Genomic DNA, 57,019 nt, shown 5'->3' on the forward strand with positions numbered 1-57,019 from the left:
TGCGACGGTATCGTGATTTTTCACTACCCCCCGTCCAGTGATTGCCCCGAAAGAGGGCCGGAATGCGGGATGACAATCTGCGGTAACCCGCATAGTCTCTCGACATACTTTCGGTCGTTGCGGGGGATTCGCGAATGTATGTAATTCTTGGCCTTATTGTTCTGGTCGCGCTCTATGCCGTCTTTGTCTACAACGGCCTTGTTCGCGCGCGACAGATGGCCGAGGAAGCCTGGTCCGGCATCGATGTGCAGCTGAAGCGCCGCGCCGACCTGATCCCGAACCTGATCGAGACGGTCAAGGGCTATGCCGCCCACGAGAAGACGACGCTCGAAGAGGTCGTTGCCCTCCGCAATAAGGCGCAATCGGTTCCGACGGGCGACGTCGCCGGCCGCGCCCAGGCGGAAGGTCTGCTCGGCCAGGCGCTCGGGCGCGTCTTGGCGCTGGCCGAAGCCTATCCCGACCTCAAGGCGAACGAGAACTTCCGCGAGTTGCAGACCTCGCTGGAGACGATGGAAAGCGAAATCCAGATGGCGCGCCGTTATTACAATGGCGCCGCCCGTGATCTGAACGTCAAGGTCGAAAGCTTCCCCTCCAACCTTATCGCTGGCCAGTTCGGCTTCCAGAAGCGGGACTATTTCGAGATCACCAACGAAGCGGATCGTGCCGTTCCGACAGTAAAGTTCTGATATCCGCCATTTGCCTTTGCGTAAAAACTGCTATGAGCAGGGCATGATCGCGGCCTGATGTGGCCCTCGCGCAAAGACGGAAAAGACAGGCAATGAGTAAAGACAAGCTCACCATCATCCCGCCGGACAAGCCGCTGACAGGTCGCGCCGTCCCGCCCGGCTCGAAATCGATCACCAACCGCGCGCTGCTCCTGGCAGGCCTCGCCAAGGGCACGAGCCGCCTGACCGGCGCTTTGAAGAGCGATGACACGCGCTATATGGCCGACGCTCTCCGCGCCATGGGTGTCATCATCGAGGAGCCGGATGATACGAGCTTTGTCGTTACGGGCAGCGGCAAGCTGCTGCCGCCGCAGGTGCCGCTTTTCCTCGGCAACGCCGGAACGGCGACGCGCTTCCTCACGGCCGCTGCCGCCCTGGTGGATGGCACCGTCGTCGTCGACGGCGACCAGCACATGCGCAAGCGCCCGATCGGCCCGCTGGTCGATGCACTGCGTTCGCTCGGCATCGACGCGTCGACCGAAACCGGCTGCCCGCCGGTCACCGTCAAGGGCACTGGCCGTTTTGAGGCGAGCCGCATCCAGATCGATGGCGGCCTGTCGAGCCAGTATGTCTCGGCGCTGCTGATGATGGCTGCTGGTGGCGACAAGGCGGTGACGATCGAACTGCTAGGCGAGGACATCGGCGCGCTCGGCTACATCGATCTGACCACAGCGGCGATGCGCGCCTTTGGCGCCAAGGTCGAGAAGACGAGCGCGGTGACCTGGCGCGTCGAGCCGACCGGCTACACGGCAGCCGATTTCGTGGTCGAGCCCGACGCCTCTGCCGCGACCTACCTCTGGGCGGCCGAAGTGCTGACATCGGGCAAGATCGACCTCGGTGTCGCGAATGGCGCGTTCACGCAGCCGGACGCGAAGGCCTATGATCTAATCGCCCAGTTCCCGCATCTTCCAGCCGTTATCGACGGTTCGCAGATGCAGGATGCTGTTCCGACCTTGGCCGTTCTTGCGGCTTTCAACGAGACGCCGGTCCGCTTCGTCGGCATCGCCAATCTGCGCGTCAAGGAATGCGATCGCATCCGCGCCGTCTCGACCGGGCTCAACAACATCCGCCAGGGGCTCGCCGCCGAGGAAGGCGACGATCTGGTTGTCCAGTCCGATCCATCGCTGGTTGGACAACGCCTGCCTGCCAACATCGACACCTTCGCCGACCACCGCATTGCGATGAGCTTTGCGCTCGCCGGCCTGAAGATCGCGGGCATCACGATCCTCGATCCGGACTGCGTCGGTAAAACCTTCCCGGCCTATTGGCGGACGCTATCAGGGCTTGGCGTGACCTATGCCGACGAAGGCTGAGCTTATCTGAAGCGGCCGGGCGCCGCAGGCGAGGGGTATGATGATCCAACGGCTTTCCTGCCTTTGCTTCGTTCTGTTTCTGATGCTTGCGGGGCGTGGCGCCATCGCCGCGGAGGTGATCAACGCCTTCACCTCTGACATCGCGCTTGAGAAGAGCGGTGCGATGACGGTGACGGAGACGATCTCCGTCAATGCCGAAGGCAATCGCATCCGGCGCGGCATCTTCCGTGATTTTCCGTTGACCTATCAGGATGCCGAAGGCCGTCTCCGCCGCGTCGATTTCGACGTCATCTCGGTGAAGCGCGATGGCCGCGACGAGCCATGGCATACCGAGTCCATCAGCGGTGGCATCCGCGTCTACGCCGGCTCGGAAGACGTCACCGTGAGTTATGGCCGCCACGACTACGTCTTCACCTACCGCACCAACCGCCAGATCCGCTACTTCGGCGATCATGACGAACTCTATTGGAATGTAACCGGCAATGGCTGGATCTTCCCAATCCTGACGGCGACGGCCGCGGTAAATCTGCCTGACGGTGTAAATGCGACCGACACGGCTTTCTTCACGGGCCCCCAGGGCGCGACCGACAGGAATGCGAAGGTTTCCGGCGGCGGGGGGCGACTGCTGTTTTCGACCACGCGGTCGCTCAATGCGGGCGAAGGACTGACGATCGCCGTCAAGATGCCGAAGGGGTCGATCAATCCGCCGAGCGCCGACGATGAACGGCGCTGGTGGCTGAGCGACAACCGCGATTACTTCCTTGGCTTCGGCGGGCTCATCCTCGTCTTCCTCTACTATACGCGCTCCTGGCTGAAGGTCGGCCGTGACCCCGCCCGCGGCGTTCTGGTCCCGCGCTGGGATCCGCCCGACGGCATATCGCCGGCGCTGGTGAATTATATCGACAACCGCGGCTTCTCTGGGCAGGGCTGGACGGCGCTGTCGGCAACGGCCCTCAATCTCGCGGTGCGCGGCTTTGTGGTGCTGGAGGACCTCAAGAACGCCATCGTCATCCGCCGCACCGACAAGCCCGTCGGCAAGGAGAAGCTGGAAGCGGGGGAAGCCAGCCTGCTCAACGCAGTGGGAGCCAAGGGTTCGCTGACGATCGATGAGGCTAACGGAACGAAGGTGAAATCGGTGGGCGACAGCTTCCGCACAGCCATCGAGCGCGAGCACCGCGGCAAGTACTACAACGCGAATACCGGCTACACGACGGGCGGCATCGCGCTCAGCGCAGCATCACTGGTGGCCCTTTTCGTCTTCGGAACGCTGGAGCCCGATACGATTGCCTTGATGATCATTCCGATCGTCGTTGTCGTCTTCCTCTCGGTTTTCGTTGCCGGTTTCGCCAAGTCACTCCGTCCGGGCAGATCGCTTGGCGCCAAGATCATGTCCGTGATCGCGATCGCCTTTGCCGTCTTCATCGGCTTCAGCATCGTGTCGTCACTGGCACTGGCGCTGTTCTCCTCGCTGGTCGAACTCCACGAGACGCCGATGCTGTTTGCGATCGGCGGCATCATTCTCCTGAACCTGCTCTACGTCTTCATCATGGGAGCGCCGACCCCGCTCGGTGCCAAGCTGATGGATGGCATCGACGGTCTGCGCCAGTACATGACGCTCGCCGAAAAGGACCGCATGAACATGGCGGGCGCGCCTCAGATGTCGCCTCAGCATTTCGAGAAACTGCTGCCCTATGCCGTCGCGCTCGGCGTCGAGAAGCCGTGGTCGCGCGCCTTCGAGACATGGCTTGCCGCAGCAGCGGCGGGTGCGGCGGCCGCATACGCCCCCTCCTGGTATTCCGGGAATTTCGGCAGCGGCAACTTTTCCGATCGCATCGGCGGCTTCTCCTCATCGATGGCCTCGACGATCGCCTCCACCATTCCGGCACCGCCGTCCAGTTCGTCCTCCGGCTTTTCCGGTGGCGGTTCCTCGGGCGGCTTCTCTGGTGGCGGTGGTGGCGGTGGCGGCGGTGGCGGCTGGTAGGACCCCGCGAAGCAATCCGGCTTGCCCAGCGGTAAGCATTCCTGCTTGACCCGGGCAAGCATTCTCGCTTGACCTTTCGGCGCTCTCCCCTTAACCGCCAGACGGAAACGTGAAAGGGACGGGCATGAAGGTTCTGTTGATCGGATCGGGCGGACGCGAACACGCATTGGCCTGGAAGCTGGCGCAATCGCCTGTCATGACGGAATTCTACGCCGCGCCCGGTAATCCCGGCATTGCCGAGCACGCGACCCTCGTTGCCGTCAATGTCGACGACCATGATGCCGTCATCGACTTCTGCAAAGACAAGGCCATCGACTTCGTCGTCGTCGGCCCGGAAGCGCCGCTCGTCGCTGGCATTGCCGACAAGCTGCGCGCAGAAGGCTTTGCAGTCTTCGGTCCGTCGACAGCAGCAGCCCAGCTCGAGGGCTCGAAGGGCTTCACCAAGGATATCTGCGCCCGCTACGACATTCCGACCGGCGCCTATCAGCGCTTCAACAATGCGCCGAAGGCGAAGGCCTATATCCGCCAGCAGGGCGCCCCGATCGTCGTCAAGGCTGATGGCCTAGCCGCCGGCAAGGGCGTGACCGTCGCCATGACCGTTGATGAGGCGCTTGCAGCCGTCGACGATTGCTTCGAGGGTGCTTTCGGTGCCGCCGGCGCCGAAGTCGTTATCGAAGCCTATCTCGATGGCGAGGAAGCGAGCTTCTTCTGCCTCTGCGACGGCAAGTATGTCCTGCCGCTCGCAACAGCCCAGGATCACAAGCGGGTGGGCGAGGGCGACACCGGCCCGAATACTGGCGGCATGGGCGCCTATTCCCCGGCGCCCGTGATGACCAAAGAAATGGTCGAGCGCACGATGAAGGAAATCATCGAGCCGACGATGCGCGGCATGGCCGAGAGCGGCTATCCCTTCTCCGGCGTCTTCTTCGCCGGCCTGATGATCACCGCCAAGGGCCCCGAGCTTATCGAATACAATGTCCGCTTCGGCGATCCCGAATGCCAGGTTCTGATGATGCGCCTGAAGAGCGATCTGCTGCCGATTCTCCATGCCACCGCGACAGGCACGCTCGATCAGGTGTCCGCCGAATGGACCGAGGATCCCGCCCTGACGGTCGTGATGGCGTCGAAGGGCTATCCTGGCTCCTACGACAAGAACACTCCGATCGCTCATATCCCGGATGCGGGCGAGGGCGCTAAGGTGTTTCATGCCGGTACAGCCCTGAAAGATGGAGCGCTGGTCGCAACCGGTGGCCGCGTCCTCAATGTCACTGCCACAGGCAAGACCGTCGGCGAGGCGCAGGCTCGCGCCTATGCGCTGCTCGACAGTGTCGACTGGGACAACGGCTTCTGCCGCCGCGATATCGGCTGGCGCGCGGTCGAGCGCGAAAAAGCGTGAGCAAACCCGAAATCGGGTCAGTTCTCTAAATTTTTACCCTTTCCCCTGACGGGATGGAAACAAAGCGACGCTAGTCTCTTCTCAACGTGAGACGGAGTGTTCCATGCGTCAGGTCATCTTGGGTGCGATAGCTGTTTTTGCGGCAGGCTCTGCCGTTGCCTCCTCGATCGAGGTGGTCGGCAAGGACACGCGCACCAGTGGTGGGAGCATCAGCCAGGAAAGCTGCCAAAGCTGCCGGCCGCTTGAAACCGTCGAGCGCAAGAAGGACTACACCGTCCCGACGCTCGCGCCCGGCTCGCTGCAATCCTCGGAAATTCGCGATGTCGATGGCCAGAAAAAGCTCTATCGCACCGAAGGCTGGATGGGTGGCTCGCCGGTCGTTTTCGTAACCAAGGCCCCAACCGAGTCCATGACAGCCGCCAAGCAGCCGGCCGACAACATTGACCGTGCCTCGACGACGGCAGCGGTTATCGGTGGCGACGTCAAGCCGATCGCGGCGGGCCTGGGAGCTGCGCCCAAGGAACAAATGGCGCCGCTCGACGTTTCTAAGTTCGAGCTTCGGCCCTGATTTCCAGTTCCCTGCCCCAGCCTGACCAAGGTTTCGGTCGACCGGGGTCCACCCCCGCGGTGGATAAAATGCGTCCCTGAGAGAAGCAGGGGCGCATTTTTCGTTTCTAGTGCGCTTTGCCGAACGGTGTGCTTCCGAAGGTAGGGACAAGCAGACGAGCAAGTGCCTGCCATCCGGTCGAAGCGTTCAACCAGCGCAGATGTTGTTTCGTGACGTGCCCAACGGCCGCCACCCCTGCTTCGCTTTCGTCAGGAGCCAAGTCGGCAACGGGTTCCGGCGGAGGGGAATAGATGCGTCCCTGATCGAGGGAAAGGATGGTCAGTGTCGTAATCATTGCCGTCTCCCACTTGCGGTTTTGCCGTGGGAAGCAGTCTCTGCTGGTTGGGGTGTTCCGGTCCTGAACCGCTCGCGGAAAAGTTCCGAAACGATCCGAATCTACCGCTCCGAGACGCCCGCCAATCTCAATCCGTCGAGGACGCCGGCGATGCGATCCGGATATTTGCCGGCCTGGCCGGCGCGGATACGCTCGATCGTGATATCGGGTGTCAGTCGTCTCAACGCTGCAAGATGACGATGGGCTTCCTCCATGCGTCCGAGATGCGCGCTCGCAGCAATGAGAACCCACAACGTCGCTTCGAAATTCGGATTGCTGGCAAGTGCCCTCGACGCCCAAGCGACGGCCTGACCATACTCTCCAAGGACGACATGGGCATGTGCGATACCGCAAAGCGAGAAATGTGCGCCCCGATCGCCGGGCGTTAGCCGATTGGCCCTGTGGAAGTGGCTGAGCGCATCGCTGATGTTGCCGCAATGAAGGTGCCCGACGCCCGCTCTGACAACCGCCATCGGATTGTTGGGATTGGATTCGGCGGCCGCCTGCAGAACCGCGAGCCCCCAATCATAGTCCTTCACCGTCTGCATCAAGGCGACGCCGCAGTGGGCCATGACCATGGCGTCACCCGCGCCGTGCTCCAGCGCCTTCCGGGCCAGCGCGGCACATGCTCCCACATCGTCGTCGGTGAGCGCGGGCCAGCCCATCGTGTAGCGATGCTCAAGCGCCCATGCGGCATGGGCAAGCAGCTGCGCGTTGTCCGGCTCGACCGCAAGCCCTTGCATGAGAAGGGCATAGGCGGCCGCGTTGTCGCTTTCAATTTCCGTCGAGATCTTCGCCAGTGCCTGCAGGTAGATGTCGTAGATGGCGACGCTTCCGGGCCGGTCGCGCCGTGATCGCTCGATCTCGGCCGTCTGGATCAGCGGTTCGATCAGCGTCGCGACGCGTTCGGTGATGCGATCCTGAAAATCGAATATCTCGTCCAGGGTGCCATCGAAGGTCTGCGCCCACATATGTGTTCCGCCTTGACCTTCGACGAGTTCTGCGACGATGCGCAGCCGGTTACCCGACTGCCGGATGCTCCCTTCGAGCACGTAGCTGACGCCGAGTTGTGCGGCGATCTTTCTGACATCCATTCCCCGGTAGGCGAAGGAGCAGTCCCGGGCGATCACGGCAAAGCTTCGGAACCGGCTTAAGGCCGCTATGATCTCGTCGACGATCCCGTCGGCAAAATAATCCTGCCTGGGATCGCCGCTGAGATTGCTGAAGGGCAGGACTGCAAGTGCCGGCCGCAGCTCCTGGGTCGCAACCGCTTTCGCCTCCACGTTTGTCGGCATGAAGCGGTAGCCGGCGCGCGGCACCGTCGCGATCCACTCCTGCCCATCGGGCGCCGGGCCAAGCGCCTTTCGCAGCGCGGCGACCTGGACGGTCAGGTTGCTCTCCTCGACGGCAATTCCGGGCCAGACGCGCTCCATCAACGCATCCTTGGAAACAACGCCGCCGCGGCCTTCAAGTAACGCTTCAAGAAGGGCAACCCCGCGTTGGCCGAGCGCGACTACCCGCCCGTTCCGCAACAGCCCGCGGCCGGGATCGAGAACGAATTCACCGAAGGCATGCGAAGGCTCAGCCATGCCGGAAATATAGCTTAACCACGGGCCTCGGAAAACCGTGCAGCGAGCCTTGCGAAAGCACTTCAACTTTCAGGCGCGCGGATGAATCAAGCTCTCCGCCGACTGCAAGAATGCACTGATTACATTTGATAATCCTGCCGGCCCTCGTCACTTGGCAATTGTTAATTCCTTCACTTTAATTGTAACGACCAGGCCGGAAGACGCATGATTGTCGTCGCCAAGCGCGGGTCAGCGCAGAGGTCGGGAGTTCACCGATCCGGAATTGCCGAACCCACCGTTTTCGCGAGACATTCATGAAAAAGCTTAAGATTGCTCATCAACTGTTCGCCCTTGTGGGCGTGCTCATGGCGGCCTTCGCCATCGCCACTTATTTCCAGATCAAAACGACCTCGCAGGCGATCTACGACGACCGCTTCGATCTTCTGCGCGCGCAGGTCCAGTCCGGGATCTCTGTTCTCGATTCCTACTACCAGCGTGAAAAGTCAGGCGAGATGACCCATGAGGCCGCGCAGGCCGAAGCATTCAAGGTTCTCTCCAAGGTCAAGTTCGAACCGGCGGGCTACCTGTTCGGCTACGACTACGACGTCGTCCAACGCTTCCACCCGAAGCCTGACAATATCGGCAAGAACATGGGCGGGCAGGTGGATCAGAACGGCACCTATTTCAGCAAGGACATGGTCGCCAAGGGTCGGGCCGGCGGCGGTCGCACGATCTACTACTGGAGCAAGCCCGGCCAGCCTGACGACGAGCTGTTCGAGAAGGGCTCCTACTCTGCTGCCTTCGAGCCTTGGCAGCTGGTCGTGTCCAGCGGTGTCTACCTCGACGACCTGCAGGCGCAGATCAATGAGGCGATCTGGAAGGCGCTCATTGCCTGCGCGATCATCGCGATCGCCGGTATCGCGGCCGCCTTCTATTTCATCCGTGGTATCTCCAAGCCGCTGCAGGATGTGCACCAGGCGCTGGAAGCGGTTGCGGACGAGAACGTCGCGCTCGTAATCCCGCATGCCGACATGAACAACGAAGTCGGCATGATGGCGAAGGCCACGCAGTCGCTCCAGCAGAAGGTCAAGGAACGCCACGCCATGTCCGAGCGCGAGGCCGCCCAGCAGATGGCCCTCGACGGCGAGCGTGAAAACAGCCAGCGCCTGCAGCGCGAGGAAACGGTTGCCCAGAACCACGTCGTCTCGACCATCGGCCAGGCGCTCGAGCTGATCGCCCGGGGCGACCTGACGGTCCGTTGCGCCGAGCTCGGCCAGAAGTACGCCGCTCTTCGCGACAACTTCAACGATGCGCTCGCGCACCTAGAAGCTGCTATGGCCAGGGTCAGCGCCAAGGGCGGCGACATCGCCGTCAGCAAGGAAGAGATCCGTCGCGCCTCCAACGATCTGTCGCAGCGCACCGAGCGACAGGCCGCAAGCCTGGAGGAAACCTCGGCAGCCCTTGACGAGCTCACCGTGGCCGTCCGCCAGACCGCCGAAGGCGCCCATGAAGCGAGCAAGCGCGTCCAAGCCGTCAGCGGCGAAGCGAACCGCAGCGATGCGGTTGTCTCCGAAGCGATCGAAGCAATGAGCGGCATCGAGAAGTCGTCAGCCGAGATCGGCAAGATCATCGGCGTCATCGACGACATCGCCTTCCAGACCAACCTGCTGGCACTGAATGCTGGGGTCGAGGCCGCGCGTGCCGGCGAATCCGGCAAGGGCTTCGCGGTCGTTGCCCAGGAAGTTCGCGAACTGGCACAGCGTTCGGCTGCTGCCGCCAAGGAGATCAAGGATCAGATCGCCCGCTCGTCCGGTCAGGTCGATCAGGGTGTTCGCCTGGTCGGCGAAGCCGGCGAGGCGCTGAAGCGCATCTCCGACCAGATCAAGGCGGCCAACGAGATTGTTGCCAAGATCGCCCACAGTGCCTCCGAGCAGGATACGACGCTGCGGTCGATCTCGTCCTCGATGAACCAACTCGATGCTGCCACACAGCAGAATGCTGCGATGGCGGAGGAAACCACCGCGTCGGCCGAGTCGCTGGCAAGCGACACCGATGAGCTTCTCAACCTCATCCGCGGCTTCCGCGTCGGCGGTGGGCAGGAGTATGCCGCGCAGGTTCGCCGCGCCGCCTGAGGCACCAAACATGCAATACGGCCGTCGGAGCGATCCGGCGGCCGCTTTGCATTGAGGGATGTCGTCGTGTCCGGTCAGCCGGCGGTTTTGTCCTCGTCAGCTGCGAGCCGCGCGGCAAGCATCTCGATATCGCGATCTGAGTAGACGGCAATACCGGCCTGCTTCAAAAGCGCCGCCGTCACGCCGTTCCCTGCGTTCCTGCGCCCGGAAAATGTCCCGTCATAGACAAAGCCGGAGCCGCATGAGGGACTGCCATCGATCAGCAGCGCGTAATGACAGCCCGTTCCTGTGGCAAGCGCCAAGGCGTTCTCGGCTGCCTGTCTGAACTCGTCCGTAACGTCGCCACCGGTGATCTCGACAACGCGGGCGGTGCCATCAAGCACATCCTCTCCAGTCGCGCCGCCCTCGATCTCGGCAGGTGGGCGCGGCACCGGCATTCCGGCGGACATCTCCGGGCAGATGGTCACCAGCCTGCCTTCCTCGATCCAACGAGCAATCGCGGGGTGGGCGAGGGGCTTCGACTGACCGTCGTAACGGACGGCATGGCCCATGAGGCAGGCGCTGACGAGAATCTTGTTCATGGTTTTGGCATAACCCCAAGGACGTGATAGTTCCAGTCCACTTTCGGGGCGTGGTGAAAGGGCAAAGGGTGCGGCGGAGCATTGGCGCGGACAGGTCATGACTGAACTTGCGGTCTATGCCGGCCTTTTCCTGGTGGCTTTTGCGGCAGCCACGATCTTCCCGATGCAGTCGGAAGCCGGCCTCGTCGCCCTCATTCTCACCGAGCAGTATCCGGTCCTTGCGCTGATCGCGGTGGCGACTGCAGGCAACGTCGTCGGCTCGACCGTCAACTGGCTACTTGGCGTCGGCATCGCGCGATTTCGCGACAAGCGATGGTTTCCCGTCAGTCAGCCTGCGCTCGACAAGGCACAGGGCTGGTATCGACGCTATGGCAAGTGGTCGCTGCTTCTAAGCTGGATGCCGGTTGTCGGCGACCCCATCACCGTCGTCGCCGGCGTTCTTCGCGAACCGTTTCCGATGTTCTTGCTGCTTGTGACCGTTGCCAAAACCGCGCGCTACGGCATCCTCGCGGCTGCAACTCTCGGCGTGACGAGCTGACGCAAATGCAGATCCCATCCTTGAATCAATATCTGAACAAGGACGAAATTCTGCAAATGTTGCTCGATGTTAGGACGTCATCCGCATGTCAAACCTGACGCGCGGATGCCTGGGGCTTAGCCGGAGATCTTCGAGAAGTCGGCGACAGTCCCGGTTGCTTCACGGATCAGGCGCAGCAGGGCAAGACGATTGGCGCGAATAGCGGCGTCTTCGTCATTGACAAGCACGTCGTTAAAGAAACTGTCGACCGGCGCGCGAAGCTTCGAGAGCGCCTCCATGGCCGAGCGGAAGTCTTCCTTCTCTACGGCAGCGGATGCCTCGGCGGAAGCCTTGGTGATTGCCGCGAACAGTTCCTTCTCGGCGTCGAGTCGGAACAGATTTTCCGAAACACCGTCAGCGACGACCGTGCCTTTCTTTTCTTCAGCAGCCAGGATCTGTGTCGCGCGCTTGGTGCCAACCAACAGGTTCTTGCCGTCCTCCGAGGTGATGAAAGCCGTCAGCGCTTCGACGCGGCGAGCCACCATCAGCAGGTCGTCCGTTTCAGGGGTCAGGACGGAATCGATAAGATCGTAGCGTGCGCCCTGATCGCGGAGGTAGACCTTCAGACGATCGTGGAAGAAGGAGAGAAGGTCGAATTGGCGCGACAGGTCGTTGTCGTCAACGGCCTTGCCGATATCCGTATCGATGCGGCCCATGTGGCTCGTGATGCGCGGCAACAGCGTCAGGCGCACGCGGCGCTCCAGCAGGATGCGGATGACGCCAAGGGCTGCGCGGCGCAATGCAAATGGATCCTTCGAGCCGGTCGGCTTCTCGTCGACAGCCCAGAAGCCGATCAGCGTGTCGAGCTTGTCTGCAAGCGCCACGGTGATCGCAACCTTGTCCTGCGGCAACTGGTCGGATGGTCCCTGCGGCTTGTAATGCTCCTCGATCGCGGTCGCGACAACGGCATCCTCGCCCTGAAGAGCAGCATATTTGCGCCCCATGACACCCTGCAGTTCCGGAAACTCCCCAACGGCCTCGGTGCGCAGGTCAGCCTTGGCAAGCACGACGGCCCTGTCGACCAGCTTGTAATCGGCACCGAGAGGGAATGCCACCTTTGCGGCCATGGCGCGGATACGCTCCACGCGCTCGCCCTGCGTGCCGAGCTTGGCATGGAAGGTCACACCGAGCGCATCGAGCTTCGCCATGCGCTGGTCGAGCGGCTTCTTGAGGTCGAGACCGAATTTCTTTGCCGAAGCCTCGAGCGTTTCGAGATCGGGAAGATCGCCCTGGTCGCGCTTCCAGAAGTGCAGAGCATCGGACAGGCGCGCGCGCACGACCTTGCCGTTGCCGTGGATGATCTCCTTGCCGCCGTCGCTGGCCTCGATGTTCGAGACGAGGATGAACTTGTTCGACAGTGCGTCGCCGCCAACCGGACGGGTCACGAAACACTTCTGGTTCGTCTTGATCGTCAGGCGGATGATCTCCGCCGGAATCGAAAGATAATCCTCCTCGAAGCTGCCCATCAGCACCTGCGGCCACTCGACGAGGCCCGAGACCTCTTCGAGCAGGCCCTCGTCCTCGACCAGTTCCAGGCCGTTCGCAAAGGCGACGTCGCGGGCATCGTGCAGGATGATGTCCTTGCGGCGTTCGCCATCGAGGATCACCTTGGCCTTTTCGAGGTTCGCGATGTAATCGCCGAAACGCTTGACGGTGATGGCGCCGGGCGTATGGAAACGATGGCCGTAAGTCACGTTGGAGGCGACGATGCCGTCGATCGAGAACGGAATGACGACGGTCTCTTCGTGTTCAGTGCCGAACGTGCATACGATCGATTGCAACGGCCGGACCCAGCGCAGCGAGCCCGGCTGAGCGGAAGCCGCACCCCAGCGCATCGGCTTCGGCCAGGGGAAATCGCGGATGATGCCGGGCATGACATCGCTGATGATCTCTTCGGCGGCGCGACCGGGCTTTGACATGATGGCGATGTAGAAATCGCCCTTCTTCGGGTCGCTCTGGATCTGCGCTTCGGAAACGGAAGACAGGCCGGCGCCGCGAAGGAAGCCTTCGATCGCCTTTTCGTTGGCGTCGGTGCGGGGGCCCTTCTTCTCTTCGCGCACGTCGGCGGAGCGTGCCGTCAGGCCGCGGATGTCGAGCGTCAGCCGGCGCGGCGTCCAGTATTCGCGCGCACCCTCGTAGGAAAGTCCTGCCTCGACAAGCGCATCGGTCACGAGCTTCTTCAGGTCGCCGGCAGCCTTGCGCTGCAGGCGGGCCGGGATCTCTTCGGAGCGGAGTTCTAGGAGCAGATCTGGCATGTCACTTTCCTTGCCTTCCCCAGGGAAGGCGCCACAAGGCGGGGCTAAAAAACGGTCGCCTCTGCTAGCAAAGAATGCCGCACATACACAACCGCAAAAACGGCCGCCATCCGTGCTATGTTGCTGTGGATAGCGACGCCGGGCATTGCCTTGCCGTTTTCCGTCGCTATTGTCCCGCGACTTTTGTGAAACGCAGGAACTCCCATGGCCGCTGATCTTCGTTCGCTCGCCGCTGTCATCTCTTCCGAAATCAACGCCCGGCCGGATCAGGCCAAGGCGGCGATCGAGCTGCTCGACGAAGGCGCGACCGTGCCCTTCATCGCCCGCTACCGCAAGGAAGTGACGGGCGGGCTGGACGATACCCAGCTGCGCAATCTGGCGGAGCGACTGGTCTATCTGCGCGAGCTGGAAGCCCGCCGCGACACGATCGTCGAGTCCATTAACGGCCAGGGCAAGATGACCGACGAGCTGATGGCGAAGATCGCCAAGGCCGGTACCAAGGCCGAGCTTGAGGATCTCTATCTCCCCTACAAGCCGAAGCGTCGCACCCGCGCCGAAATCGCCCGCGAACGTGGCCTTGGACCGTTGGCCGAAGCCATCCTCGCCGATCGCTCGAGGGAGCCGGCAGCGCTGGCGGAAGGCTTTATCAGCGCCGATGTGCCTGATGTGAAGACGGCGCTTGAAGGCGCACGCGACATCGTCGCCGAAGGTATTTCGGAAAACGCCGACCTGCTCGGCAAGCTGCGCGCCCATATGCGCGGCGCTGCTTTGCTGAAGGCTAAGGTGGTCGACGGCAAGCAGGCATCAGGCGAGAAGTTCTCCGACTATTTCGACCATTCCGAGCGCTGGGCGACGGCGCCGGGTCACCGTGCGCTGGCCATGCTGCGTGGCTGGAACGAAGAGGTGCTGACGCTTGTTATCGAAGCCGATGCCGAGACCGCCTCTCCGAACAAGCCGGTAGAGCGCATGATCGCGGCCGCCTACGAGATCGGCAACAGCCGCCCCGGCGACCGTTGGCTGATGGAGGTCGCGAGCTGGACCTGGCGCGTCAAGCTCTCCATGTCGCTGTCGCTCGATCTGATGCGCGAGCTTCGCGAGCGCGCTGAGGAAGAGGCGATCCACGTCTTCGCCCGCAACCTCAAGGACCTGCTGCTGGCGGCACCTGCCGGTTCGCGCCCGACCATGGGGCTTGATCCGGGTATCCGCACAGGCGTCAAGGTTGCCGTCACTGACACCACCGGCAAGGTGGTTGCTACTTCGACCGTCTATCCGTTCCAACCGAGAAACGACGTGCGCGGCGCGCAGTTGGAGCTTGCTTCGCTGATCCGAAAGCACAATGTCGAACTGATCTCGATCGGCAACGGCACCGGCAGCCGCGAGACGGAAAAGCTCGTCGCCGACATGCTCGCCGATCTGCCCGCACCGAAGCCGACCAAGGTGATCGTCTCGGAAGCCGGCGCTTCGGTTTATTCCGCATCCGAAACAGCGGCGCTTGAGTTCCCGAACCTCGACGTGTCGTTGCGCGGTGCCGTCTCCATCGCCCGTCGTCTGCAGGATCCACTGGCCGAACTCGTCAAGATCGAGCCGAAGTCGATCGGTGTCGGGCAGTATCAGCACGACGTCGATCAACAGAAACTGTCGCGCTCGCTCGACGCCGTCGTCGAAGACGCGGTGAATGCCGTTGGTGTGGATCTCAACACTGCCTCTGCACCGCTGCTCTCCCGTGTCTCCGGTCTGGGTGCCTCGATTGCCGACGCCATCGTCAAGCATCGTGACAGCGAAGGACGCTTCGAGAGCCGCCGTGACCTCCTGAAGGTCGCCCGTCTTGGCCAGCGCACCTTCGAACAATGCGCTGGCTTCCTGCGCATTCGCGATGGCAAGGAGCCGCTTGACGCCTCCTCGGTCCACCCGGAAGCCTATGGCGTCGCCAAGAAGATCGTCGCCGCTTGCGGCCGTGACTTGCGTTCGCTGATGGGCGACAGCGCCGTCCTGAAGGCTGTTGACCCGCGCCAGTTCATCGATGACAAGTTCGGTCTGCCGACAGTGAAGGATATCCTAGCTGAACTGGAAAAGCCCGGCCGCGATCCGCGCCCGAGCTTCAAGACCGCGACCTTTGCCGAAGGCGTTCACGAGATCTCCGACCTCACGCCGGGCATGATCCTAGAGGGCACGGTCACCAACGTCGCGGCCTTCGGCGCCTTCGTCGACATCGGCGTGCATCAGGACGGATTGGTGCATGTCTCACAGCTCGCCGACCGCTTCGTCAAAGATCCTCACGAAGTCGTGAAGGCAGGCGATGTGGTGAAAGTGCGCGTCGTCGAGGTCGATGCCAAGCGCAAGCGCATCGGTCTGTCGATGCGAAAGGACGACGGTTCGCAGACTCCGGCCCCTCGTGGCGAGTCACGCGGTCAGCCTGTCCGCGGCCAGAACGACCGGCGCTCGGCTCCCTCAAAGCCAGAGAGCCAGGGAGCTTTTGGCGCAGCGCTGGCCGAGGCGATGAAGCGAAAATAAGCGCTTAGCCATCGAATTTGCAAAAATGTCACACTTTGGCGACCATGTTGCCGAGGTGCGAAATACGGCGCTTGTAAGGCGGCAGAGAGGTACTAAGTTGAATGGACCATCCTGTCACAATGCGAGGCCTTGCTTATGGCGTCGGCTTTCTTATCGATCGTCCAAAAACTCATCCGTAAAGGTAATCTGAGACTGACTCTCGCCAGCGGCGAGACGCATATGGTTGGCGACGGCACTGGTGAACTGGTTGTCGTTCGCATGGCCGATGAAGAGGCGGAACAGCTGATCCGCCGTGATCCCACCCTGAAGCTAGGGGAAATGTTCATGGAGGGCCGGTTCATCCTAGAACAGGGCAACATCTACGATTTCCTGGCGATGGTGAAACAGAATACCACCAACGAGATCTTCGATATCCCGATGGCGGCCCTCCTGATCGGACGCATTGCCCTGCAGCAGCTGAAAAGCCGCATCCCGATCAACCGCAACAGGCGCAACGTTGCCCACCATTACGACCTGTCCGAAAAGCTCTTCGAGCTCTTTCTCGACGAGGATTGGCAATACTCCTGTGCCTACTACAATCCGCCCGGCATCAGCCTGGAGGAGGCGCAGGTCGCCAAGAAGCGGCACATCGCCGCGAAGCTTCTGCTCGAACCAAACCAACGCGTTCTGGAGATCGGCTCCGGCTGGGGCGGCATGGGCATGTACCTGGTGGAATCCACGCCAGGGCTGGAGCTCACCGGCATCACGCTCAGCAAGGAGCAGCTGAAGATCTCGCGGGAGCGCGCGCAGAAGCGCGGTCTTGCCGATCGCGCGCGCTTCGAGTTGCAGGACTACCGAACGATGACGGGCAGGAAGTTCGACCGCATCGTATCGGTCGGCATGTTCGAGCATGTCGGCATCGGCAATTTCGGCAAGTTCTTCAAGAAGGTGCACGAATTTCTTGCCGATGACGGCGTCATGGTGCTGCACTCGATTGCGCGTCCGAAGCCGAGTTTCGCGACCAATGCCTTCATCGAGAAGTATATCTTCCCGCAGGGCTATATCCCCTCGATCGGCGAGACGCTGCCGTTCATCGAAAGTGCGGGGCTGCTGGTTCGCGATGTCGAAGTGCTACCGCTGCATTACGCCCACACATTGCGCCACTGGCGCGACCGCTTCGTCGCGCGCAAGGCCGAAGCGGTCGCGCTCTACGACGAGCAATTCTTCCGTATGTGGGAGTTCTATCTCGCCGGGTCCGAGATCGGCTTCCGCTGGGACGAACTGTTCGTCATGCAGATCCAGATTTCCAAGAACCAGTATTCGACCCCCGACAATCGCGACTACATCGCGGCGAACGAGGCAAAGCTGAAGGAATTCGAGGCGACGCGCCCGCCGCTCGAAAAAGTCATTCTCTGACCCAGATCAAAGGGCGCGGCAAGGACCGCGCCCTTTCAAACTCGGAGCCTGATGGCAATGGCAAGCACCCTTCCGGAAATCTATCTTGTCCGTCACGGCGAAACCGAGTGGAGCCTGTCAGGACGACACACTGGCCGCAGTGATATCCCGCTCACCGAAAACGGCGAGGCGGCCGCGCGTCAGGTCGGTCCACGCCTTGCGGGTAAGAGCTTTACTGCCGTCTGGTCAAGCCCGTCGCAACGTGCCCGCAATACCTGCGCGCTCGCGGGCTTCGACGCCGGGGCCATCGTCAAGGATGACTTGGCGGAATGGGACTACGGCGCCTACGAAGGCATCACCTCCAAGGAGATCCATGCAAGCCGGCCCGGTTGGCAGCTGTTTCGCGATGGCTGCCCCAACGGTGAGGCGGCAGACGATGTCGGCGCCCGGGCTGACCGGATCATTTCGGAACTACGGCAGGCCGATGCCCCGATCTTGATCTTCTCCAGCTCGCATTTCCTCCGGGTACTTGGCGCCCGCTGGCTCGGGTTGCCGCCAACGGACGGTGCGCGCTTCATTCTCGACACGACAAGCATCAGCGTTCTCGGCTATGAGCACGACCTGACCGAGCCGGTGATCCGGCGATGGAACGGGCGCTGAAGGTCGCCCCGACGGCCGTGAATTGGACCTTGACCCGCGCCTTGACCGATCGCTAGATGACGTCATGCAACAGATCGGCGGAATAAACGGGCGCGTTGCGGATGCGCCATCGAACAACTGGGTTTATCGGGTCCTGCCTCCGTGGCTCTGGCCCTATGCGCAGCTTGCGCGCTGGGATCGGCCGATCGGTTGGCAGCTCCTGATGTGGCCTTGCTTCTGGTCGGCAACAATGGCTGCCAATGCCGCAGCCACTCTCGGCCAGTTTTCTGGCGGTCAGCTGGTTTTCCATCTCGTGCTCTACTTCATCGGTTCAGTGGCGATGCGCGGGGCAGGGTGCACATACAACGATCTCGTCGACCACAAGATCGACATGGAAGTGGCGCGAACTCGGTCGCGGCCGCTGCCATCGGGTCGGGTGACGCGCAACCAGGCCAAGGCGTTCATCGTCCTGCAGGCGCTGGTTGGGCTGCTGGTCGTGCTTCAGCTGAACTGGTTTGCCGTCATCCTCGGCGTCCTCTCGCTCGCCATTGTGGCACTTTATCCCTTTGCGAAGCGCTTTACAGACTGGCCGCAGTTCTTCCTTGGCCTTGCCTTCTCCTGGGGTGCCTTGATGGGCTGGGCCGCGATTTTCGGGAGCCTCTCGCTGGCGCCTATTTTCCTGTACGTCGCCTCGGTGGTCTGGACAATCGGCTATGACACCATCTACGCCCATCAGGACAAGGAGGACGACGAACTGATCGGCGTTCGTTCCACTGCGCGGTTGTTCGGCGACAAGACGAAACAGTGGCTCGTCGGCCTCTATGGTCTGACCCTCGTGCTCGCCTTCTGCGCTTTCCTGGCGGCAGGTGTCGGACTGTTCGCCTATCTCGGCCTGCTCATTGCCGCCGGCATGTTTGCGTGGCAAATCGTAACGCTGGATATCAACGACGGCGACCAATGCCTGGCCCTGTTCAAGTCGAACAATCGCGTCGGACTGATCATATTTGCCGGCCTTTTCTTGTCGCTGCTCTTCGTCTTGCCTTAGGCCAGATACGGAAGACGAAAAACCCGGCACAATGGCCGGGTTTTTGGTTTTGGCAGATCGCCCCGCTCAGCTGCGGGCGATGATTTCCTTGCCTTCGATCTTCATGGCGACGCCGAGCTTGCCGGTCGTGCGGCGCACGAGGAAACGCGGGCGGCGGTTGGCGAAGTAGGAGTGACGGCGGCGCGGCTTCAACGCGCTGGTGCGCAGGTCGCCGAGATGTTCTTCCAGCGGACGGGCAATGCCGTCGGCCTCGACCATCAGCATCGGAATGCGGAAGGCTTCGGACCAGCTGCGCCAGTCGGCGGCAATATCCGCCAGGTCATGGGCGACCAGAAGCGGCACGCAGAGTTCCGGATCTTCGTGATGAAGCTCCAGGGTTACGGTGACTTCGCCGTTGCCATGGTCGATGGCGCGGGCGGCAACGCCCTTGAAGGCGCGCTTGGGAAGTGCGATCGAAAGCGGCAGGCCGCTCGAGGGGAGAACCTTGCGCAGGATGGCGCCACGTTCGTCGATCGTTATGCTGACGTCACTTGTGGAGTCGTGGATGGCGTAGCTGACCTGCTGGGGAAAGCGAGACGGATCGAGACGCAGTGTCGTTCCAGCCCATACGGGCTTCATAACGGTGTTGTTCATGTTCATTCTACCCTTGTCTTACCTGAGAGCCGGTTTCCGGTCTTCTCCTCGGGGCTTTTCGCCCTCTATGGCTCGACAATAGGCGCCGCCTGTTCGAGACAGCTTAAAAATCGCGGTTAAGAAAACTTTGCCTCCCTGGATGGTTATCAAAACCGAAGCCGGCAAGGTTTCCGGAGGGTGAACGCCGGCTGTCTCATATTGCAACGCAAGATGGGTAAGTCTCGGGTAAGCTTTTTATCGCAAAATGGCGCAGAACCACTCTGTCATACTTTGAAGACTTTGCCGGAAAAGGGCGTGTTATGATCTCTGCTTCAATGGCCTACAACATAGTGTCGGGGAACATGAAGCAGAGCCTCGATCGCGTAGCCTCCCAGGCAACGGTCAAGCGCGACGCCGAGTACTACAAGGACAACATCAACAAGGTCAAAGACGTCGACGATTTCCTCGGCAATTATAGGCTCTACAGCTACGCGATGAAGGCCTATGGCCTCGACGACATGACCTACGCCAAGGCCTTCATGAAGAAAGTCCTGGAGAGTGATTTGACCGATGCCGGCAGCTTCGCCAACAAGCTGACCGATACGCGCTACAAGGAATTTGCCGCCGCGTTCAACTTCAATTCGCCGGCAGCGGATGCGCAAAGCAACGCCCAGGAAGACGATCTGATAGGCCTCTACACGCAGTCCTTTGCCGACGAGAGCAAGAATGCCGCGACGGAGACCGACTACTACGGCAATGCGATCGATGCGGCGCAGGATGTTTCGGATATCGTCGGGGACAGCCGTGTCCGGACCTATGTCCTGAAGGCTTACGGCATTGATCCTACATACGTCTCCAATGACTTCTTGACGCAGGTTCTGACCAGCGACGTCAACGATCCGAACAGCTTCGTGAACGTCAACGGCAACGAAAAATATCAGGCGCTTGCTGCGCAATTCAGTTTTAATGCCGATGGCACTGTCAATGGCGCGGCGCAGACCGCTGCCCAAAAGGACGCCGTCATGGAACAGTACAACTTGACTGTTCCATCGATCGTCACCCCTGCTGCGGCGGACTATAACAAGGCCTACTACCTGTCCAAGATCGGAGCGATCACCAGCGTCGACGATCTTCTCGCCGACAGCCGCCTGACGTCCTACATCAAGACAGCCTTCGGCATGTCTCAGGACTTCAGCACGGCAGCGCTAAGACTCGTGCTGACCGATGCCAGCTACGCGACGTCTCTGGATCTCAGCGAAGCCAACCAGGCGTTCAACTTCAATTCCGACGGGACGATCAACGGCGCGGCGGCGTCCTACACGGCGCAGACGCCCGATCAGATAAAGACCATGGGCGACCTGGCCGCCTCGGCGACCAGCTATTATCAGTCCACGATAGTCAACATCACCAACGTCGACGATCTCGTCGCCGATGCAGGGCTGACGCGCTATATCAAGGATGCCTATGGCATACCGCAGACCTTCAGCGATGCCGATCTCAAGAGCGTTCTGACGGATGCAACCTATGCCGCGAGCCTTGGCTATGATGCGGTCCATTCGGCTTTCAACTTCCAGGCAGATGGCAGCGTACCGGATGACGTCAATGCGCAGACCTCCGCTCAGGCGCGCGTGACCAGTTCGGGCGCGCGCTCCAACCTCGATTACTTCCAGAGCACGATCGGCACGATTTCCAATGTCGACCAATTGATCGCGGATACGAAGCTGACCAGCTTTATCAAGTCGGTCTACCAGATGCCGGCCAATATCAGTGATGCTGATCTCAAGAACATCTTGATTGACCCCAGCTTCGCTGCCGCTCAGGGCTTCGGCAATGTCAACTCAGGCTTCAGTTTTGCTGCCGACGGCTCGGCCGCGGCCGCCTCCGGCCCGCAAAGCGCCGAGCAGCTGATGAACACGACCGACAGCTATTCGGTCCGCTACGACGACGCACAGCAGGAGGCCATGGACGCGGCCGTCGCCAACTACAAAGAGCGGATGAGCGACGACAACATCAAGAAAGTGGACGATTTCCTTCGCTCCAACGCGACGGCGGATCTCGACAACAGCAACGATGGCTTGCCAGATCCCTATCAGATGGCGCTGCGCGCCTACGGACTGACGGAGCAGGACGTGCCGCGTTCGACACTACGCAAGTTGCTGAAGAGCGACCCCTATGATCCGAACGGTTATGTCGCCTCGTTCAAGGACGAGCGCATCACCAATCTCGTCCGCGCCTTCAACTTTGGGACCGACGGCAAGATCACGTCGGAAGTACAGGCACTGTCACCCGCCGTCATGGCCAAGTATGCGACGAACTACAAGTCGCGCGCCACCCTGGGAATGGACGACGGCTCGATCAAGGACAAGGCTTCGAAGGACGCGACGAAGGCCGTCGATGATTTCGCCAAAGGCATGGCCGAGGTGAAGTCGCTTGATGATTTCCTGAAGAACGACAAGCTGACTAGCTTCGTGCTGAAGGCGAACGGTCTCGATCCGAAAAAGTACGACGACGAAACATTGCGGAAGATCTTCACGTCGGATCCGTCCGATTCCAAGAGCTATCTGAATACAAAGGCAGACTCCAAGTTCAAGGAAATCGTTGCCGACTTCAACTTCGATACCGCCGGGGACCTGACACGCGCCAAGATCGGCGCCGTCCAGAATGTCGGCGCCGAGGATCGGACCCAGACGAACTATCTTCAGCAGACTCTCGAAACACAGCAGGGTGAAAGCAACGACGGCGTCCGTCTTGCTCTCTATTTCGCCCGCAAGGCTCCCGACATAACCTCGCTCTACAGCATCCTCGGGGACAAGGCGCTGTTCCAGGTCATCACAACCACCTTTAGCCTGCCGAGCGGTATTTCCAGCATGGATGTCGAGAAGCAGGTCGATCTTCTGAAGAAGTTCGTCAATCTCGACGACCTTCAGGATTCGAAGAAGGTCGACAAGCTGTTAAAGCGGTTCACCGCAATGTATGACCTGCAGAACAATTCCAGCAACTCACCGGCGCTCAGCATTCTGACCGGCGGCACATCGGGCTGACCGCCTTAGCAGCGACTTCCTCTAGTCGATGTTGACGACCTTTCCGGGATTCATGATGCCGGCCGGGTCGAAGGAGCGCTTGATCCTGCGCATCAGCTCCATTTCGATCGCCGGGCGGATCGACGCCAGCTCATCGCGCTTCAGCTGACCGATTCCATGCTCGGCGGAAATCGATCCGCCATGTGCCAGGACGAAACCATGGACGATGTGGTTCATCTCGTGCCAGCGCTCAAGGAAAGCCTGCTTGTCCGCGCCGACAGGCTGGGAAATGTTGTAATGGATATTGCCGTCGCCCATGTGGCCGAACGCGCAGATGCGGGCGCCCGGCATCGCAGCCATGACGGCTTCGCCGGCCTCATGCATGAAGGCCGGGATTGCCGAAACCGGCACGGAAACGTCATGCTTGATCGATCCGCCCTCCGGCTTCTGCGCCTCCGACATGCTTTCGCGCATATGCCAGAGCGCCTTCTGCTGAGCGACGGAAGAGGAGATCGCCGCGTCTTGAACCAACCCGGCCTCGAAGCCTTGTTCGAGCAGCGCCGTCATCATCCGCTCGGCCGTCTCGGCGGAGTCTGACGTGGAAATATCGACGAGCACATACCAGGGATGCGCCGACTCCAACGGATCGCGTACGCCCTCGATATTGCGCGCGGTGATTTCGACGCCGAAACGCGGCATGAGCTCAAAACCGGTGAGCGAGGTGCCGCAGAGACTGGACGCCAGGTTGAACAACCCAAGCGCATCCTCGACCGAATTGAGCCCGGCGAATGCAACCTGCTTGCCGAGCGGTTGCGGAAAGAGCCTCAGCACCGCGCCGGTGATGATGCCGAGCGTGCCTTCCGCGCCGATGAAGAGGTCGCGCAAGTCATAGCCGGTGTTGTCCTTCTTCAGGCGGCGCAGGCCATCCCAGATCTCGCCGGTCGGCAGCACCACCTCGAGGCCGAGGCAGAGGTGGCGCATGTTGCCGTAGGCGAGCACGGCCGTGCCGCCGGCGTTGGTCGAGAGATTGCCGCCGATCCGGCACGACCCCTCGGACCCCAGCGATAGCGGAAACAACCTGCCATGCGCTTCTGCCGCCTTCTGCACGTCGGCAAGGATCGCGCCGCCATCGACGACGAGAACGTTGGCTACCGGATCGACATCGCGAACCTTGTTCATGCGTTCAAGCGAGATGATGATATCGGACTTGCCTTCACGCGGGGTCTGGCCGCCGACGAGGCCGGTGTTGCCCGTCTGAGGCACGACCGCGGTGCCGGTTTCGCTCGCAAGCTTCAGGATTGCCGACACCTCTTCGACGGAGCCCGGCTTCAGCAGGAGAGGCGAGGAGCCATGGTAGAGGCCACGGTTTTCGATCAGATGCGGCGCGAGATCCGCTTCGCTCCGGAGGGCATGTTTCTCGCCAACGATGGCGGTGAAACGGTCGAGAAGTTCGGGGGAAACGTTGCTCATCGAAACTCGGTCCTTCTTGTTATTCTCGTGGGGCGGCGGCCCGGCGCAGCCGGTCGTTGATGGCCTCGCCAAGTCCCTCGTCGGGAATGGCCGAGAAGGCGATCGTCACAGCGCCGCTGGCATCGGCTCTCTTCATATAGTCGAACAGGTTTGCCGCCGCTTCGGCAAGATCGCCGTCGTGGCTGAGATTGAGAACGATCCTGGCATCATCGGCGCCGGCAACTGCGGTCTTGCCAAACGCAATCAACGCCTCGCCAGCATCGACGTGGGTTGCGTCCAGTCGGACGGTTGCACCCGGAGCGTAGTGGGACGCCAACATTCCTGGAGCCTCGATAGCTGCGGACGCTTTCCGGGATCGCAGAAGCTTCTGACCGGCGACGCGTTCGATCTCGGAGGCTGGCAAACCGCCCGGCCTGAGCAGCCGGACCTTGCCATCCTCGACCTTGACGATCGTCGACTCGACGCCGACGGTGCTTGCACCGGCATCGAGGATCAGCCTGATGCGCTCGCCAAGATCGGCATCGACATGGTCGGCGCTGGTTGCGCTGATCTTGCCGGAGGTGTTGGCGCTGGGCGCTGCGAGCGGTCGCCCGAAGGCGCGGATCAGTTCGCCTGCAAAGCCCTTCGGAACGCGGATGCCGACCGTGTCGAGACCTGCGGTCGCCAGAGAATGAATGGCGCTTTGCGGCTTCAGCGGCAGCACGAGCGTCAGCGGGCCGGGCCAGAAGGCTTCGGCCAGCGCGCGTGAAACCGGGTCGAACTCCGCATGCTTTTCAGCCATGGCAAGATCTGCCATATGGCAGATCAGCGGGTTGAAGCGCGGGCGGCCCTTGGTCTCGTAGATATGGGCGATCGCCACCGGGTTAGTGGCATCGGCGGCGAGGCCGTACACCGTCTCCGTCGGGATCGCGATCGGAAACCCTTCGCCAAGCACCGCGCAACCGGCTTTGATGGCCTCTTGCCTGTCCTTCGTGATGTCGATCGATCGTGCCATGCGCTGCCCGGATTGCTGTCCGGCAGTCCTTATGCTTTCCCAGCGACAGGATCAATATCAGAGCTGGCGGATGATCTCGCGCAGTTGTTCGTTGCGTGCGCCAAGTAGAAGTACGTTCTTGATGGCGACCTGCGGATCGTCGGTGCGGAAAAGTATGCCGTTGCCCCGCACCGAGCGGTCGATAGTCATCTTTTCCGGCGTATGTTCGCCCGGCTTGATGGCGACCGCGAAGTACATGCGCGAATATTTGACGTCGATCTTGTCGAAGAAATTGTCGTTGTCGCCGATGTCGGCGTAGAAATTCGCGATGTAGAAGGCCCAGCTGACCTCCTCGTAGCGGGCGAATTTCGTCCGCGACGCCGTTACATGGCAGTAGCCGAGATGCGGGCTGTCCCGCAGCGTCCGATGGAACAGCATCTTCGGAAACTGGATCGAGCGGTGGAAGCCGTTGATATTCTGATGCGTCTTTTCGCCGGCATTCTCCAGCGTGCGGCCGGTCCTCTCGGCGACTTCGTCATGCGTGAGATAGCGCCGTTCTTCGGCGAGCCAGTGCGCCCGCGTCCGCGTGATTTTACCGGTACGCAGGAATTCCGAATGCGAAGCGGCCGGCGTCGCGTTGCGGGCATTGAGGCTATTGCTGGCGTCGAAATAGCGAAGTTTCGCCATGGTAGGTATCCGCATGCATGTCTGATGTGGCGAGGATAGGCAATCATGCTTAATGGTGTGTTAAACGCGGCCTCCAGCGCGGATCGACAAGATCAGGCCCAGGTAGCTAGGTCGCAATTGCGACAGCGGTGGCAACACTACGTCGAAATCCCAAGTGTGAATTGGCTTGCGCTGATGTCGTAATTGACCTTTGTTGCCGGGAACGAGGAGCGCGGAAGCGGAAAGATGCAGCCGATTCCAGGCTCCTTTGCCGCCTGTCGTCATTTTCGAAGCCGATGTCGCTTTACAACCAAGCGCCGCGGGTCGGCGGTGGTTAAATGCCCTTCAAGAAAATCTCCTGACGGAGAGGGAGCGAAGCTTCCGGCGGCTTTTAAGGCGCGGCCCACCATACGAGGATATGCAGATGGATATTCGCAGCAACGTATTGCGACAACTCAAGACCCGCCGAGAAGGCTTCAGTCTCGAGCAGCCATTTTATATCGACGAGGATTATTTCAAGCTCGATATGGAAATGATCTACTACCGCGATTGGCTCTTCATGGGCCACGATTGCGAGCTGCCGAAAGCCGGTGCTTACTTCACCGTCCAGATCGGCCAGTATCCGGTCGTCATCGTTCGCGGACGAGACAACGTCATCCGTGCCTTCCACAACAGCTGTCGTCACCGTGGCTCGCGTGTCTGCACAAAGGAGCACGGTTCGTCGGTGCGTCTCGTGTGCCCGTATCACCAGTGGACTTACGATCTCGATGGCAAGCTCGCCTTTGCCCGCCACATGGGTGATGATTTCGACAAGACGGGCTATGGCCTGAAGCCCGTCCATTGCGAGAGCTTCGGCGGCTATATCTTCATCTGTCTGGCCGAGAATGCCCCCGACTTCCAGCCGATTCGCGACATGGTCGCCCCCTATATGCTGCCGCATCGTCTGAGCGAGGCGAAGGTCGCCTTCCAGAGCACGATCATCGAAAAGGGCAACTGGAAACTTGTCTGGGAAAACAACCGCGAATGCTATCACTGTGCAGCCAATCACCCCGAGCTTTGCCGCACCTACCCGGAAGCGCCGAGCGTCACCGGCACCGATGGCGGCGCCGACGACCCGGAAATCGCTGGACACTGGGCACGCTGCGAAGCGGCCGGCTTGCCGAGCAAATTCCAGATTTCGCCGGATGGCCAGTTCCGCACTGCGCGCATGCCGTTGATCGAGGATGCCGAGAGCTACACCATGTCCGGCAAGCGTGCCGTCAAGCGGTCTCTTTCGGAGGACGTGACGCTTGATCGCATCGGCACAATGCTGCTGTTCCACTATCCCACAACGTGGAACCACATTCTCGGCGACCATGCGATTTCGTTTCGCGTGCTGCCGCTCAGCGCCAACGAGACCGCAGTCACGACGAAGTGGCTTGTGCATAAGGATGCCGTTGAGGGTGTGGATTACGACCTCGCCGAACTCACCCACGTCTGGACCGAAACCAACGACCAGGACCGCCGCATCGTCGAAGAGAATGCGTTCGGCATCCACTCGCCGGCCTACGAGCCCGGCCCTTATTCGATGCTGCACGAAGGTGGCGTGATGCAGTTCCTCGAATGGTATTCGAACTTCATGGTCAACCGCCTGCAAGGCGATCAGGCGAAGCTCTCCGTCGTCGCCTGATCTGTTAAGAAGCTACCTCCCGAGTGGCCTCGTCTCCCTGTGAGGCGAGGTCTTTTTTTGAGCGCGCGCTTCAAAAGTCGCGACGAGCTCGGACCACTTGGTTCTGCGGTGTAGAGGACGTGACGATCGGATCCGGGGCAAGAGCTGCGATGTCCATCCCCGGCCTCGCGCGCGGTTCCATCTCGATCTTGGCGAGGATGAGCGGTGGATCGGGTTCGCGCGCCGGCAGAAGGTTGCCTCGAGCCCATACTTTTGTGAGCTCCGCCCGGCTCATCGGCGCGACGTTGACATCGATATCGGTCAGGGTGCCCGGTACACGGTAAGGGCAGCGGCGCTTGCTGCAATTCGCGCCGGATGAGAACTGCCACATCAGATAGTTGTCCCAGTTTCCCATCGGGAACACACCCTTGACGTCGGGCTTGTAGCGCGCATACCAGATCGGCAGCCGCGCCAGCACCGGATAGTCGTTGCGGTAGGCGGCAATGTAACGGGCGGTGTTGTGATTGGTGTAGAGGACTGGATATCGTCCGGTTCGCGCCCTGATATGACCGGCGAATATCTGCGCGTCCTCCAACGACATGAATTTCTGAGGATCGATCCCCTCGAGGTCGAGGATCATCATCTCGTCGTCCTTGGGATCGGCGTATTCAAGGAAATGGTTGGCCTGATCGACGGGATTTCCCGGTCGTGCAAGGTGATAGGAGCCCCAGAGAAGGCCCGCCGCCCGCGCCACAAGCCGCCGCGTCTGGAAGAGTTCGCGGCTCACCGCATATTTGCGCCACATGGTCTTGCAATGGGCCACGGTATCCCCGGCATGGTCGCCGCTACAGGAGAAGCTCTCCGGAAGGCCGTCGGAAGCCTTCGAGATGAAGGCGGCGATGCGCTTGTCGGAAACCAGGGAATTCCAGTCGATCGTGTTCAACTCATAGGCATCGACGATGAGCGCGTTGCTGCTGTTCTTCCAGGGGAGGGTGTCGGCAGAGACAGCCTCCGTCGGTGCCCCCGCGGCAAGCGCTGGAACCACCAAGCGAAGCAGAAGATTTCTCCAGGATTGCCTCATGGAGTGAGCGTGATGAAAGGCGGTTAATGCCCGGTTAATCCGCGATCGCTTAAGAACGGAAAGTCGCACCAGCGTCATGAAAACCGGTCATTGGAACGTTTTCGTCGTCCCGGTGTTATCGAGCGCGCGTATTCCAACCTGGAAATGGAGATTCCATGACTGGATTTTTTAAGAAGATAGCGATTGCCGTCGTTTCCCTTGTCACGCTTGCCAGCGGCTATGCACCCTCGCAGGCGATGCAGATGCCAGCTTTGTCGCAGGTCCAAAAGTCGGGTGAGGTTCAGAACGTTCAGTATTGCCGCGGCCCCTATTGCCGCCCCGGCTATCGCCCCGGATACCGGCCGGGCTACTATCCCGGCTACCGCCCTGGCTATTATCCGGGTTACCGCCCAGCTTATCGCCCAGCCTATCGGCCTGGCTGGTACGGTGGCTATCGTGGCTATCCCTATTACCGAAACGGCTACCGTTACTACAACGGCTACTGGTTCCCGCTTGCCGCTTTCGGCGCCGGCGCAGTGATTGGTGGCGCGATCGCCTCGCAGCCGACCTATGTAGCGCCTCCGCCGGCCGCTCCGCTCGCCTCGGGCCATGTCGCCTGGTGCGAAGCGCGCTACCGCTCCTATCGCGCCTACGACAATACCTTCCAGCCATACAACGGCCCGCGCCAGCAGTGCGTTTCGCCGTACTGAGTGAAGCTGGATACGCCTCAAACGCCCGGCAGTGATGCCGGGCTTTTTACGTTCAGAGAATGCGGACGCGCTTCAGCAGCCACCATGCCAACACTATCGAGGCGATGATCAGCGCCACCGCATATTCGGTGCCGCCGCTCCCTTCGGCAAAAGGCAGGTTGGTGGTGTTCATGCCAAAGAAACCCGTCACCAACGTCGGAGGCAGCAGGAAGGCTGTCATGATCGATAGAATGTAGAGGTGACGGTTCGTCTCGGACGACAGTTTCGAGTCGATTTCTTCATGCAGCAGGCGGGCGCGGTCTTGCAGGGCGTAGATGTCGTGATCGACCGTTTCGAGGCGGCTCGTCAACCGTCCGGCAACATCATCGAAGCCAAACGGCATCTCGTCGTCATGCGAAGCGGCGGCGCGGCGCATCAGGGCCAACACCGTTCTCAGGTGCCGGTGTAACCGAACGACCGTGCGACGGACGGGCGCGAGCCGCAAGCGTTCGTCGCGCGGCGCTGCGTCATAGACGAAATCCTCGATGGCATTGAGCTCCTCGGTCATCTCCATCACGATCAAGATCAACGTACGCTGGAACTCGATCACCAGGGTTTCAAACAGATCGACAGGCCGTTCGAACTTCTTGGGGTTCTTCTCGACCATGACGCGAACGCGCTCGATGCTGCGCAGCGGCTGCAGCCGGGTCGTGATGATGAAGCAATCGGAGATCGCAAAATGCAGCCAACCGAGATCGGCGGTTTCGCGATCGAACTCACGTTGGCAGTCGACGAGGGTGCCGTAGAGCATTTGTTCGTCCACGGTGATGGCCGCATGCGTATCGCGCGTGACCAATGCTGCCTTGGCATCGTCACTCAGGCTCTCGATCGTGTCCAGCAGAGCCGGAACGCGGGCGTCGGCCAAGTTGAGGTGCAACCAGTAGAAGCCACCGCCATTCGTCAGTTCGGTTTGCGGCGCGCTGTTCGCAAGGCGTATTGCCTTGCCGCCCTCCGGCGGAAAGCGGTAGGCCCACACGAGTCCCGGGATGGTGGCGGGCAAAGTATCCATTGGTGCGCCGGTCCTCTTGCGATGGCGGTATGTGTCCTTAGAGACTCTCTATGACGGTTGTTTGTGCAAGTGCGCAATACTGCAGACATCGTACTTCCCGGCGGATTGTTGTTGGAAGTTTAAAATTGACGTTTACGTAAAAATCAATTAGCTCTGCCGATGGAGGTGCCGGAGGGCTTTGCGGCTCGACGGCCTGCGATGCGAGGAGATCGAGAATGTACAAAGCGCCCGTCGAAGAGATAGCGTTCACGCTGAAGCACGTTGCCGGATTGGGAAGCGCGCTCGACGCGGGTCTGCTCGGCGAGCTCGGGGAGGATCTCGTCGATGCCATTCTGTCGGAAGCGGGACGATTTGCCACAGATGAAGTGGCTCCGCTCGCGGAGATCGGCGACCGCCAGGGATCGCGGCTTGTCGATGGAAAGGTCGTGACACCCGATGGCTGGCGCGATCTCTATCAGAACTGGATAGCCGGCGGTTGGAACGGATTGACCGCTCCTGAACAGTTTGGTGGGCAGGCGCTGCCGCACATGCTGAACGTTGCTGCGCTCGAGATGTGGAACTCCGGCTCCATGGCCTTCGCGCTCTGCCCGACGCTGACCATGGGAGCAATCGAGGCGATCAACAGCCATGCGTCCGACGAACTCAAAAATACCTATCTCGCAAAGCTCGTTTCCGGTGAATGGACCGGCACGATGAACCTGACGGAGCCGCACGCCGGCTCCGATCTCGGCGTGCTCAAGACGCGTGCCGAGCGCCGGGATGACGGCACCTACCGCATCTTCGGCCAGAAAATCTTCATAACATGGGGCGAGCACGATGCCGCCGACAACATCGTTCATCTGGTGCTCGCTCGGCTGCCGGATGCGCCAGCTGGAACGCGCGGGATTTCGCTGTTCCTGGTGCCGAAGTTCCTTGTCAATCCGGACGGTTCGCTCGGCGCCCGCAACGATCTCTTCGCGCATTCGCTGGAGCACAAGCTCGGCATCCACGGCTCGCCGACCTGCACAATGATCTATGGCGACGGAAAGTTCGGCTCCGAGAAGGGCGCGATCGGCTGGCTGGTCGGCGAGGAGAACAAGGGTCTCGCCTGCATGTTCACGATGATGAACAACGCCCGGCTTGCCGTCGGCATGCAGGGCGTTGCCGTTGCTGAGGCCGCGACGCAGAAGGCTATCGCCTATGCCAAGGAGCGTACCCAGGGCAAGGCGCCCGGCTGGACCGGCGGTGGCATGAGCCCGATCATCGAACATCCAGACGTTACCCGCATGCTGCTGACGATGAAGGCCCTGACTCAGGGCGCCCGGGCGATTTCCTATGCCTGCGCCCATGCGATCGACATGTCGCATCGCGCGTCCGACGGAAAGCAGCATTGGCAGGAACGCGCTGCGCTGCTGACGCCCATCGCCAAGTCCTTCTCCACCGATGTCGGCGTCGACGTTGCTTCGCTGGGCATCCAGGTGCATGGCGGCATGGGCTTCATCGAGGAGACGGGTGCAGCGCGCTATCTGCGTGATGCCCGTATCGCGCCGATCTACGAGGGCACCAACGGCATTCAGGCAATCGATCTGGTCACCCGCAAGCTGACACTCTCGAACGGCGATCATGTCCGCGGCTTCATCGCCGAATTGAACGAGATTGCCGATCAGGTCCGCCATTCCAATCTGGATGGCTTCGGCGCGACGGCAAACCAGCTCGACGCAGCGATAACCGATCTCGGCGAAGCGACAGACTGGCTGTTGGCGAAGATTGGCGATGGCAAGACGACTGAGGCGCTAGCCGGCGCGACACCCTATCAGCGTCTCTTCGGCCTCGTCCTGACCGGCTGCTACCTTGCCAAGGGCGGGCTCGCACCGGCGCAGGATGGTGGCGCCGAGCGGCGGATCGCGCTCTGCCGCTTTGCCGCGGAAAATCTTCTTTCGGAAGTTACGGCGCTGAAGGACTGCGTCATCAACGGCGCCGCAAGTCTCGCAGCCGCCAAAATCATTCTTGCCTGAGGAACCATCATGACAGAGCACGTCATCGTCGAGCGGGATGCAGGGCATCCCGGCATCCAGATCATCCGTTTCAACCGGCCGGAGAAGAAGAATGCGATTACCCGCGCCATGTATCGGACGATGGCGGACGCACTGGTAGCCGCCAATGACGACGCGACGATCCGGGCGACGGTTTTCCTCGGCACCGAAGGCTGCTTCTCCGCCGGCAACGATCTCGGTGATTTCCTGGCTGCTGCGATGGGCGGGGCCATGCCGCGGGAGATCGTCGAATTTCTCTATGCCATGGTCCGCTCCGAAAAGCCGATCGTCTCCGGCGTGGACGGGCTGGCGATCGGGATCGGAACGACGATGCATATGCACTGCGACCTGACCGTCGCCTCGCCACGCAGCCAGTTCCGCACGCCGTTCGTCGACCTCGCTCTCGTTCCGGAAGCGGCGTCCAGCCTGCTTGCGCCGCGTATCATGGGACAGCAGCGCGCCTTTGCGCTTCTGGCTCTCGGCGAAGGCTTCTCCGGCGAGGAAGCGCGGGAAGCCGGACTTGTCTGGAAGCTCTGCGTGCCCGATGAGGTCGAAACCACGACGTTGGCGACCGCTGCAAAGCTTGCCGCCAAGCCGCCAGAGGCGCTGAAGATCGCGCGAAACCTGATCCGTGGCGACCGCGAGGAGATCATAGCCCGCATCGACGACGAGGCACGCCACTTCTTCGAACGCCTGCACAGCGCCGAAGCGAAAGCCGCCTTCGAAGCCTTCATGCGCCGCTGATGCGAAATGTTTGAATTTCGTCAAATTTTAAGGCTGTTTTAAATGCCCCTCTAATATTAGGGGCATGACGGCGCGCTGATGTCGCGGTCGTCCGGGCGCATGAGGCGCTTTGTTCAGCTTTGCCCATAGCCTGCGCATCGAGCAGCCCGCGTTCGTCAAACACGGCGCGGACCGCTCACGAAAGGAAAATACTTGAAAAAGAAGACGAATTTGATGACGCGCATCCTCGTTGCCGCGTCTGCCGTTGTCCTCGTGGCGTTTGCCGCCTTTTCCTATTACATCAATTCCGTCGAGCAAAGCACCGCGACGGCGGCAATCGAAGCCAACATCAACTCTTCGGGCGAGCAGGCTGCGCACAGCCTGGCCAACTGGATGAATGGCCGCGTGACGCTGACCGCCATGGTGGCCAACGCTATCGGTCGCGCCGCCGATCAGAAGGGCGTCGAAACCGTGCTCCAGAATGATGTTCTGACCAGCCAGTTCGTCAGCACCTATTTCGGTGACGAGCAGGGCGTCTTCACCATGTGGCCGAAGTTGCCGATGCCGGACGGCTATGATCCGCGCAAGCGCCCCTGGTATCAGGATGCAGTCAAAGCCAACGCCAGCGTCATGACCGAGCCCTATGTGGATGCCTCGAGCGGAGATCTCATCATCAGCTCGGCAGTTCCCGTCAGCCGCGGTGGCAAGCTGGCCGGCGTCGTCGGCAGCGACTTCTCGCTGAAGACCATGGTCGACATGATCAAGGAGATCGACCTTGGCGGCAAAGGCACCGCCTTCCTCGTCAACAAGAGCGGCCAGATCCTGATTCATCCGGATGCGAAGCTCGTAACCAAGACACTCGCTGACGCGTTTCCGGCTGAGACCCCGGCGATCAAGTCGGGTCTTGTCCCGACCCAGTTCGCTGGCAAGGACGTGCTCGTCAGCTTCATGCCCGTTGCCGGTCTTCCGTCGGTCGAATGGTATCTCGGCTTCGTCGTCGACAGTGATGCAGCCTTCGCCTCGCTAAACGAGTTCCGCATTGCCGCAACCGTTGCCACTATCCTTGCCGTCGGTCTGATGATCGCGGCGATGGCCTGGCTGCTACATGGCCTTGTGATCCGTCCAGTCACCGACATGACCGCTGCGATGCAGAAGCTTGCCGCCGGCGACCTGTCGGTCACGATTCCGGGCGAGCAGCGCCGCGACCAGATCGGTTCGATGGCCGAAGCTGTTGCCGTCTTCAAGAACAACGCGATCGACCGCGAACGTCTCGAAGGCGAGGCGGAAACCGGCCGCGCCCTCACCGAGCGTGAGCGTCTGGACCGCGAGCAGCAGAAGAACCGCGAGGCCACCGAAATCCGTCACGCCGTCGATGCGCTTGCAAGCGCTCTGGGGGCATTGTCGGAAGGCAATCTCGGCCATCGCATCGACACGCCGTTCGCGTCGCATCTCGACCGTCTTCGCACTGACTTCAACAGCGCCGTCACCAAGCTCCACGGCGCCCTGCATGCCGTTGGCAACAACGCGCATGCGATCGACGCCGGCGCAAGCGAGATCCGCACCGCAGCGGATGGTCTTGCCCGCCGTACCGAGCAGCAGGCAGCCTCGGTCGAGGAAACGGCCGCGGCGCTCGAAGAGATCACCACGACCGTCAAGGACACCGCGCGTCGCGCCGAGGAAGCCGGCAATCTCGTCTCGCGCACCCGCAACGGCGCCGAAGAGTCCGGCAACATCGTCCGCAAGGCCGTGTCAGCAATGACCGAAATCGAACAGTCGTCGCAGAAGATCGCCAACATCATCGGCGTCATCGACGATATCGCTTTCCAGACCAACCTGCTCGCGCTGAACGCCGGTGTCGAGGCGGCACGCGCCGGCGAAGCCGGCAAGGGCTTTGCCGTCGTCGCCCAGGAAGTGCGTGAACTGGCACAGCGCTCGGCCCAGGCTGCGAAGGAAATCGAAAGCCTGATCACTGCGTCGAATAGTCAGGTTCGCTCAGGCGTCACGCTCGTCGGCGACACCGGCAAGGCGTTGGAAGCAATCGTCGGCCAGGTCCAGGAGATCAGCCGCCACGTGGACGCGATAGTCACCGCGACGCGCGAGCAATCGACCGGACTTGCCGAGATCAACACTGCCGTCAACACCATGGACCAGGGTACGCAGCAGAACGCCGCCATGGTCGAGGAGCAGACGGCGGCAAGTCATGGACTGGCGCAGGAGGCGGCAAAGCTGATGCAGCTTCTTGCCCAGTTCAACCTGCAGGCGGCATCCCACGGGGCACCATCATACGGCCGCCGCGCTGCCTGATTGCCGCTAATCGGAAGAACGGACGCCCGCGCTTGCCGCGGGCGTTTTCTTTTGGCGTCTACTTTTCGAGAGTCGCCACGACCTCGACATGCGGCGTCCAGAGAAATTGGTCGATCGGCGTCACACCGGTGATGCGATAACCGCCCTCGACGAGCAGCGCGAGATCGCGCGCGAGCGTTACCGGATTGCAGCTGACGGCCACGATTTTCTTGACCGCCGACCGGGCCAATTCCTTGCATTGAAACTCGGCGCCGGCACGCGGCGGATCGAAGACCACCGCGTCGTAGACTTTCAGTTCGGAGGTCATTAGCGGTCGGCGGAAAAGGTCCCGCTTTTCGACACTGACGGGCTTGAGGCCCTGCGTGTTGCGGGCGGCGTGATCCAGCGCCGCCAGCGGCTTCTCCTCGCTCTCGACCGCATGCACGCGGCCGACACGAGCGAGGCGAAGGGAGAATGTGCCAGCTCCGGCGAATAGATCGGCGATGCGCTTGGCCTTGCCGACATGCGCCAGAACCAGTTCCGCCATCGCGTCTTCCGCCGGCTTGGTCGCCTGCGTGAAGCTGCCGGGTGGCGGCACGACGTTGACGCCGCCGAAATCGACGACCGGCTTCGATGGTTCAACGAGGATTTCTCCGTTCAGCGAGACGCGAGCGATGCCGCGCATGCCAAGCACGATCTCGATCGCCTTGCGACGCTGCTGGTCGGAGAGTTTCTTGATGCCGTCGACAGCAAGATCGAGGCCGGAGAGGGTCTCCAGTACCGCAATACGGAATGCCTCGGCGTTGTTGGCAAGTGCCGCCCCAATCGCCTTGATCGCCGGCAACCTGGCCATGATGCCCGCCGACGAGATGGGACATTCCTCGATGGCGACGATGTGGTGGCTCTCGGCCTGATTGAAGCCGATCAGCATGTCCTTCTCTGTCCGCCGTGCGGCGAAGACGACACGCCGTCGTTCTCCGGGATGAGCGGCAACGAGGTCGGCGACCTCATGCGTCAATCCCTTCGATTTCAGTGCATCGACGACGAGCTGGCGTTTGAAGCTGCGGTAGGCCGCATCGTTCATGTGCTGCAGGCTGCAGCCGCCGCAGGTGCCGTTCAAGCCATCCGGTCCGAAATGTCGGCACGGTGGGTCCTGGCGCTCGGCGGATGGTTCCGCGATCGACATCAGCGTGCCTTGGCTCTTGACGCGCGCGATGGCGACGGTTTCGCCAGGCAGCGTGAACGGCACGTAGATCGGACCACCGTCGGCATGAGCGATTCCGTCGCCCTGGGCGCCGAGCTTTTCAATCGTAACTGTTTGCGTGCTCACGGTTTCGTTCCTGCGAGTAGAAATTCCTGATTGCCGTCGCCACCGGCGATCGGGGAGGGGATCAGCCCAAGACCGTGCCAGCCCATGTCCTCGACGAACCAACGTTCGAGTTCGGCCGCGACGTCAGGCGCAGACGACGGATCCTTGAGAAGTCCGCCCTTGCCGATCGCATCGCGTCCGGCCTCGAACTGCGGCTTGACGAGGATGGCAGCGACCGCTCCCGTCTCGGCAAGATCAAGCGCGGGGGCCAGCGCCAGCTTCAGCGAGATGAAGGAAACGTCGGAGACGATGAAGGTGACCGGGTGCCCGATATCCTCGGCCGTCAGGTTGCGGGCGTTGAGGCCCTCGATGTTGGTCACGCGAGGATCGCTCGATATCCGCTGATGCATCTGGCCATGGCCAACGTCGATCGCGGTGACATGCGCCGCACCGTGCGCCAACAGGACCTCGGTGAAGCCGCCGGTCGACGCGCCGACGTCGAGACAGTGCTGTCCCGAGGGGTCGAGTTTGAAATGATCGAGCGCCGCTGCAAGCTTCAGCGCGGCGCGGGACACGTAGTCCTGAGCCGGATCATCGATCTCGATTGCGGCATCCTCGTCGAACAGCGCGCCCGCCTTGGTCACCACCCTTCCGCCCACTTTCACGGTACCGCGCTGCACGGCGTCGCGGGCGCGGGAGCGGCTGGAGAAGAGGCCAAGACTGACGAGCAGCTGGTCCAAACGTTGCGTGTTCTGATCTGACATGCGCTGTCCATGACGGGCAACGTCATCAGTTGCAAGTCTTTTGTTGCAAGGCGACGCCGGGTCTAATCCCAGGAATTCGTCCCACTTCGACCGACTTTGGTCCCGTTTTGCCCCACGTTTCGCAAATTTCCGCTAGCGTCGAGCATAAGGGTTCCGGTGTAGCCTTGGCCGGGACCACCCAGTGTCAACTCCTTGCCTTTGCCAAGAGATTGGAAAGTTCCTTGCCGGTCATTGCGTCGCGCCGCCGCCGGGCCGCAAATCGCGAGCGTCGCTGCTGCGGCGCACAAACTTAAGCAAATTTAAAGCCCACGGTCATACGGTCAGGTAGATTGCAGCGACCGCCCGAAGGTCGCTTCCCCGCCATGATGGCCTCCTCCCAACTGCCGATCATGTTCCTCATCCGCCGAATTTTCCGGGCATGAACTGAACGTGCCCGCTTCCCCATGGCCACAGGCCGTCAGGAGAGATTGACTGATGCTTGCTAGAAACACGTCCTTGAACGGTAAGCTCGCCGCGACTTTCGCTGTGCTGATCCTTATCTTTCTATCCGTTTCCGCCTTTGTTTACTCGAAAGCCGCTGCCGTTTCGGCCGCCTCCGAGCAGCAGAAGAGATCCGAGCGCCTGGTCAACCAGATCGACGACGCGCTGCAGGCAATGCTCGAACAGGCGGTGAACCTGCGCGGCTTCCTGCTTTTCCGCAGCGACAGCACTTATGGCGATATCTTCGCCAACCGCGAGCGCATGCTGAAGGCGATCTCAGCCGCGCGCGAGACCGCGGCAGGCAACAGCGACTTCCTCCAGCAGATCGACGGCATGCAGAAAGCTGCTGACCTCTACTTCCACGAACTCGCCGAGCCGCAGTCGAAGGCGCGCAAGGAAACCGACATGCCGGTCGACCAGATCGTCAAGATCGGCGTCAACGAAACCAAGGGCCAGCTCGACGGCTTCCGCCAGGCGTCCGCCAAGATCAAGGCTGCTGCCCGTGAAGAGTCGACCGCCCTCGCGGCCGTTCAGGCCGATGCCAGCAGCGATCTTCGCGTCACGCTGCTGACCGGCGGCATCGCTGCAGCTCTCGCCGCCGGCTTGCTTGCCTGGATGCTGTCGCGCAGCATCGTTCGCCCGATCGTTGGCATGACGTCTGCCATGGGCCGTCTGGCCGGCGGTCAGAACGACATCGACGTTCCGGCGCTCGATCGCCAGGACGAAGTCGGCCGTATGGCCCAGTCGGTTCTCGTCTTCAAGGATGCCGCGATCGAGAAGTTGCGCCTTTCCGGCGAAACCGATCGCATGCGCAGTGATGCCGAGCGCCAGCGTCAGATGAGCGACGACCAGAAGGCGCGCGAGGAGGCGGAACTCCGCTTCGCCATCGAAGGCCTCGCAGGCGGTCTCTCCGATCTTGCCAATGGCAATGTCGCCATCCGTATCACGACGCCCTTCGCGTCTCAGTTCGACCGCCTCCGCAATGACTTCAACAACGCCGTCGAGAAGCTGCAGGCTGCCCTTCAGTCGGTTGGCCGCAATGCGTCCGCCATCAATGCCGGCGCCGGCGAAATCCGCTCGGCTGCCGATGATCTCGCACGCCGCACGGAGCAGCAGGCCGCAGCCGTCGAGGAGACCGCAGCTGCGCTCGAGGAAGTCACGACGACCGTTCGCGACTCCGCCAAGCGCGCCGAGGACGTCGGCCAGCTGGTCGAGCGCACGCGTTGCCGCCATGCAGGAAATCGAGAAGTCATCGGACGCGATCAGCAACATCATCGGCGTGATCGACGACATCGCCTTCCAGACTAACCTTCTTGCCTTGAACGCCGGTGTTGAAGCCGCTCGTGCGGGCGAAGCGGGCAAGGGTTTTGCCGTCGTCGCACAGGAAGTGCGCGAGCTCGCACAGCGCTCGGCAAATGCCGCCAAGGAGATCAAGTCGCTGATCAACACCTCGGGCACGCAGGTCAATTCAGGCGTCTCGCTCGTCGACGAAACCGGCAAGGCGCTCGCCGAAATCGTCGGTGCGGTCCAGGAGATCAACAAGCACGTTAGCGCCATCGTCACCGCAACGCGCGAACAGTCGGTCGGCCTGCAGGAGATCAACACCGCCGTCAACAACATGGATCAGGGCACGCAGCAGAATGCTGCCATGGTCGAGGAACAGACGGCGGCGAGCCACTCGCTGGCGCAGGAAGCAGCCGCTCTCGACGATCTGCTCGGTCAGTTCAATCTCGGCCATGTCCGTGCTGAAGCTCCAAGGGCGGCCGTCGCCAGCCCTGCGTCACGCCCGGTTGCATCGCCGGCCCGCGCGCTAACCCGCACGGTGGCCAAGGCCTTCGGCGGCGGCAGGGCTGCAACGGCTGCCGCGGTTCAGGAGGACTGGACGGAATTCTGAGCTTACGGCTGCACAAACACCAAAAAGAAAGGCCCCGCTTTGCGGGGCCTTTTTCGTTTGATTGATGTCATCGACTTAGCCGGCGGCGCCGACGCCGAAGGCTGCAGGGCGTCCGAGCACGCGGAAGACGGTCGAGACGATCCCGGCGCGGTCGAGACCGGCATGAGCGTTCATCACCTCGGGCTTTGCCTGCTCCATCCAGAGATCGGGCATCACAAGCGACCGGATTTTCAGGCCGTTGTCCAGCAGACCGTCAGCCGCCAGGAACTGCATGACCTGGCTGCCGAAGCCGCCAACGGAACCTTCCTCGACGGTGATCAGGATTTCGTGGTGGCGGGCAAGCTGGCGGATCAGGTCATGATCCAGCGGCTTGGCGAAGCGTGCATCGGCAACCGTGGTCGAAAGGCCGGCTGCGTCCAGATCCTCGGCGGCAAGCAAACAGTCGGCGAGCCGGGTGCCGAACGACAGCAGCGCCACCTTCGCGCCTTCCTTGATGACGCGGCCCTTGCCGATCTGCAGGATCTCGCCGCGGACGGGCATTTCGATGCCAACGCCCTCGCCGCGAGGATACCGGAACGAGATCGGGCCAGCATCATAGGCGGCGGCGGTACGCACCATATGTTTCAGTTCGGCCTCATCGGCCGCTGCCATGACGACGAAGCCGGGCAGGGTGGCGAGGAACGCCGTATCGAACGAGCCCGCATGCGTCGGGCCATCGGCGCCGACGAAACCGGCGCGATCGATCGGGAAGCGAACCGGCAGGCCCTGGATCGCCACGTCGTGGACGACCTGGTCGTAAGCGCGCTGCAGGAAAGTCGAGTAGAGCGCGGCAAACGGCTTGAAGCCCTCGGCGGCGAGGCCGGCGGCGAAAGTCACCGCATGCTGCTCGGCAATGCCGACATCGAAGCACCGCGACGGGAAGACGCTCGCGAGCTTGTCGAGGCCGGTACCATTAGGCATGGCGGCAGTGATGCCGACGACCTTGTCGTCAAGCTCTGCTTCCTGCACCAGCGCTTCGGCAAAGACGCTCGTGTAGCTCGGCGCATTCGGCTTCACCTTCGCCTGGGCGCCGGTGATGACGTCGAACTTGTTGACGCCGTGATACTTGTCGGCAGCGGCCTCCGCTGGCGCGTAGCCCTTGCCCTTCTGCGTCACGACATGAATCAGAACCGGGCCTTCCGCATGGTCGCGCACGTTGCGCAGCACGGGCAGCAGGTGTTCGAAGGAATGACCGTCGATCGGGCCGATATGGTAGAAACCCATCTCCTCGAACATGGTCCCGCCGGTGACGTAGCCCCGCGCGTGCTCGACGGCGCGGGTAATGGCGCGGTCGACCTTCTTGCCGAGATATGCCGTCAGCTTCTTGCCGAAATCGCGGAAGCCCATGTAGGTGCGGCCGGAGGCAAGACGCGCGAGATAAGCGCTCATCGCGCCGGTCGGCGGCGCAATCGACATGTCGTTGTCGTTGAGGATGACGATCAGCCGGGCGTCGAGCGCGCCGGCATTGTTCAAGGCCTCATAGGCCATGCCGGCCGACATCGCGCCGTCGCCGATCACGGCGATCACACGGCGGTCCGTCTTGTCGAGTTCGGAGGCAACCGCCATGCCGAGGCCGGCGGAGATCGACGTCGAGGAGTGAGCGGCGCCAAACGGGTCGTATTCGCTTTCGGCGCGGCGCGTGAAGCCGGAAAGTCCGTCTTCCTGGCGCAGCGTGCGGATGCGGTCGCGACGACCGGTGAGGATCTTGTGCGGATAGCATTGGTGCCCGACATCGAAGATCAGCCGATCTTCAGGCGTGTTGAAGACGTTGTGGATGGCGATCGTCAGTTCGACGACGCCGAGGCCGGCACCCAGATGCCCACCGGTCTTGGATACCGCATCGATCATCTCGTCGCGGACTTCGCGCGCCAGCTGCGGCAGGTCGCGATCCTCCAGCTTTCGGAGGTCGGCCGGATAGGTAACCTTGTCCAGCAGCGGCGTCTTCGGCGGTTGTGTCACGGGTGGGCGCTCTTTCTTGTCTTTCTTGGGCGGGATGCCTTTAAGCCATAAATTGCGGTGAAAAAAGTCGATTTCAAGAACGGCTGTACCTCCTTTCTAAAGGAGATCAGCCTTCGGGCAAAGGTATGAATTCTTCTTCGTCCCCCGGAACGATGTCGAACTTGCCGGTCCGCCACTCTTCCTTCGCCTTTTCGATGCGCTCTTTCGAGGAGGAAACGAAGTTCCACCAGATGTAGCGTTTCGAGTTCAGCGCTGCTCCGCCGAACAGCATGAGATGACAGCCCTGGCTGCCCGCTTCGAGCGTAATCTGGTCGCTGGGACGGAAGACAAGCAGCTGGTCGGCGGCAAACCTATCGCCCGATATCACGACCTCGCCTGACAGCACGTAGGCGGCACGCTCCTCGTGCCCTGCGGCAAAGGGAAACGTCACGCCGGGTTCGAGACTGATGTCGACATAAAGCGTGTCGGAGAAGACCTTGACCGGCGATTTCATCCCCTCGAAGTCGCCGATGACGACGCGCCCGCGCATGCCGCGCTCGTCGATGACTGGCATGTCCGTCTTTTCGGTATGTGAAAAGGAAGGATCGATCTCCTCCTTGTCATCGGGCAGCGCCAGCCAGGTCTGCAGGCCCGACATCAACAGCGGGTGCCCGCGCAGATTATCAGGCGTGCGCTCGGAATGAACGATACCGCGTCCGGCCGTCATCAGATTGATGTCGCCGGGGCGGATGACTTTCTCGGTGCCGAGGCTGTCGAGGTGGCGGATTTCGCCGTCGAAGAGGTAGGTCACCGTCGAAAGCCCGATATGCGGGTGTGGCCGGACATCCAGAGCCTCGTTCGGCTTCAGGATCGCCGGCCCCATGCGGTCGAAGAAGATGAACGGTCCGACGAGCCGCCGTTCTCGGGTCGGCAGCGCTCGACGGACCTGAAAGCCTCCGAGATCGCTGGTGCGCGGGATGATTAGGTTTTCGATCGCGTCGCAGGCGAAGGCATCGCCGGGCAGGGGGTCTTTACCGGGGAAGAAGGACATCGCAGATCTCCGATGAGCGTTCGTTCTACGCTAGCCCGATTGACGATGGCGGACTAGGAAAACTTGTCGCCCGAAAGGCGACGCTCCGTTCAGGATGATGACGATTTCAGGTGCGTCAGCTTATGCGCCGTCCAGCGGCTCCACGCCCTGTGGCTTCCCAGCGCGGTCGAGACGGATCTTTTCGATGCGGTTTTCGGCGGCCGAAAGCAGCGTTTCACAATGCTTCTTCAGCGCTTCGCCGCGCTCGTAGATCTCGATCGATTCATCCAGCGCCACGTCGCCGCGTTCCAGGCGGGCGACGATGCTTTCGAGTTCTGCCACGGCCTTCTCGAAAGAAAGACCGGAAACCTCCGGCTTGGCGCTGTCAGTCATACTCAACCCTTCATCATTCTTAGAATATGCAGGCCGGCCGATTCGGCGAGGCCTTCGAGATCATAGCCGCCTTCCAGAAGGCTGACGACCCGGTTTCCGGCACTTTTGTCGGCCACCTCGAGCAGACGCCCGGTCGCCCAGTCGAAATCCTCGCCGACGAGGTTGATCTGCGCCAGCGGATCGCGGTGATGCGCATCGAAGCCCGCGGAGATGATAATCAGGTCGGGCCGGAAATCTGAAAGCGCCGGAAGCACCCGCGATTTGAACGCCTCGCGGAAGTGATCGCTGCCGACATTCGGCGACAGCGGCGCATTGACGATGGTGCCGTGCTTGCCGTTCTCGTCCTTTGCACCGGTGCCGGGATAGAGCGGCATCTGGTGCGTCGAGCAGAAGAGAACCGATGGATCGTCCCAGAAGATGTCCTGCGTGCCGTTGCCGTGGTGCACGTCCCAGTCGACGATCGCCACGCGCTCCGCGCCGTGCGCCTTCTGGGCATGGCGGGCGGCGATCGCAGCATTGTTGAAGAAGCAGAAGCCCATCGCCGTCGATTTTTCGGCATGGTGGCCGGGTGGGCGGGCCGCGACGAAGACGTTGTCGGCCTTGCCGGTAAAGACGTCATCGACCGCGGCCATCGCGCCGCCGATCCCGGTCAGCGCCGCCTCGAAGCTCTTTCGGCTGGCATAGGTATCGGCCTCCAGCTGATTGATCTCGCCATCCTCTTCCGGCACTTGGCGCAGCACTGCCAACAGGTGCTCTTCGGGATGGGCGAGCAGAACGGCTTCCTCGGCGGCCTGCGGTGCGCGCTTGCGGTCAAGCCCCGCGAAGTTCGGATGCTCGAGCGCCACGTTGATCGCCCGCAGGCGGTCGGACCGCTCGGGGTGGCCGGCGGGCGTCACGTGTTCCAGGAAGATCGGGTGCTCGTAAAGGCGGGTGGTCATGGGATCACTCTATCTATCCGTCCCGTCATGATCCACAGCAGATGGGGTTCAAGCCGGCGATTTCAACAAGCGCATGGGACGATCGCCTCATCGGTCCTCCGTTTACTTCGGACGGGCTCACGGCTAGTGTTTACGAAGGGGAAATTTGGTAGAAAGATCAATGACCGAGGTCACGCGCACCGTTGAGATGAATGTGCCGTTCCGCGACGTCGACATGAACGGCCAGGTATTTTTGGGTTCCTACATTTCCTATGCCGAGTCCGTGCTGGCGACCTTCTGGTCGTCGCGGCCTCAGCTTGAGAGCGAACCACTTTACATTGCCAGCAAGGTGACCTGCATCCTCCATCGGCCGCTGCATTACGATGAGCGGGTCGTGTTCACCGCCTCGGTCGACAAGATCGGTGTGCGTTCGGTCGGCTTCATCATCGCAGCCGATACCGGCGGTGAGCGCGCCGCCGAAGTCGAAATCATCTGGCAGGCGCGCTCACGCCAAGATCGGTCGCCGGTCGCGCTTCCGGAAGACACGCGCGACTGGCTTTATGGTTTCGTCGACTAGCTACGCACTGGCAGGAGGGGATAGCCGACCATGACGGCACGGCCGACGAGTGCTGCAACGAACGCCTTGACGACGTCGCCGGGGATAAAAGCCATCGAACCCAAAAACGCCTTGGAAAGGCCAAGCTGGGCGGCGAACGCCAGATAGACGATGCCGCAGGCGTAGAGGACCACGATGCCGCCGATCATCGCTGCGAGGAAGAAACCGACGGTCTGCACCAGCGCCGATTGCTCTGACTTGACCAGTCGCTCGCTGAGATAACCGGTGACGAAAGCGGCGAGCACCCAGCCGATCAGGAAGCCGGTGGTCGGTGCGGCGAAAGCAGCAAGCCCGCCGCGGCCACCGGAAAGCACCGGAAGGCCGATTGCGACAAGCACGAGGACGATCAGGACGGCAATGGTGCCTCGGCGCGCGCCGAGCACGACACCGGCCATCATGACTCCCAACGACTGCGCCGTGATCGGCACCGGAATGAAGCCGAGCGTGATCGGCGGCAGAATGCCGAGTGCGACGATGATAGCCGCGAAGAGGGCGGAGAGAACGAGGTCGCGAGTGCTCATGCGGGGCTCCTGTTAGCGAGTTCTCAATTGACATGCCGCCGAACGCCGCGCGCGTCAATTGCCGCCGCAATGTTATCCGCATCCCTCAGCGTCAGAATGATCAGCGGTACGAGCACGGTTGTTGGCCGCACCTTGATGCCACGCGCCGCGTGAGCCTCGCGGATGGCGCGATAACGATCGAGGATCTCGGGAACGAAGCGGACAACGAGCCCGACGGCGAGGCCGACATCGTCGGCCCGGAGAAGTCCGAGGCGCTCGAGCGGCCGGGCAAGCAGGGTAATTTCGTCGATGAATTGCGCAATCGTCGTCGTTGCCGTCACGGCAGTGGCAAAAAGCATCAACGCCGTCAGACGCAGCAGGGCAACGATCGCGACATGCCAGGGATTGAAGGCAAGGCTGAACAAGGCAACGATGAGGATCGTCAGGAAGATCGGCTTCAGCCGCGCGAGCGCCGATCGTGGCGGAAGGCCGATGCTGAAGTAGACCGCGGCCGCCGCCAGCACGGCCAGGGCAAGCAACATCAGGTTCGCCGTAAGGAAGAGCATGACGCCGAGGGCCGCAAGTACAAGCAGCTTGGCGCGGGCCGAAACCCGATGCATGCCGCTGTTGCCTTCGACGAAAAGCGACTTCATCGGCTCGCGATCTCCCTGTAGCGGCGGATCGCTTCGCCGGCCTGCGCATCAGCGACGAGATTGCCTTCGTGGAAAACCAGCACACGCTCGTAGCCGGTGAGCAACTCGAGATCATGGCTGATGACGATCGCGCTCTCGGGAAGGCCATCCACCAACCCGTGTACGAGACCGCGATTCTTTAGGTCCAACTGGTTGGTCGGCTCGTCCAGAATGAGAATGTCTGGACCTGTCGCGAGCACAGAGCAGAGAGCTGCGAGTTGGAGTTCCCCGCCCGAAAGCTCGTGCGCCCGGCGGTCAGCGAGATGAGCGGCGCTGAAGCGCTGCAGGACCGCTTCCACCTTCGACGCGATCTCCGCCGGTTTGTAGCCGCGGCTCTTCAGGCCGAAGGCGATATCGTCGCGTACAACCGGCAGGATGATCTGGTTTTGTGGTGACTGGAAGATGAAGCCGACATCGGTGAGGACGGCCTTGGCGTCGGCCGTATCGCGACCGTTGACGATCACACGCCCGACACTCGGCTTTGTCAGGCCATTGATCAGGCGCGCAAAGGTCGTCTTGCCCGAGCCGTTGAGGCCGATGATGCCGATGCGCTTTTCTGTGAGCTGCAGCGTCACCGGCGCCAGCGCGACGCGCGCACCATAGCTGACCCCTGCGCCTTCGAAACGGATATCCACCTGGTCCCTCGTGAATTGAGAGGCCGTTCTATAACGAATTTCGAGCTTTGAAAGCTCAAAATCTCGCAATGAATGCCGGCCGCTCCTACTTGATGGTCGTGCCGACTTACCGGGTAGCTAGGAACATTTTCCGTTCTATGATGTGCACATGACGAATCTCATTTCGAATTCCGATGCCCGCCGCATATTCCTCGCCAAGCAGGGCCTGAGCGCGCCGCCGAACAAGGCGCTGACGAAGGCCGGCCTGCTGGAGCTCATCCACGAACTCGGCTTCGTGCAGGTGGACAGCATCCAGACGGTCGAGCGGGCCCATCACCAGATTCTCTTTTCCCGCAACCAGACCTACAAGCGCGAGCACCTGACGTCGCTACTGGAGAAGGAAGGCTCGTTGTTCGAGCATTGGACGCATGATGCCTCGATCCTGCCCAGCGCCTTCTTCCGATACTGGAAACACAAGTTTCGCCATGAGGAAGAGGTGATCGGCGAGCGTTGGCGAAAATGGCAAGGGGAGGGGTTCGAGCACGCCTTCGACGAGACATTTGAACGCGTCACGCGCGATGGCGCCATCATGGCACGCGAGATCAAGGCGGACGGGCACGTTTCCGGCGGTTGGTGGAACTGGCACCCCAACAAGACGGCGCTGGAATATTTCTGGCGCACCGGCAAGTTCGCCATCGCCGGACGCTCCAACTTTCAGAAGATCTACGATCTCGTCGAACGCGTCATTCCCGCCGAGTTTCACGAGCCGGAGGTCAGTTACGAGGAGTTCGTCGACTGGGCCTGCCGCAGCGCGCTGACCCGCCTTGGCTTTGCCACGCATGGCGAGATCGCCGCCTTCTGGGATCTGCTGTCGCCGGACGAAGCCAAGGCTTGGGTCAACGCGCATCGCGACGAGTTGGCCGAGGTCCTGATCGAGCCGGCGCTCGGTGGAAAGCCGCGCCCTTCCTGGGCCTTCCCCGATCTGCTCACGAGCATTCAGGACTATCCCGACGCGCCGCCGCGCGTGCGCGTGCTCAGCCCCTTCGATCCGATGATCCGCGATCGCAACCGCACCGAGCGGCTCTTCGGCTTCTTCTATCGCATCGAGGTTTTCGTGCCTGAGCCGAAGCGGGAATACGGTTATTATGTCTTCCCGTTGCTCGAAGGCGACAAGCTGATCGGCCGCATCGACATGAAGGCCGATCGCAAAGGCGGAAGCCTCGACGTCAAGCGTCTGTGGCTGGAACCGGGAGTACGCTCGTCGGCCGGGCGGATCGAAAAGCTGCTCGCCGAACTTGACCGACTGGCCAAATTCACCGGCGTTGGACAGGTCGTTCTAATGGATGGTTGGCAAGGCTGAACGGCGCTCGTCGATACTCGATATTTTATGAAATTTCATCGCAATTACAAAGAATTAATATTGATGCTGGCTTTACCATACTTGTCTTGAACTCTTTAAGAGCCGCCTGCGTAGGTTGGCTGCATGAAAACACGAGCCATCAAATTCGCCGCATTGGCGGCACTGAACAGCCTTCGCCGTGAAGTGAGGGCCTTGCTGCGCAAGCGGCGCGATGCGCGCGCCGCCACGATCATCACACGCGCCGGACGGCTGGCGAAGATGGAGCCGTTGGCGGTGAAATCGACGCTGATCGATGCGGTCTATTTCAGCCAGGAGGATGGCCGGCTTCGTGTCTGCCTGAGCAATGGCGAAGAGCGGCAGTTCGAGGGCGTGGCGGAATCAGAGGTGATCGCCATGGTCACCTCCCAATCGCCGGGAAAATATTATATCGAAAACGTCAGGGGCCGCTTCAAGCGCATCGCCGCTTGAGCGTGAAGCAGGCGGTGCCGACTGGGTCGACGCCGAGCTGCAACGCCTGGCGTAGCTCTCAGGCGTCGAGAACGTCGCCGATCTCGGCGGATGGCTGGCTTAGTAGATCTCGGTCTTCGAAATCTTGATGCCGAAGCCTTCGAGGCCGACGTAGTGGCGCTCGCGGCTTGTCAGCAACCGGATCGATGAGACGCCGAGATCCTTGAGGATTTGCGCGCCGAGACCGATCTCCAGCCACTCGCTGTCGCGGACCTGGGCCTCTGCATGTGCCTCTCGGCCTTGGCTGCGCGCTTTGCGACCGCTGTCATGGTGGCCAACTCCGACGGAGCCTTCGCGCAGGTAGACGATGATGCCTCGGCCTTCCTCGGTAATCTTCTTCATGTAGTGGTCAACAGGCCGGCGTTTTCCGAACAGGTCGTCGGCGACATTCTCCGGATGCAGACGAACCGGAATGTCGATACCGTCGCGGATGTCGCCGAAAACGACGGCGAGGTGCTGCATCGTATCCCAAGGGAGCGAATAGGTGTGTGCCTTGGCCTTGCCGAAGGGCGTTTCGATGTCGAAGCTCTGACCGAGCTCGATCAGCGTCTCCTTGCGTTGGCGGTAGGCGATCAGGTCGGCAACCGACACCAGCTTGAGGCCGTGCGTCTCCGCGAATTCGACGACCTGTGGACCACGCGTGACGGTGCCGTCGTCGTTGACGAGTTCGCAGATGACGCCGATCGGCGGAAGGCCGGCGAGCTTGCAGAGATCAACAGCGGCTTCCGTATGGCCGGAACGCATCAGTACGCCGCCCTCACGCGCGACGAGCGGGAAGATGTGGCCCGGACGCACGAAGTCCGCAGCGCCGACATTGGGGTTGGCGAGATTGCGCACGGTAAGCGTCCGGTCATCGGCCGAAATGCCTGTCGTCGTGCCATGCTTGAAGTCTACCGAAACGGTGAAGGCTGTCGTGTGCGCCGAGTCGTTTTCGGCAACCATCGCATTGAGGTTGAGCCGACGAGCTTCCTCCTTCGGCATCGGCGTGCAGACGATGCCGGAGGTGTGACGGACGATGAACGCCATCTTCTCCGCTGTACAGTGAACGGCCGCAACGATCAGGTCGCCTTCGTTCTCGCGGTCGTTGTCATCCATCACCACGACGATTTCGCCGGCCTCGAAGGCCCTGATAGCATCGACGACGCGCTTCTGATCGTAAGGCATATCTGTATTTCCTATTTCAGCCGGCCGGTCTGGCCGCGGTCACGGAGGTAATGGTCGGCGATGGCGCAGGCGACCATCGCCTCGCCGATCGGCACGGCGCGGATGCCGACGCACGGATCATGCCGTCCCTTGGTGCGGATATCGACATTCTTGCCGTCGGCATCGATGGATTGACGCTCGGTCAGGATCGACGAGGTCGGCTTGATGGCGAAGCGCGCGATAACCGGCTGGCCGGTCGAGATGCCGCCAAGGATGCCGCCGGCCTTGTTCGACAAGAACAAGGGCTTGCCGTCATTGCCCATGCGCATTTCGTCGGCGTTTTCCTCGCCGGTGATCTCGGCGGCTTCGAAGCCGTTCCCGATCTCGACGCCTTTGACGGCGTTGATCGACATCAGCAGCGAGGCGATGTCCTGGTCGAGCTTGCCATAGATCGGGGCGCCGAGACCTGCCGGCACGCCTTCGGCCACGACCTCGACGACGGCACCGATCGATGAGCCGTTCTTGCGGATGCCATCGAGATATTCTTCCCAGACGGGTACGATCGCGGCATCAGGCGCGAAGAACGGATTCTGGTCGACCTGATCCCAATCCCAGTTCTGGCGGTTGATCTTGTGCTTGCCGATCTGCACCAACGCGCCGCGCACCTTGACGTCAGGCACGACAAGACGGGCGATGCCGCCCGCCGCCACGCGCGCCGCGGTTTCGCGGGCCGAGGAACGGCCGCCGCCGCGATAGTCGCGGATGCCGTATTTCACATCGTAGGTGTAGTCGGCATGGCCGGGCCGGTACTGCCGCGCAATCTCGCCGTAATCCTTGGAGCGCTGGTCGGTGTTCTCGATCATCATCGAGATCGGCGTGCCGGTCGAAATCATCGTCTCGCCGTCGGCGTCCAGCATGACCCCGGACAGCACCTTGACCAGATCGGCCTCGCGACGTTGCGTCACAAAGCGCGATTGGCCGGGCTTTCGCTTGTCGAGCCAGACCTGAATATCCTCGAGCTTGAAGCGCAGACCGGGAGGGCAGCCGTCGACGACGCAACCGAGCGCCGGGCCGTGGCTCTCGCCCCAGGTGGTTACGCGGAAGAGATGACCGAATGTATTGTGCGACATGTGTCCCGACCGGATCACGCCAACCGGTCATCACCGGCGGCGTCCTTCATCTGAAAATGCGCGACACTCATAGGCCAAAAAAACGCGGCGGCAAAAGCCTTTCTTTGCTTGAAACGGCCAACGAAAGGAAATGGTGTTTCCGCGGATTGTAAACGATGGCCTCAGGAGGCGATGCGCCAGGAGCTTTCGATCGCCATCTGTGTGAAATCCTCGAAGGACAGCGGGCGGGAGAAGGCATAGCCTTGCAGAAGGTCGCAGCCAAGTTCGTCAAGGAGGGTGGCATGCGCTGCCGTTTCGACGCCTTCGGCCACCGTTTCGACGCCGAGCGAGCGGGCGATGTCGATGATCGAGCTGACCAGCGCGCGCTCCTGCGGCGAATTCATGATCGGCTGAACCAGCTGCCGGTCGATCTTCAACCGTTTCGGCTTCAGCTTGAGGAGGCTGACGATCGACGTATGACCCGTTCCGAAATCGTCGATCTCGATATCGATCCCGAGTGCCTTGATGCGCTCGAGGTTATGGGCGGCCACGTCCTCGCTTTCGTCGAGGAAGATCGACTCGACCAGTTCGAATGAGAGTTCGCCGGGGCGCATCTGCAGGCCGCTCAGCGATTGTGCCAGCATTTCATCATGCAGCCGTCGTGCCGAGACGTTGACCGAAATCTTCGGAATGGTGACGCCCCGTGCTGTCCAGCGCATCTTGTCCCTCAGAGCAGTGTCGAGAACGATCCGGTCGAGCGTCTGGACGACGTTGATCTCGTCGGCGATCTTCAGGAACTTGTCCGGCGTCAACAGCCCGCGAGACGGATGCTGCCAACGAACCAGAGCTTCGACGCCGGTGAGCTGCATGGTGCGCGCGGAAAACTGCGGCTGGTACCAGGCGGTGAACTCGCCGTTCTCGATGCCGGCGAGAATCTCGTCTGCCAAGCGCTTGTTATTGATGATGTCGGCCTGCAGATTGTGGGTGAAGAACTCGTAGCGGTTCCGTCCCTGGCTTTTGGCGCGATAGAGGGCGATGTCGGCGTTGATCAGCACTTTGCGGGCATCGACGTGTACGCCATTGGCGAGCGCGATACCGATGGAGACGCCGCAACGGCAGGCAAACCCTTCGAAGTCGATCGGCTGGCGCATTTGTTCGATGATGCGGCCGGCAAGCGCCGACATATCGGCGTCATTGGCGTTCAGCGCGAGAATGACGAATTCGTCGCCGCCGATGCGCGCCACCAGGTCGTCGCGGCGCAGATTGCTCGAGAGTACCCTTGATGCGTGGATCAGCATGGCGTCACCGGCGGCATGCCCGAGCGTGTCGTTGATTTCCTTGAACCTGTCGAGGTCGATATGAAGGATGGCGAACTTCTGCCGTTCCTTGCGTCCATCCATCGTCAGTGTTTCGAGTGCGATATCCAGCTTGCGGCGGTTGGCGAGCGCCGTCAGCGGATCGTGCAATGCGTTGTGTTCGATACGGTTCTTGGCAATCTCGAGCTCGATGTTCTTGGCGATCGCCTCGTCCTTGGCGGCCTTGAGCTGCGCCGTCATCAGCGCATCCTCGGTAATGTCGAAGGCAACGCCGATAATCTTCAATTTGCCGCTCGGCGTTTGGTGGACCTTGCCCGTGGAGCGGACATAGCGCATCGAGCCGTCCTCGACTGGAACGCGGCAGATCAGGGTGTGCGTGTCGCCGATCTGCATGAAATGGCGCGCGCTTTCGACAGCGAGTGCCCGATCTTCCGGCAGAATGCAGGAGAGCCAGACCGGCTCGGTCATGAAGCCGACCCTTGGAGGCAGTCCATAGAGTTCGTGCATGCGCTCGTCCCAGATCGAGCCTTCGTCCCCGAGCGTGGCTTCCCAGATACCGCACTGATAGGAGTCGAGCGCCAGGTCCAGCTTGCCAGAGAGTTCCGAAAGCTCTGCCTCGCGCCGTGACAGTTCGTCCAGCGCCATTTCGAGTTCGGCATTCTTGATGTCGCTGACATCCTTCGCCTTGCGCAACGTTTCCGCTGCCTCGGCATCGGCGGTGACATCCCAGACGATGCCGATGGTTTTGTCGTCGCCGGCAGCGTCGGTGTAGAAGGAGCCGATCGAGCGTAGGTGCCGGACTGCTCCGTTCTCAGTGACAACACGGTATTGCGTCTCATATGCGGAGCCGGCGACGTTGTAGTGGAAGAAGTGTACTTCCGCGATGTGTCGATCCTCGGGGAGGATCGCGGCAAGCCAGTCTTCCAGCGAATGGCTGCCGTCTTGAGCTGGCTTGCCGTGCAGCGCAGCGGCGCGAGCATCCCAGAACAGGGTATGCCCGTGATCATGCAGTTCCCATATGCCGATATTCGACGATTCCAGCGCAAGGTTGAGGCGTTGCGACAGTTTCAGCAAGGTCGCCTCACGCACCTTGAGCTGCGCGATATTGCGGTTGCGCTCGCCGAGCAGCAGGGTCGCAAAGAAGACGGGGATGATCGTGATGCAGCCCGCGGCAGCGATGATCAGCCGAAGCTCTGACTGGTTTTCCGGAACCGCGTTCCAACCTGTCGTCGGAACGGCCGCGATCTCCCAGCGTCCGCCGGCAAAGGCGATCTTGCGTGTCACCGGCTGCTTGTCGCGCAGATCCGGCGAGCCGAAAAAGGGCGTCGTCGCGCCGTCCGCCAGACCAAGGTCGCGCACTGCGATCGAGAGGTGATCGAGATGCGGATATTTCTCCTGGTTTTCGCTGTTTCGCGCGGGCTTCAATCCGGTATTCTGGTAGAACAAGTCGGCGTCGACCATCACTTCGACGGCGCCCCAGATGCGGCGTTGCCCGTTCTCCTTCACAAAGACTGGAAAGAAGACTGCGAAGGCCTCCTTGCCGTCGGTCGTGGTGATCGGCCCGTAGAAGCGCGCTTGCTGGGCACCTGTCGTGCGCGTCACCGATTGACGGGCGGAGAGACCATCGCGGACGTCACTACCCACCCGTTCGTCCGCGGCCTGCGGCGGATAGACGGCGCCGACGATGAAATTGGGCGCTATGGCGACATTCAGGAAGTGCGGGTTCTGGATAAGCAGCCAGTTGATCTGACGCTCCATCTCCTCGGCGTTTACGCTCGAGTTGACCGCGACCATGTTCGCCAGGTCGCGTACGACCGTGATGTCCATGTTGATCTGCGCAGTCATCCGCGCCCGAATCAAACTAATCTCGTTTTCGGTTCGAATAGTTAGCTCGCGCAGATGAGTGGCAGTATTGGCGCGGTCGAGCCCGAAGCCGACGATGACGACAACAATAGCGACGAGGACGGAAACCAGGAGGGCAATACGGGTATGCCTGAAGACGCGCAGCAGCGTGTTGCTGTCTTTAAGGCCAAATAGCAAAACCCAGTCTCCCATGTTCGGGACGACTTTAAATAGAAGCCGTTAATTTACGATTTCCCGCAAATCCTCTTTGGCGAACACAAAAGCCTACTGGGAATGCAATTAACGAAACGATGGCGTTATTGTTAAAATACTCTTCACCAATTTGGCGCAGCGCGTCATTCTTCAGGGCAAATTTCGCCATATTCGGGAGGTTATCTGTGCGCAGTTGGATTATCGAGTCGCGTTTTCGAGGGAATGCAGCCATGCGCTTCGTAGTAGCCACGCTTTTGGCCACCGCCAGTTTCTTGTCGCCGATAAGCGGATTTGCCGAAAGCGCGGACGTCGAGGCGACCATCAAGAAGGTCGATATGACCAACCTTAGCCTGACCCTCGATGACGGAAAAACCTATCAGGCACCGGAAGAGTTCAATTTCGAGGGGCTGAAGGCAGGTGTGAAGGTTATCGTCTTCTACACTGAGGTAGACGGCAAGCGCGTCATCAACGATCTCGACGTCGTTCAGTAATTCGACCTAGATCCAGCCAATCAATCCCTTGTCGCGATCGATCTTCAGGATGCGGTCTTGTGGGATCTCACCTTCAGCAGCCTCGTCCTTTGGCAAGCCGGCAATCGTCCTGAAAAGACTGCGTATGACGCCGCCGTGTGTCACGCAAGCCGTTGGTTTGTCGACGGAATTCAGCCAGGATGCAACGCGCCACGACATGATTTCATAGCTTTCCGCGTTGTCTCCCGGCGGAATGAAATCCCACTTGTTGAGATTGCGCTCGGTGACGCGGTCCCGGGCTGTCGCTTTCAATTCCTTGATCGTGAAGCCTTCCCAATCGCCAAAGGACACCTCGACCAGTCGCTCGTCGGTCCGATAGGATTTCGATGGAAGACCCATTGCCTCACGCATGATTTCCATCGTGGCGCGGGTGCGTGCGAGCGGGCTTGCGACGAAATCGAAGGGGATGGCCTCGACCTTGAGGATTTCTGCGAGGTCAATGCCGTTCTGCCAGGCCTGCGCCCTGCCGATCGCATTGAGCGGAATATCCTTCTGCCCTTGCAGGCGACGCTCGGCGTTCCAGTCTGTCTGGCCATGTCTGACGACGTAGATAAGCAAAATCGGCTCCGTTAGGCGCGCAGCCCCTCAACCGCTGTCGCGAAGAAGGGGTCGCGAGCACGACGCAGCAAAGGAGTGCGATCAGTCCTTTATGACGGAAATGTCGGGCGCGTCTACCGCCTTCATGCCGATGACGTGGTATCCGCTGTCGGCGTGATGGACCTCGCCGGTAACCGAACGCGAGAGGTCGGAGAGCAGGTACAGGCCGACATCACCCACTTCTTCGATCGTTACGGTACGACGCAGCGGTGCATTGTATTCGTTCCACTTCAGGATGTAGCGGAAGTCGCCGATGCCAGAGGCGGCAAGCGTTTTGATCGGTCCGGCAGAAACGGCGTTGACGCGAATGTTCTTCGGTCCGAGATCAACCGCAAGGTACTTCACGCTCGCTTCCAATGCCGCTTTGGCAACGCCCATGACGTTGTAGTTCGGCATGACCTTTTCGGCGCCATAGTAGGTCAGCGTCAGCATCGAGCCGCCGTCCGTCATCAGCTTCTCGGCGCGACGCGCGACCGAGGTGAAGGAATAGACGGAGATCTGCATCGTCTTGTTGAAGTTGTCAGCCGAGGTGTCGACATAACGGCCGGTCAGCTCGTCCTTGTCCGAAAAGCCGATCGCGTGAACGATGAAGTCGATCTTGCCCCACAGCTTTTCGACGTGGTCGAAGACAGCATCGATGGTCGACTCGTCGCTGACATCGCAATGTCCGGCAAGAACGCCATTTACTTCGGCAACCAGCGGTTCCACGCGCTTTTTCAGTGCGTCGCCCTGGTAAGTAAAGGCGATTTCGCCGCCCTGTGCATGAATAGCCTTGGCAATACCCCACGCAATCGAACGATTGTTGGCAACGCCCATGATGACGCCGCGCTTGCCTGACATGAGGCCTGTTGCCTGAGCCATATTTCGCCCCCTAAGGAATTCTGATCGGTCCTGCCTATGGCATAGGCTGCTAATCGGTTCAAGATTGGCAGCAATCATCAACTGTTAGGGATCGTAACAAAGGGTGCGCGTGTCACCAAAAGTTCACAAAAACAGCCCGTTCTTCATGCTGCGCATCAAATCGGTGACTTTGTCGTCGGGTTTTTCCCACAACATAATGCGCAGCTCGACCACGAGATCAGCCCTGCCGCCGTCGGCGTTCGCGAGCCCTTGACCAGGGATTCGGATCGTCTTGTCGGAGCCCGACCACGCGGGAACCGTGACGTTGATGGGGCCATTGGGCCCCTCGATCCGCGCCTCGGTTCCGAGTACGGCATTTTCGATCGTCACCGGCAGTACCGTGTGCAGGTCGAAGCCAACGACTGTGAACCGGTCGTCAGGGGCAATGTGAATGTTGACGACGGCATCGCCGCGCTGCATCCCGGCAAGCTTGTGGCCCTGGCCCTTCAGGCGCACCTGGTGACCTTCAGTCGTCCCGGCGGCCAGCGCAAATCCGCCATCGCGGCCTTCACCGAGGTCGACGGTCACCCAGCTCCCTTTGATAACCTCATCGACTGTGACGGTCTTCGTTACGAACTGGTCCGGCGCTTTCTCGGGCGCGGCTGTGCCGCCGCCGGTAAAGCGGCGAACGAGCGACGTCAGCAAGCTCAGCGGCTGCATGACGGCGGAAGCCTGGGCGGCGGCCTCATCGGCGGCTTGCTGCTGTTCAGCCTCGGCCTTGGCGGCATCCGGTTGTTTGTCTGCTGTTGCAGCCTCTGCTTCCTGCCGCTTTGGAGCACCGGCGGAAAAGGCCTGGGCGCGGCCGCCACCGGCCGCAGCGCGCGCCTGCGTGCCGAAGATGCGCTCGATCACTTCTTCCGGCGGCTCCGCCGCGCCTGTCTTTTGCTGCTTGGCCGTGTCCGCTGCCGCCTTCTGTGCAGCGGCGCGCGCAAGTTCTTCCATCACGCGCTCGGCATTGGCCTGGGCCGCCTTGGCACGAACGGCGGCTTCGCGAGCCGCCTGCCGCTGCTGCATGATCGTGCCTTCCTTAGCTTTGGCCTCGGCCAGCCGGGC

47 protein-coding genes and 1 pseudogene (1 of these 48 running past the window's edge) are annotated in these 57,019 nt (G+C 61.4%); 22 read left to right on the forward strand and 26 right to left on the reverse strand.

Annotated features, from left to right (window positions below):
- Positions 1–134: 134 nt before the first annotated feature.
- From RGCCGE502_RS04350 to RGCCGE502_RS04370, 5 genes are all read left to right on the forward strand, one after another.
- Positions 135–686: a LemA family protein gene (locus RGCCGE502_RS04350; RefSeq protein ID WP_016552951.1), complete on the forward strand. Its 552-nt coding sequence runs from the start codon at positions 135–137 to the stop codon at positions 684–686.
- Positions 687–778: 92 nt separating this feature from the next.
- A complete protein-coding gene (aroA, locus tag RGCCGE502_RS04355; RefSeq protein WP_016552952.1) occupies positions 779–2,038 on the forward strand; it encodes a 3-phosphoshikimate 1-carboxyvinyltransferase in 1,260 nt (419 codons plus the stop codon).
- Between the two features lie 40 nt (positions 2,039–2,078).
- Complete coding sequence (locus RGCCGE502_RS04360) at positions 2,079–4,019, forward strand: DUF2207 domain-containing protein (RefSeq protein WP_040673981.1); 1,941 nt, start codon at positions 2,079–2,081, stop codon at positions 4,017–4,019.
- A 124-nt stretch (positions 4,020–4,143) separates the two neighbouring features.
- Positions 4,144–5,415 carry a phosphoribosylamine--glycine ligase gene (purD, locus tag RGCCGE502_RS04365; RefSeq protein WP_016552954.1) on the forward strand — a complete coding sequence of 424 codons (1,272 nt, stop codon included), beginning with the start codon at positions 4,144–4,146 and terminating at the stop codon, positions 5,413–5,415.
- A 103-nt stretch (positions 5,416–5,518) separates the two neighbouring features.
- Positions 5,519–5,983, forward strand: coding sequence for a plant virulence effector HPE1-like domain-containing protein (locus RGCCGE502_RS04370; protein WP_016552955.1), 465 nt, complete (start codon positions 5,519–5,521; stop codon positions 5,981–5,983).
- A gap of 106 nt (positions 5,984–6,089) precedes the next feature.
- Here RGCCGE502_RS04370 and RGCCGE502_RS04375 read toward each other — a convergent pair whose 3' ends face one another.
- Positions 6,090–6,317 carry a hypothetical protein gene (locus tag RGCCGE502_RS04375; RefSeq protein WP_016552956.1) on the reverse strand — a complete coding sequence of 76 codons (228 nt, stop codon included), beginning with the start codon at positions 6,315–6,317 and terminating at the stop codon, positions 6,090–6,092.
- A 101-nt stretch (positions 6,318–6,418) separates the two neighbouring features.
- Positions 6,419–7,945, reverse strand: a complete 1,527-nt coding sequence (locus tag RGCCGE502_RS04380; protein WP_016552957.1) for a winged helix-turn-helix domain-containing tetratricopeptide repeat protein — start codon at positions 7,943–7,945, stop codon at positions 6,419–6,421.
- Positions 7,946–8,238: 293 nt separating this feature from the next.
- Here RGCCGE502_RS04380 and RGCCGE502_RS04385 point away from each other — a divergent pair, with 293 nt between their 5' ends.
- Positions 8,239–10,056, forward strand: a complete 1,818-nt coding sequence (locus RGCCGE502_RS04385) for a methyl-accepting chemotaxis protein (RefSeq protein ID WP_016552958.1) — start codon at positions 8,239–8,241, stop codon at positions 10,054–10,056.
- 74 nt (positions 10,057–10,130) lie between these two features.
- Here the strand turns inward: RGCCGE502_RS04385 and RGCCGE502_RS04390 are convergent, their stop codons facing one another.
- Positions 10,131–10,637, reverse strand: coding sequence for a 2-thiouracil desulfurase family protein (locus RGCCGE502_RS04390; protein WP_016552959.1), 507 nt, complete (start codon positions 10,635–10,637; stop codon positions 10,131–10,133).
- Positions 10,638–10,734: 97 nt separating this feature from the next.
- On the opposite strand from RGCCGE502_RS04390, the gene RGCCGE502_RS04395 reads away from it, so the two are divergent.
- Positions 10,735–11,175 (forward strand): YqaA family protein, encoded by a 441-nt coding sequence (locus tag RGCCGE502_RS04395; RefSeq protein WP_016552960.1) that lies wholly within the window; start codon positions 10,735–10,737, stop codon positions 11,173–11,175.
- A gap of 116 nt (positions 11,176–11,291) precedes the next feature.
- Here RGCCGE502_RS04395 and glyS read toward each other — a convergent pair whose 3' ends face one another.
- Positions 11,292–13,469: a glycine--tRNA ligase subunit beta gene (glyS, locus tag RGCCGE502_RS04400; RefSeq protein ID WP_016552961.1), complete on the reverse strand. Its 2,178-nt coding sequence runs from the start codon at positions 13,467–13,469 to the stop codon at positions 11,292–11,294.
- 204 nt (positions 13,470–13,673) lie between these two features.
- Here glyS and RGCCGE502_RS04405 point away from each other — a divergent pair, with 204 nt between their 5' ends.
- The 4 genes from RGCCGE502_RS04405 to ubiA all read left to right on the forward strand — a co-directional run bounded on the left by RGCCGE502_RS04405 (position 13,674) and on the right by ubiA (position 19,038).
- Positions 13,674–15,980, forward strand: coding sequence for a Tex family protein (locus RGCCGE502_RS04405; protein WP_016552962.1), 2,307 nt, complete (start codon positions 13,674–13,676; stop codon positions 15,978–15,980).
- 135 nt (positions 15,981–16,115) lie between these two features.
- Positions 16,116–17,375 (forward strand): cyclopropane fatty acid synthase, encoded by a 1,260-nt coding sequence (locus RGCCGE502_RS04410; protein WP_016552963.1) that lies wholly within the window; start codon positions 16,116–16,118, stop codon positions 17,373–17,375.
- Positions 17,376–17,432: 57 nt separating this feature from the next.
- Positions 17,433–18,014 carry a histidine phosphatase family protein gene (locus RGCCGE502_RS04415; RefSeq protein ID WP_016552964.1) on the forward strand — a complete coding sequence of 194 codons (582 nt, stop codon included), beginning with the start codon at positions 17,433–17,435 and terminating at the stop codon, positions 18,012–18,014.
- Between the two features lie 64 nt (positions 18,015–18,078).
- Positions 18,079–19,038: a 4-hydroxybenzoate octaprenyltransferase gene (gene ubiA / locus RGCCGE502_RS04420; protein WP_016552965.1), complete on the forward strand. Its 960-nt coding sequence runs from the start codon at positions 18,079–18,081 to the stop codon at positions 19,036–19,038.
- Positions 19,039–19,104: 66 nt separating this feature from the next.
- On the opposite strand, the gene RGCCGE502_RS04425 is transcribed toward ubiA, so the two are convergent.
- Entirely contained in the window at positions 19,105–19,671 is a 567-nt protein-coding gene (locus RGCCGE502_RS04425; RefSeq protein WP_016552966.1) for a DUF6101 family protein, read from the reverse strand.
- 299 nt (positions 19,672–19,970) lie between these two features.
- On the opposite strand from RGCCGE502_RS04425, the gene RGCCGE502_RS04430 reads away from it, so the two are divergent.
- A complete protein-coding gene (locus RGCCGE502_RS04430; RefSeq protein ID WP_016552967.1) occupies positions 19,971–22,691 on the forward strand; it encodes a DUF1217 domain-containing protein in 2,721 nt (906 codons plus the stop codon).
- A gap of 21 nt (positions 22,692–22,712) precedes the next feature.
- On the opposite strand, the gene RGCCGE502_RS04435 is transcribed toward RGCCGE502_RS04430, so the two are convergent.
- From RGCCGE502_RS04435 to RGCCGE502_RS04445, 3 genes are read right to left on the reverse strand one after another with little or no spacing between them, the layout of a single operon-like run.
- Positions 22,713–24,140: an FAD-binding oxidoreductase gene (locus RGCCGE502_RS04435; RefSeq protein WP_016552968.1), complete on the reverse strand. Its 1,428-nt coding sequence runs from the start codon at positions 24,138–24,140 to the stop codon at positions 22,713–22,715.
- Between the two features lie 19 nt (positions 24,141–24,159).
- On the reverse strand, positions 24,160–25,134 hold the full coding sequence (locus RGCCGE502_RS04440; protein WP_016552969.1) for an L-threonylcarbamoyladenylate synthase: 975 nt from the start codon (positions 25,132–25,134) through the stop codon (positions 24,160–24,162).
- Between the two features lie 57 nt (positions 25,135–25,191).
- Complete coding sequence (locus tag RGCCGE502_RS04445; protein WP_016552970.1) at positions 25,192–25,800, reverse strand: DUF6656 family protein; 609 nt, start codon at positions 25,798–25,800, stop codon at positions 25,192–25,194.
- Between the two features lie 403 nt (positions 25,801–26,203).
- On the opposite strand from RGCCGE502_RS04445, the gene RGCCGE502_RS04450 reads away from it, so the two are divergent.
- On the forward strand, positions 26,204–27,448 hold the full coding sequence (locus tag RGCCGE502_RS04450) for an aromatic ring-hydroxylating oxygenase subunit alpha (RefSeq protein WP_016552971.1): 1,245 nt from the start codon (positions 26,204–26,206) through the stop codon (positions 27,446–27,448).
- 70 nt (positions 27,449–27,518) lie between these two features.
- On the opposite strand, the gene RGCCGE502_RS04455 is transcribed toward RGCCGE502_RS04450, so the two are convergent.
- The gene (locus RGCCGE502_RS04455; protein WP_040673967.1) at positions 27,519–28,508 is read right to left on the reverse strand and encodes a glycoside hydrolase family 25 protein; all 990 of its coding nucleotides are present in this window, start codon (positions 28,506–28,508) and stop codon (positions 27,519–27,521) included.
- Between the two features lie 155 nt (positions 28,509–28,663).
- On the opposite strand from RGCCGE502_RS04455, the gene RGCCGE502_RS04460 reads away from it, so the two are divergent.
- Positions 28,664–29,197 (forward strand): BA14K family protein, encoded by a 534-nt coding sequence (locus tag RGCCGE502_RS04460; RefSeq protein WP_016552973.1) that lies wholly within the window; start codon positions 28,664–28,666, stop codon positions 29,195–29,197.
- Between the two features lie 52 nt (positions 29,198–29,249).
- Here the strand turns inward: RGCCGE502_RS04460 and RGCCGE502_RS04465 are convergent, their stop codons facing one another.
- Positions 29,250–30,245 carry a transporter gene (locus tag RGCCGE502_RS04465; RefSeq protein ID WP_016552974.1) on the reverse strand — a complete coding sequence of 332 codons (996 nt, stop codon included), beginning with the start codon at positions 30,243–30,245 and terminating at the stop codon, positions 29,250–29,252.
- 215 nt (positions 30,246–30,460) lie between these two features.
- Here RGCCGE502_RS04465 and RGCCGE502_RS04470 point away from each other — a divergent pair, with 215 nt between their 5' ends.
- The 3 genes from RGCCGE502_RS04470 (at position 30,461) to mcpU (ending at position 35,284) form a co-directional block, all read left to right on the forward strand.
- The gene (locus RGCCGE502_RS04470; protein ID WP_016552975.1) at positions 30,461–32,239 is read left to right on the forward strand and encodes an acyl-CoA dehydrogenase family protein; all 1,779 of its coding nucleotides are present in this window, start codon (positions 30,461–30,463) and stop codon (positions 32,237–32,239) included.
- A 9-nt stretch (positions 32,240–32,248) separates the two neighbouring features.
- Entirely contained in the window at positions 32,249–33,001 is a 753-nt protein-coding gene (locus RGCCGE502_RS04475; RefSeq protein WP_016552976.1) for a crotonase/enoyl-CoA hydratase family protein, read from the forward strand.
- A gap of 192 nt (positions 33,002–33,193) precedes the next feature.
- The gene (gene mcpU / locus RGCCGE502_RS04480; RefSeq protein ID WP_016552977.1) at positions 33,194–35,284 is read left to right on the forward strand and encodes a methyl-accepting chemotaxis protein McpU; all 2,091 of its coding nucleotides are present in this window, start codon (positions 33,194–33,196) and stop codon (positions 35,282–35,284) included.
- A 58-nt stretch (positions 35,285–35,342) separates the two neighbouring features.
- Here mcpU and RGCCGE502_RS04485 read toward each other — a convergent pair whose 3' ends face one another.
- Together RGCCGE502_RS04485 and RGCCGE502_RS04490 are read right to left on the reverse strand one after the other, a co-directional pair.
- Positions 35,343–36,593 (reverse strand): class I SAM-dependent RNA methyltransferase, encoded by a 1,251-nt coding sequence (locus RGCCGE502_RS04485; RefSeq protein WP_016552978.1) that lies wholly within the window; start codon positions 36,591–36,593, stop codon positions 35,343–35,345.
- Positions 36,590–37,336, reverse strand: a complete 747-nt coding sequence (locus RGCCGE502_RS04490) for a TlyA family RNA methyltransferase (protein WP_016552979.1) — start codon at positions 37,334–37,336, stop codon at positions 36,590–36,592. Before RGCCGE502_RS04490 ends, RGCCGE502_RS04485 begins: the two co-directional genes overlap by 4 nt.
- A gap of 474 nt (positions 37,337–37,810) precedes the next feature.
- On the opposite strand from RGCCGE502_RS04490, the pseudogene RGCCGE502_RS04495 reads away from it, so the two are divergent.
- Positions 37,811–39,710 (forward strand): annotated as a pseudogene (locus RGCCGE502_RS04495) (methyl-accepting chemotaxis protein).
- Between the two features lie 75 nt (positions 39,711–39,785).
- Here RGCCGE502_RS04495 and dxs read toward each other — a convergent pair.
- The 4 genes from dxs to RGCCGE502_RS04515 form a co-directional block, all read right to left on the reverse strand.
- Positions 39,786–41,708 (reverse strand): 1-deoxy-D-xylulose-5-phosphate synthase, encoded by a 1,923-nt coding sequence (dxs, locus tag RGCCGE502_RS04500; RefSeq protein WP_016552980.1) that lies wholly within the window; start codon positions 41,706–41,708, stop codon positions 39,786–39,788.
- Positions 41,709–41,814: 106 nt separating this feature from the next.
- A complete protein-coding gene (locus RGCCGE502_RS04505; RefSeq protein ID WP_016552981.1) occupies positions 41,815–42,738 on the reverse strand; it encodes a pirin family protein in 924 nt (307 codons plus the stop codon).
- A 120-nt stretch (positions 42,739–42,858) separates the two neighbouring features.
- Positions 42,859–43,110 carry an exodeoxyribonuclease VII small subunit gene (locus RGCCGE502_RS04510; protein ID WP_003545921.1) on the reverse strand — a complete coding sequence of 84 codons (252 nt, stop codon included), beginning with the start codon at positions 43,108–43,110 and terminating at the stop codon, positions 42,859–42,861.
- Between the two features lie 2 nt (positions 43,111–43,112).
- Positions 43,113–44,048 carry a histone deacetylase family protein gene (locus RGCCGE502_RS04515; RefSeq protein WP_016552982.1) on the reverse strand — a complete coding sequence of 312 codons (936 nt, stop codon included), beginning with the start codon at positions 44,046–44,048 and terminating at the stop codon, positions 43,113–43,115.
- Positions 44,049–44,208: 160 nt separating this feature from the next.
- On the opposite strand from RGCCGE502_RS04515, the gene RGCCGE502_RS04520 reads away from it, so the two are divergent.
- Complete coding sequence (locus RGCCGE502_RS04520; RefSeq protein WP_016552983.1) at positions 44,209–44,604, forward strand: acyl-CoA thioesterase; 396 nt, start codon at positions 44,209–44,211, stop codon at positions 44,602–44,604.
- On the opposite strand, the gene RGCCGE502_RS04525 is transcribed toward RGCCGE502_RS04520, so the two are convergent.
- Genes RGCCGE502_RS04525 through RGCCGE502_RS04535 form a run of 3 tightly spaced genes read right to left on the reverse strand, consistent with a single transcriptional unit; the run spans position 44,601 to position 46,470 of the window.
- The gene (locus tag RGCCGE502_RS04525; protein ID WP_016552984.1) at positions 44,601–45,164 is read right to left on the reverse strand and encodes a biotin transporter BioY; all 564 of its coding nucleotides are present in this window, start codon (positions 45,162–45,164) and stop codon (positions 44,601–44,603) included. The genes RGCCGE502_RS04520 and RGCCGE502_RS04525 overlap by 4 nt on opposite strands.
- A 23-nt stretch (positions 45,165–45,187) precedes the next feature.
- Positions 45,188–45,796 (reverse strand): CbiQ family ECF transporter T component, encoded by a 609-nt coding sequence (locus RGCCGE502_RS04530; RefSeq protein WP_016552985.1) that lies wholly within the window; start codon positions 45,794–45,796, stop codon positions 45,188–45,190.
- A complete protein-coding gene (locus tag RGCCGE502_RS04535; RefSeq protein WP_016552986.1) occupies positions 45,793–46,470 on the reverse strand; it encodes an energy-coupling factor ABC transporter ATP-binding protein in 678 nt (225 codons plus the stop codon). Before RGCCGE502_RS04535 ends, RGCCGE502_RS04530 begins: the two co-directional genes overlap by 4 nt.
- Positions 46,471–46,618: 148 nt before the next feature.
- Here RGCCGE502_RS04535 and RGCCGE502_RS04540 point away from each other — a divergent pair, with 148 nt between their 5' ends.
- The gene (locus RGCCGE502_RS04540) at positions 46,619–47,809 is read left to right on the forward strand and encodes a winged helix-turn-helix domain-containing protein (RefSeq protein ID WP_016552987.1); all 1,191 of its coding nucleotides are present in this window, start codon (positions 46,619–46,621) and stop codon (positions 47,807–47,809) included.
- Positions 47,810–47,932: 123 nt separating this feature from the next.
- Entirely contained in the window at positions 47,933–48,277 is a 345-nt protein-coding gene (locus RGCCGE502_RS39170; RefSeq protein WP_016552988.1) for a KTSC domain-containing protein, read from the forward strand.
- A gap of 99 nt (positions 48,278–48,376) precedes the next feature.
- Here RGCCGE502_RS39170 and ribB read toward each other — a convergent pair whose 3' ends face one another.
- The 4 genes from ribB to RGCCGE502_RS37120 form a co-directional block, all read right to left on the reverse strand.
- Positions 48,377–49,480, reverse strand: a complete 1,104-nt coding sequence (gene ribB / locus RGCCGE502_RS04550) for a 3,4-dihydroxy-2-butanone-4-phosphate synthase (protein ID WP_016552989.1) — start codon at positions 49,478–49,480, stop codon at positions 48,377–48,379.
- Positions 49,481–49,491: 11 nt separating this feature from the next.
- Positions 49,492–50,589, reverse strand: coding sequence for a chorismate synthase (gene aroC, locus RGCCGE502_RS04555; RefSeq protein WP_016552990.1), 1,098 nt, complete (start codon positions 50,587–50,589; stop codon positions 49,492–49,494).
- Positions 50,590–50,750: 161 nt separating this feature from the next.
- Positions 50,751–53,924, reverse strand: coding sequence for a bifunctional diguanylate cyclase/phosphodiesterase (locus tag RGCCGE502_RS04560; protein ID WP_016552991.1), 3,174 nt, complete (start codon positions 53,922–53,924; stop codon positions 50,751–50,753).
- Positions 53,925–53,952: 28 nt separating this feature from the next.
- The gene (locus RGCCGE502_RS37120; protein ID WP_176705674.1) at positions 53,953–54,261 is read right to left on the reverse strand and encodes a hypothetical protein; all 309 of its coding nucleotides are present in this window, start codon (positions 54,259–54,261) and stop codon (positions 53,953–53,955) included.
- Between RGCCGE502_RS37120 and RGCCGE502_RS04565 the strand changes: the two genes are divergently transcribed.
- Positions 54,170–54,430 carry a DUF1344 domain-containing protein gene (locus RGCCGE502_RS04565; RefSeq protein WP_016552992.1) on the forward strand — a complete coding sequence of 87 codons (261 nt, stop codon included), beginning with the start codon at positions 54,170–54,172 and terminating at the stop codon, positions 54,428–54,430. The genes RGCCGE502_RS37120 and RGCCGE502_RS04565 overlap by 92 nt on opposite strands.
- Before the next feature lie 6 nt (positions 54,431–54,436).
- Here RGCCGE502_RS04565 and RGCCGE502_RS04570 read toward each other — a convergent pair whose 3' ends face one another.
- From RGCCGE502_RS04570 to RGCCGE502_RS04580, 3 genes are all read right to left on the reverse strand, one after another.
- Entirely contained in the window at positions 54,437–55,027 is a 591-nt protein-coding gene (locus tag RGCCGE502_RS04570) for a histidine phosphatase family protein (RefSeq protein WP_016552993.1), read from the reverse strand.
- An 81-nt stretch (positions 55,028–55,108) separates the two neighbouring features.
- The gene (fabI, locus tag RGCCGE502_RS04575; RefSeq protein ID WP_016552994.1) at positions 55,109–55,927 is read right to left on the reverse strand and encodes an enoyl-ACP reductase FabI; all 819 of its coding nucleotides are present in this window, start codon (positions 55,925–55,927) and stop codon (positions 55,109–55,111) included.
- 123 nt (positions 55,928–56,050) lie between these two features.
- On the reverse strand, positions 56,051–57,019 hold the 3' portion of the coding sequence (locus RGCCGE502_RS04580) for a DnaJ C-terminal domain-containing protein (protein WP_016552995.1). It continues 201 nt past the right edge of the window; only the last 969 of its 1,170 coding nucleotides appear in the window; its start codon lies beyond the right edge, outside the window; the stop codon is at positions 56,051–56,053.

Source organism: Rhizobium grahamii CCGE 502, from assembly GCF_000298315.2.
GTDB classification, from domain to species: Bacteria; Pseudomonadota; Alphaproteobacteria; order Rhizobiales; family Rhizobiaceae; genus Rhizobium; species Rhizobium grahamii.

What these genes read in the sequence shown, in the direction of transcription:
- RGCCGE502_RS04350 (WP_016552951.1), top strand. Translation starts at nt 135, where the DNA reads ATGTATGTAATTCTTGGCCTTATTGTTCTGGTCGCGCTCTATGCCGTC.
- aroA (WP_016552952.1), top strand. Translation starts at nt 779, where the DNA reads ATGAGTAAAGACAAGCTCACCATCATCCCGCCGGACAAGCCGCTGACA.
- RGCCGE502_RS04360 (WP_040673981.1), top strand. Translation starts at nt 2,079, where the DNA reads ATGATCCAACGGCTTTCCTGCCTTTGCTTCGTTCTGTTTCTGATGCTT.
- purD (WP_016552954.1), top strand. Translation starts at nt 4,144, where the DNA reads ATGAAGGTTCTGTTGATCGGATCGGGCGGACGCGAACACGCATTGGCC.
- RGCCGE502_RS04370 (WP_016552955.1), top strand. Translation starts at nt 5,519, where the DNA reads ATGCGTCAGGTCATCTTGGGTGCGATAGCTGTTTTTGCGGCAGGCTCT.
- RGCCGE502_RS04375 (WP_016552956.1), bottom strand. Translation starts at nt 6,317, where the DNA reads ATGATTACGACACTGACCATCCTTTCCCTCGATCAGGGACGCATCTAT.
- RGCCGE502_RS04380 (WP_016552957.1), bottom strand. Translation starts at nt 7,945, where the DNA reads ATGGCTGAGCCTTCGCATGCCTTCGGTGAATTCGTTCTCGATCCCGGC.
- RGCCGE502_RS04385 (WP_016552958.1), top strand. Translation starts at nt 8,239, where the DNA reads ATGAAAAAGCTTAAGATTGCTCATCAACTGTTCGCCCTTGTGGGCGTG.
- RGCCGE502_RS04390 (WP_016552959.1), bottom strand. Translation starts at nt 10,637, where the DNA reads ATGAACAAGATTCTCGTCAGCGCCTGCCTCATGGGCCATGCCGTCCGT.
- RGCCGE502_RS04395 (WP_016552960.1), top strand. Translation starts at nt 10,735, where the DNA reads ATGACTGAACTTGCGGTCTATGCCGGCCTTTTCCTGGTGGCTTTTGCG.
- glyS (WP_016552961.1), bottom strand. Translation starts at nt 13,469, where the DNA reads ATGCCAGATCTGCTCCTAGAACTCCGCTCCGAAGAGATCCCGGCCCGC.
- RGCCGE502_RS04405 (WP_016552962.1), top strand. Translation starts at nt 13,674, where the DNA reads ATGGCCGCTGATCTTCGTTCGCTCGCCGCTGTCATCTCTTCCGAAATC.
- RGCCGE502_RS04410 (WP_016552963.1), top strand. Translation starts at nt 16,116, where the DNA reads ATGGCGTCGGCTTTCTTATCGATCGTCCAAAAACTCATCCGTAAAGGT.
- RGCCGE502_RS04415 (WP_016552964.1), top strand. Translation starts at nt 17,433, where the DNA reads ATGGCAAGCACCCTTCCGGAAATCTATCTTGTCCGTCACGGCGAAACC.
- ubiA (WP_016552965.1), top strand. Translation starts at nt 18,079, where the DNA reads ATGCAACAGATCGGCGGAATAAACGGGCGCGTTGCGGATGCGCCATCG.
- RGCCGE502_RS04425 (WP_016552966.1), bottom strand. Translation starts at nt 19,671, where the DNA reads ATGAACAACACCGTTATGAAGCCCGTATGGGCTGGAACGACACTGCGT.
- RGCCGE502_RS04430 (WP_016552967.1), top strand. Translation starts at nt 19,971, where the DNA reads ATGATCTCTGCTTCAATGGCCTACAACATAGTGTCGGGGAACATGAAG.
- RGCCGE502_RS04435 (WP_016552968.1), bottom strand. Translation starts at nt 24,140, where the DNA reads ATGAGCAACGTTTCCCCCGAACTTCTCGACCGTTTCACCGCCATCGTT.
- RGCCGE502_RS04440 (WP_016552969.1), bottom strand. Translation starts at nt 25,134, where the DNA reads ATGGCACGATCGATCGACATCACGAAGGACAGGCAAGAGGCCATCAAA.
- RGCCGE502_RS04445 (WP_016552970.1), bottom strand. Translation starts at nt 25,800, where the DNA reads ATGGCGAAACTTCGCTATTTCGACGCCAGCAATAGCCTCAATGCCCGC.
- RGCCGE502_RS04450 (WP_016552971.1), top strand. Translation starts at nt 26,204, where the DNA reads ATGGATATTCGCAGCAACGTATTGCGACAACTCAAGACCCGCCGAGAA.
- RGCCGE502_RS04455 (WP_040673967.1), bottom strand. Translation starts at nt 28,508, where the DNA reads ATGAGGCAATCCTGGAGAAATCTTCTGCTTCGCTTGGTGGTTCCAGCG.
- RGCCGE502_RS04460 (WP_016552973.1), top strand. Translation starts at nt 28,664, where the DNA reads ATGACTGGATTTTTTAAGAAGATAGCGATTGCCGTCGTTTCCCTTGTC.
- RGCCGE502_RS04465 (WP_016552974.1), bottom strand. Translation starts at nt 30,245, where the DNA reads ATGGATACTTTGCCCGCCACCATCCCGGGACTCGTGTGGGCCTACCGC.
- RGCCGE502_RS04470 (WP_016552975.1), top strand. Translation starts at nt 30,461, where the DNA reads ATGTACAAAGCGCCCGTCGAAGAGATAGCGTTCACGCTGAAGCACGTT.
- RGCCGE502_RS04475 (WP_016552976.1), top strand. Translation starts at nt 32,249, where the DNA reads ATGACAGAGCACGTCATCGTCGAGCGGGATGCAGGGCATCCCGGCATC.
- RGCCGE502_RS04490 (WP_016552979.1), bottom strand. Translation starts at nt 37,336, where the DNA reads ATGTCAGATCAGAACACGCAACGTTTGGACCAGCTGCTCGTCAGTCTT.
- RGCCGE502_RS04505 (WP_016552981.1), bottom strand. Translation starts at nt 42,738, where the DNA reads ATGTCCTTCTTCCCCGGTAAAGACCCCCTGCCCGGCGATGCCTTCGCC.
- RGCCGE502_RS04510 (WP_003545921.1), bottom strand. Translation starts at nt 43,110, where the DNA reads ATGACTGACAGCGCCAAGCCGGAGGTTTCCGGTCTTTCTTTCGAGAAG.
- RGCCGE502_RS04515 (WP_016552982.1), bottom strand. Translation starts at nt 44,048, where the DNA reads ATGACCACCCGCCTTTACGAGCACCCGATCTTCCTGGAACACGTGACG.
- RGCCGE502_RS04520 (WP_016552983.1), top strand. Translation starts at nt 44,209, where the DNA reads ATGACCGAGGTCACGCGCACCGTTGAGATGAATGTGCCGTTCCGCGAC.
- RGCCGE502_RS04525 (WP_016552984.1), bottom strand. Translation starts at nt 45,164, where the DNA reads ATGAGCACTCGCGACCTCGTTCTCTCCGCCCTCTTCGCGGCTATCATC.
- RGCCGE502_RS04530 (WP_016552985.1), bottom strand. Translation starts at nt 45,796, where the DNA reads ATGAAGTCGCTTTTCGTCGAAGGCAACAGCGGCATGCATCGGGTTTCG.
- RGCCGE502_RS04540 (WP_016552987.1), top strand. Translation starts at nt 46,619, where the DNA reads ATGACGAATCTCATTTCGAATTCCGATGCCCGCCGCATATTCCTCGCC.
- RGCCGE502_RS39170 (WP_016552988.1), top strand. Translation starts at nt 47,933, where the DNA reads ATGAAAACACGAGCCATCAAATTCGCCGCATTGGCGGCACTGAACAGC.
- ribB (WP_016552989.1), bottom strand. Translation starts at nt 49,480, where the DNA reads ATGCCTTACGATCAGAAGCGCGTCGTCGATGCTATCAGGGCCTTCGAG.
- aroC (WP_016552990.1), bottom strand. Translation starts at nt 50,589, where the DNA reads ATGTCGCACAATACATTCGGTCATCTCTTCCGCGTAACCACCTGGGGC.
- RGCCGE502_RS04565 (WP_016552992.1), top strand. Translation starts at nt 54,170, where the DNA reads ATGCGCTTCGTAGTAGCCACGCTTTTGGCCACCGCCAGTTTCTTGTCG.
- RGCCGE502_RS37120 (WP_176705674.1), bottom strand. Translation starts at nt 54,261, where the DNA reads ATGGTCGCCTCGACGTCCGCGCTTTCGGCAAATCCGCTTATCGGCGAC.
- fabI (WP_016552994.1), bottom strand. Translation starts at nt 55,927, where the DNA reads ATGGCTCAGGCAACAGGCCTCATGTCAGGCAAGCGCGGCGTCATCATG.